54 protein-coding genes, 3 tRNA genes and 1 riboswitch (2 of these 58 only partly in view) are annotated in these 56,232 nt (G+C 69.7%); of the genes, 33 read left to right on the top strand and 24 right to left on the bottom strand.

Features of this window, described 5'->3' with window-relative positions; translation table 11 throughout:
* On the bottom strand, positions 1–169 hold the beginning of the coding sequence (locus tag DFI_RS12210) for an S-ribosylhomocysteine lyase (RefSeq protein WP_027463769.1). It extends 299 nt beyond the left edge of the window; 169 of the gene's 468 nt are visible here — the first part of the coding sequence; it begins with the start codon at positions 167–169; its stop codon lies beyond the left edge, outside the window.
* Positions 170–251: 82 nt separating this feature from the next.
* On the opposite strand from DFI_RS12210, the gene lspA reads away from it, so the two are divergent.
* Positions 252–800 carry a signal peptidase II gene (gene lspA, locus DFI_RS12215; protein ID WP_081425937.1) on the top strand — a complete coding sequence of 183 codons (549 nt, stop codon included), beginning with the start codon at positions 252–254 and terminating at the stop codon, positions 798–800.
* Between the two features lie 63 nt (positions 801–863).
* On the opposite strand, the gene rpmB is transcribed toward lspA, so the two are convergent.
* The gene (rpmB, locus tag DFI_RS12220; RefSeq protein WP_022801035.1) at positions 864–1,079 is read right to left on the bottom strand and encodes a 50S ribosomal protein L28; all 216 of its coding nucleotides are present in this window, start codon (positions 1,077–1,079) and stop codon (positions 864–866) included.
* 280 nt (positions 1,080–1,359) lie between these two features.
* On the bottom strand, positions 1,360–1,629 hold the full coding sequence (locus tag DFI_RS12225; RefSeq protein ID WP_022801034.1) for a GlsB/YeaQ/YmgE family stress response membrane protein: 270 nt from the start codon (positions 1,627–1,629) through the stop codon (positions 1,360–1,362).
* Between the two features lie 354 nt (positions 1,630–1,983).
* Between DFI_RS12225 and thrC the strand changes: the two genes are divergently transcribed.
* Positions 1,984–3,024, top strand: coding sequence for a threonine synthase (gene thrC, locus DFI_RS12230; protein WP_027463770.1), 1,041 nt, complete (start codon positions 1,984–1,986; stop codon positions 3,022–3,024).
* Positions 3,021–3,941, top strand: a complete 921-nt coding sequence (gene thrB / locus DFI_RS12235) for a homoserine kinase (protein WP_022801032.1) — start codon at positions 3,021–3,023, stop codon at positions 3,939–3,941. Before thrC ends, thrB begins: the two co-directional genes overlap by 4 nt.
* Before the next feature lie 9 nt (positions 3,942–3,950).
* Here the strand turns inward: thrB and DFI_RS12240 are convergent, their stop codons facing one another.
* The 4 genes from DFI_RS12240 to hemC are packed head-to-tail and all read right to left on the bottom strand — an operon-like array spanning position 3,951 to position 6,646.
* Positions 3,951–4,424: a MarR family winged helix-turn-helix transcriptional regulator gene (locus DFI_RS12240; protein ID WP_051308113.1), complete on the bottom strand. Its 474-nt coding sequence runs from the start codon at positions 4,422–4,424 to the stop codon at positions 3,951–3,953.
* A gap of 60 nt (positions 4,425–4,484) precedes the next feature.
* Positions 4,485–5,474, bottom strand: coding sequence for an asparaginase (locus DFI_RS12245; protein WP_051308115.1), 990 nt, complete (start codon positions 5,472–5,474; stop codon positions 4,485–4,487).
* Positions 5,475–5,489: 15 nt separating this feature from the next.
* Entirely contained in the window at positions 5,490–5,684 is a 195-nt protein-coding gene (locus DFI_RS12250) for a hypothetical protein (protein WP_027463772.1), read from the bottom strand.
* Positions 5,685–5,713: 29 nt separating this feature from the next.
* Positions 5,714–6,646, bottom strand: coding sequence for a hydroxymethylbilane synthase (hemC, locus tag DFI_RS12255; protein WP_022801028.1), 933 nt, complete (start codon positions 6,644–6,646; stop codon positions 5,714–5,716).
* Positions 6,647–6,828: 182 nt separating this feature from the next.
* Between hemC and coaBC the strand changes: the two genes are divergently transcribed.
* Together coaBC and argR are read left to right on the top strand one after the other, a co-directional pair.
* Entirely contained in the window at positions 6,829–8,019 is a 1,191-nt protein-coding gene (coaBC, locus tag DFI_RS12260; protein WP_043779092.1) for a bifunctional phosphopantothenoylcysteine decarboxylase/phosphopantothenate--cysteine ligase CoaBC, read from the top strand.
* An 81-nt stretch (positions 8,020–8,100) separates the two neighbouring features.
* Positions 8,101–8,574 carry an arginine repressor gene (gene argR / locus DFI_RS12265; RefSeq protein ID WP_022801026.1) on the top strand — a complete coding sequence of 158 codons (474 nt, stop codon included), beginning with the start codon at positions 8,101–8,103 and terminating at the stop codon, positions 8,572–8,574.
* A gap of 65 nt (positions 8,575–8,639) precedes the next feature.
* Here argR and DFI_RS12270 read toward each other — a convergent pair whose 3' ends face one another.
* The 6 genes from DFI_RS12270 to mqnP form a co-directional block, all read right to left on the bottom strand.
* Positions 8,640–10,208, bottom strand: a complete 1,569-nt coding sequence (locus DFI_RS12270) for a sensor histidine kinase (RefSeq protein WP_027463774.1) — start codon at positions 10,206–10,208, stop codon at positions 8,640–8,642.
* Between the two features lie 46 nt (positions 10,209–10,254).
* A complete protein-coding gene (locus DFI_RS12275; protein ID WP_010887388.1) occupies positions 10,255–10,932 on the bottom strand; it encodes a response regulator transcription factor in 678 nt (225 codons plus the stop codon).
* Between the two features lie 182 nt (positions 10,933–11,114).
* The gene (locus DFI_RS20590) at positions 11,115–11,738 is read right to left on the bottom strand and encodes an adenylate/guanylate cyclase domain-containing protein (RefSeq protein ID WP_051308117.1); all 624 of its coding nucleotides are present in this window, start codon (positions 11,736–11,738) and stop codon (positions 11,115–11,117) included.
* Positions 11,739–11,830: 92 nt separating this feature from the next.
* Entirely contained in the window at positions 11,831–12,289 is a 459-nt protein-coding gene (locus tag DFI_RS12285) for a hypothetical protein (RefSeq protein ID WP_051308119.1), read from the bottom strand.
* Between the two features lie 89 nt (positions 12,290–12,378).
* Positions 12,379–12,675 (bottom strand): hypothetical protein, encoded by a 297-nt coding sequence (locus DFI_RS12290; protein ID WP_027463776.1) that lies wholly within the window; start codon positions 12,673–12,675, stop codon positions 12,379–12,381.
* Positions 12,654–13,541, bottom strand: a complete 888-nt coding sequence (gene mqnP, locus DFI_RS12295) for a menaquinone biosynthesis prenyltransferase MqnP (protein ID WP_022801021.1) — start codon at positions 13,539–13,541, stop codon at positions 12,654–12,656. Before mqnP ends, DFI_RS12290 begins: the two co-directional genes overlap by 22 nt.
* Positions 13,542–13,613: 72 nt before the next feature.
* On the opposite strand from mqnP, the gene DFI_RS12300 reads away from it, so the two are divergent.
* The 3 genes from DFI_RS12300 to DFI_RS12310 all read left to right on the top strand — a co-directional run bounded on the left by DFI_RS12300 (position 13,614) and on the right by DFI_RS12310 (position 13,903).
* Positions 13,614–13,690: transfer RNA gene (locus DFI_RS12300), tRNA-Pro, on the top strand.
* Positions 13,691–13,715: 25 nt separating this feature from the next.
* Positions 13,716–13,789: transfer RNA gene (locus tag DFI_RS12305), tRNA-Gly, on the top strand.
* 37 nt (positions 13,790–13,826) lie between these two features.
* Positions 13,827–13,903: transfer RNA gene (locus tag DFI_RS12310), tRNA-Arg, on the top strand.
* Positions 13,904–13,952: 49 nt separating this feature from the next.
* On the opposite strand, the gene DFI_RS12315 is transcribed toward DFI_RS12310, so the two are convergent.
* From DFI_RS12315 to thiC, 5 genes are read right to left on the bottom strand one after another with little or no spacing between them, the layout of a single operon-like run.
* Positions 13,953–14,705 carry a hydroxymethylpyrimidine/phosphomethylpyrimidine kinase family protein gene (locus DFI_RS12315; protein WP_027463777.1) on the bottom strand — a complete coding sequence of 251 codons (753 nt, stop codon included), beginning with the start codon at positions 14,703–14,705 and terminating at the stop codon, positions 13,953–13,955.
* Positions 14,702–15,652: an NAD(P)/FAD-dependent oxidoreductase gene (locus DFI_RS12320; protein ID WP_027463778.1), complete on the bottom strand. Its 951-nt coding sequence runs from the start codon at positions 15,650–15,652 to the stop codon at positions 14,702–14,704. The genes DFI_RS12315 and DFI_RS12320 overlap by 4 nt, the downstream gene beginning before the upstream one ends.
* Positions 15,649–16,455 carry a thiazole synthase gene (locus DFI_RS12325; RefSeq protein ID WP_027463779.1) on the bottom strand — a complete coding sequence of 269 codons (807 nt, stop codon included), beginning with the start codon at positions 16,453–16,455 and terminating at the stop codon, positions 15,649–15,651. Before DFI_RS12325 ends, DFI_RS12320 begins: the two co-directional genes overlap by 4 nt.
* An 11-nt stretch (positions 16,456–16,466) precedes the next feature.
* Entirely contained in the window at positions 16,467–17,327 is an 861-nt protein-coding gene (gene thiE / locus DFI_RS12330) for a thiamine phosphate synthase (RefSeq protein WP_081425939.1), read from the bottom strand.
* Complete coding sequence (thiC, locus tag DFI_RS12335; protein ID WP_051308121.1) at positions 17,320–19,152, bottom strand: phosphomethylpyrimidine synthase ThiC; 1,833 nt, start codon at positions 19,150–19,152, stop codon at positions 17,320–17,322. The genes thiE and thiC overlap by 8 nt, the downstream gene beginning before the upstream one ends.
* 199 nt (positions 19,153–19,351) lie before the next feature.
* Positions 19,352–19,463, bottom strand: a riboswitch (TPP riboswitch).
* Between the two features lie 103 nt (positions 19,464–19,566).
* Here thiC and DFI_RS12340 point away from each other — a divergent pair.
* The 10 genes from DFI_RS12340 (at position 19,567) to DFI_RS12380 (ending at position 28,234) form a co-directional block, all read left to right on the top strand.
* The gene (locus tag DFI_RS12340; protein ID WP_022801015.1) at positions 19,567–19,782 is read left to right on the top strand and encodes a hypothetical protein; all 216 of its coding nucleotides are present in this window, start codon (positions 19,567–19,569) and stop codon (positions 19,780–19,782) included.
* Positions 19,769–20,896, top strand: coding sequence for an MFS transporter (locus tag DFI_RS12345; RefSeq protein WP_022801014.1), 1,128 nt, complete (start codon positions 19,769–19,771; stop codon positions 20,894–20,896). The genes DFI_RS12340 and DFI_RS12345 overlap by 14 nt, the downstream gene beginning before the upstream one ends.
* On the top strand, positions 20,893–21,051 hold the full coding sequence (locus DFI_RS20240; protein WP_155864580.1) for a hypothetical protein: 159 nt from the start codon (positions 20,893–20,895) through the stop codon (positions 21,049–21,051). The genes DFI_RS12345 and DFI_RS20240 overlap by 4 nt, the downstream gene beginning before the upstream one ends.
* The gene (locus DFI_RS12350) at positions 21,044–23,365 is read left to right on the top strand and encodes a molybdopterin oxidoreductase family protein (protein WP_081425940.1); all 2,322 of its coding nucleotides are present in this window, start codon (positions 21,044–21,046) and stop codon (positions 23,363–23,365) included. The genes DFI_RS20240 and DFI_RS12350 overlap by 8 nt, the downstream gene beginning before the upstream one ends.
* Positions 23,362–24,027: a 4Fe-4S dicluster domain-containing protein gene (locus DFI_RS12355; RefSeq protein ID WP_022801011.1), complete on the top strand. Its 666-nt coding sequence runs from the start codon at positions 23,362–23,364 to the stop codon at positions 24,025–24,027. The genes DFI_RS12350 and DFI_RS12355 overlap by 4 nt, the downstream gene beginning before the upstream one ends.
* The gene (locus DFI_RS12360) at positions 24,024–24,596 is read left to right on the top strand and encodes a QcrA and Rieske domain-containing protein (RefSeq protein WP_051308123.1); all 573 of its coding nucleotides are present in this window, start codon (positions 24,024–24,026) and stop codon (positions 24,594–24,596) included. The genes DFI_RS12355 and DFI_RS12360 overlap by 4 nt, the downstream gene beginning before the upstream one ends.
* 56 nt (positions 24,597–24,652) lie before the next feature.
* A complete protein-coding gene (locus DFI_RS12365) occupies positions 24,653–24,940 on the top strand; it encodes a DUF6755 family protein (RefSeq protein ID WP_155864581.1) in 288 nt (95 codons plus the stop codon).
* Positions 24,941–24,968: 28 nt separating this feature from the next.
* Complete coding sequence (locus tag DFI_RS12370; RefSeq protein WP_043779074.1) at positions 24,969–26,321, top strand: MFS transporter; 1,353 nt, start codon at positions 24,969–24,971, stop codon at positions 26,319–26,321.
* A gap of 230 nt (positions 26,322–26,551) precedes the next feature.
* On the top strand, positions 26,552–27,643 hold the full coding sequence (locus DFI_RS12375; protein ID WP_051308125.1) for a GAF domain-containing protein: 1,092 nt from the start codon (positions 26,552–26,554) through the stop codon (positions 27,641–27,643).
* A 12-nt stretch (positions 27,644–27,655) separates the two neighbouring features.
* Positions 27,656–28,234, top strand: coding sequence for an AfsR/SARP family transcriptional regulator (locus DFI_RS12380; protein WP_051308127.1), 579 nt, complete (start codon positions 27,656–27,658; stop codon positions 28,232–28,234).
* A gap of 19 nt (positions 28,235–28,253) precedes the next feature.
* On the opposite strand, the gene DFI_RS12385 is transcribed toward DFI_RS12380, so the two are convergent.
* On the bottom strand, positions 28,254–28,853 hold the full coding sequence (locus DFI_RS12385) for an FmdE family protein (protein WP_043779076.1): 600 nt from the start codon (positions 28,851–28,853) through the stop codon (positions 28,254–28,256).
* A 35-nt stretch (positions 28,854–28,888) separates the two neighbouring features.
* A complete protein-coding gene (locus tag DFI_RS12390) occupies positions 28,889–30,244 on the bottom strand; it encodes an MFS transporter (protein ID WP_051308130.1) in 1,356 nt (451 codons plus the stop codon).
* A 121-nt stretch (positions 30,245–30,365) separates the two neighbouring features.
* On the opposite strand from DFI_RS12390, the gene DFI_RS12395 reads away from it, so the two are divergent.
* Both DFI_RS12395 and DFI_RS12400 read left to right on the top strand, forming a co-directional pair.
* Complete coding sequence (locus DFI_RS12395; protein ID WP_027463785.1) at positions 30,366–30,734, top strand: MerR family transcriptional regulator; 369 nt, start codon at positions 30,366–30,368, stop codon at positions 30,732–30,734.
* Between the two features lie 69 nt (positions 30,735–30,803).
* A complete protein-coding gene (locus DFI_RS12400; protein WP_027463786.1) occupies positions 30,804–31,556 on the top strand; it encodes an MBL fold metallo-hydrolase in 753 nt (250 codons plus the stop codon).
* A 64-nt stretch (positions 31,557–31,620) separates the two neighbouring features.
* Here the strand turns inward: DFI_RS12400 and DFI_RS12405 are convergent, their stop codons facing one another.
* The 4 genes from DFI_RS12405 to DFI_RS12420 form a co-directional block, all read right to left on the bottom strand.
* A complete protein-coding gene (locus DFI_RS12405) occupies positions 31,621–36,990 on the bottom strand; it encodes a DNA repair ATPase (protein ID WP_081425942.1) in 5,370 nt (1,789 codons plus the stop codon).
* Between the two features lie 90 nt (positions 36,991–37,080).
* Entirely contained in the window at positions 37,081–39,087 is a 2,007-nt protein-coding gene (locus DFI_RS12410; RefSeq protein ID WP_022801001.1) for a flotillin family protein, read from the bottom strand.
* Positions 39,088–39,127: 40 nt separating this feature from the next.
* Positions 39,128–39,787: an OB-fold-containig protein gene (locus DFI_RS12415; protein ID WP_027463787.1), complete on the bottom strand. Its 660-nt coding sequence runs from the start codon at positions 39,785–39,787 to the stop codon at positions 39,128–39,130.
* Positions 39,788–39,959: 172 nt separating this feature from the next.
* The gene (locus DFI_RS12420) at positions 39,960–40,802 is read right to left on the bottom strand and encodes a Pvc16 family protein (RefSeq protein WP_027463788.1); all 843 of its coding nucleotides are present in this window, start codon (positions 40,800–40,802) and stop codon (positions 39,960–39,962) included.
* Between the two features lie 292 nt (positions 40,803–41,094).
* Between DFI_RS12420 and DFI_RS12425 the strand changes: the two genes are divergently transcribed.
* The 13 genes from DFI_RS12425 to DFI_RS12490 form a co-directional block, all read left to right on the top strand.
* Positions 41,095–42,744 carry a phage tail sheath family protein gene (locus DFI_RS12425; RefSeq protein ID WP_022800998.1) on the top strand — a complete coding sequence of 550 codons (1,650 nt, stop codon included), beginning with the start codon at positions 41,095–41,097 and terminating at the stop codon, positions 42,742–42,744.
* Positions 42,745–42,913: 169 nt separating this feature from the next.
* Complete coding sequence (locus tag DFI_RS12430) at positions 42,914–43,369, top strand: phage tail protein (protein ID WP_022800997.1); 456 nt, start codon at positions 42,914–42,916, stop codon at positions 43,367–43,369.
* A gap of 35 nt (positions 43,370–43,404) precedes the next feature.
* Positions 43,405–43,806 (top strand): hypothetical protein, encoded by a 402-nt coding sequence (locus DFI_RS12435; RefSeq protein ID WP_043779114.1) that lies wholly within the window; start codon positions 43,405–43,407, stop codon positions 43,804–43,806.
* Positions 43,803–44,000, top strand: a complete 198-nt coding sequence (locus tag DFI_RS12440) for a hypothetical protein (protein WP_027463791.1) — start codon at positions 43,803–43,805, stop codon at positions 43,998–44,000. The genes DFI_RS12435 and DFI_RS12440 overlap by 4 nt, the downstream gene beginning before the upstream one ends.
* Before the next feature lie 6 nt (positions 44,001–44,006).
* Complete coding sequence (locus DFI_RS12445; protein WP_081425943.1) at positions 44,007–44,528, top strand: phage tail protein; 522 nt, start codon at positions 44,007–44,009, stop codon at positions 44,526–44,528.
* Positions 44,529–48,463: 3,935 nt separating this feature from the next.
* Entirely contained in the window at positions 48,464–49,165 is a 702-nt protein-coding gene (locus DFI_RS20245; protein WP_027463794.1) for an eCIS core domain-containing protein, read from the top strand.
* Positions 49,166–49,182: 17 nt separating this feature from the next.
* A complete protein-coding gene (locus DFI_RS12460; RefSeq protein WP_027463795.1) occupies positions 49,183–49,470 on the top strand; it encodes a PAAR domain-containing protein in 288 nt (95 codons plus the stop codon).
* Between the two features lie 40 nt (positions 49,471–49,510).
* Positions 49,511–51,919 (top strand): hypothetical protein, encoded by a 2,409-nt coding sequence (locus DFI_RS12465; RefSeq protein ID WP_051308132.1) that lies wholly within the window; start codon positions 49,511–49,513, stop codon positions 51,917–51,919.
* Entirely contained in the window at positions 51,919–52,956 is a 1,038-nt protein-coding gene (locus DFI_RS12470; protein ID WP_027463797.1) for a hypothetical protein, read from the top strand. Before DFI_RS12465 ends, DFI_RS12470 begins: the two co-directional genes overlap by 1 nt.
* A 70-nt stretch (positions 52,957–53,026) precedes the next feature.
* Positions 53,027–53,491: a hypothetical protein gene (locus DFI_RS12475; protein ID WP_027463798.1), complete on the top strand. Its 465-nt coding sequence runs from the start codon at positions 53,027–53,029 to the stop codon at positions 53,489–53,491.
* The gene (locus DFI_RS12480) at positions 53,488–55,434 is read left to right on the top strand and encodes an ATP-binding protein (protein WP_244940273.1); all 1,947 of its coding nucleotides are present in this window, start codon (positions 53,488–53,490) and stop codon (positions 55,432–55,434) included. The genes DFI_RS12475 and DFI_RS12480 overlap by 4 nt, the downstream gene beginning before the upstream one ends.
* Positions 55,435–55,524: 90 nt before the next feature.
* A complete protein-coding gene (locus DFI_RS12485) occupies positions 55,525–55,944 on the top strand; it encodes a GPW/gp25 family protein (protein ID WP_051308133.1) in 420 nt (139 codons plus the stop codon).
* Between the two features lie 110 nt (positions 55,945–56,054).
* Positions 56,055–56,232: the 5' end (the start) of a putative baseplate assembly protein gene (locus DFI_RS12490; protein WP_229829514.1), read on the top strand. 1,916 nt of this gene lie beyond the right edge of the window; the window shows 178 of its 2,094 coding nt (coding positions 1–178); it begins with the start codon at positions 56,055–56,057; its stop codon lies off the right edge, out of view.

Below are 56,232 nucleotides of genomic sequence, written 5' to 3' on the forward strand. Positions count from 1 at the left end.
CCAGGGTGTGGATGGCGGCCGGGTCGATGGCGGCCTGGTTCGGCTGAAGGAGCCGCAGGTCGTACTTGCTGATCTTGTCGCCGCGGGGCGTGGTTTTGACGCCAGCCAGGCGGACGTAGGGGGCGCGGACTTTCGTGTGGTCCAGATCGAAGGATTCGACATTTGCCATGAAGTCACTATGCCGCCTTCGGTCCTGGTGACGTTGGACGCAGGGCACACAGTGGCGACGGGAAAACAGAGGGGCGCTCTATATACTGCGCGTCGTGCCTGATCTCGGTGACCGTGTACGCCGCCTGCCCGTGTGGCTGCCGGCCCTTCTCGTCGCGCTGCTCGTGGGCGCCGACCAGGCCCTGAAAGCCTGGGCCTTGGCGAACCTGACGTACGGCGCCCCGCCCGTCCCGGTCATTCCGGGGGTGCTCGACTGGACCTTGACGTTCAATACCGGCGCGGCCTGGAGTCTGTTCAGCGGAAGCACGGTTCCGCTGGCGGTGGGGCGCCTGCTGGTTGGGCTGGGCCTGCTCGTGTATCTGTGGCGTCGGCCGCAGCCCCCTTTACCCACCGTGCTGCTGAGCATGATCGCGGCCGGGGCCATCGGGAATGCCATCGACGGGTTCACGCAGACGCGTGGCGTGACGGACATGATTCACGCGCCGTTCCTGAGCTTCTTCACTCGCCTGGTCGGCCAGGGCGACTTCCCGATCTTCAACCTGGCGGACATGTGCGTGGTGCTGGGAACGATCGCGCTGGTCGTGTCGAGCTTCCTGGCGGAGCGCCGCCCGAAGGCTGGGGCGCTGGAGTAAAGAAGGCAAAATCAAGGACGCCCCGGCCGAACACCGGGGCGCCTTTCTATAGGGTGGTTGGGATTAGGTCAGGCTCTTGCGGCACTTGCTGCACACGCGCACGCGCAGGCTCACGCCGCCGCGGGTGACGTTCATCACCTGCAGGTTGGGCTTCTGGACGCGCTTGCTGATGCCCGTCACCTTACGACCCACGCCGCCCGCCGCACGGGCCTTACCCCGGCGGATGACCGAGTTCACGACAATCGGTCCCTTTCCGCACACTTCGCACACTTTCGCCATGTTCCAGTCTCCTTCTTGAGTCCGTTCCTTGCTTCCGCGTTTCCTCACCGTTCAGCGGCGTCGCCGAGCGGATCATCCACACTTCTGTCCGGGGCCTGCGCCCTGTATCAGGGTCACCGCCACACTGGACGGAATCAGACAAGCCGCACAAGAGTACCACAGGGACCGCCCCGGTGTGTAGCGCCCGGGGGAAAACGCCGGGTGAGTGCGTGACGGACCTCCGTCCGGTCCAAAGGAAAACCGGGCGCCCCGAAGGACGCCCGGTTCTGAGTGAAAGGTGTTAGCGAAGGACTCGCAAGGCCTTGAGGACGGCGATCAGCACCACGCTGCCCACCACGCCCCACACGATGCTCCAGAAGCTGAAGCCCGCGCCGGCCACGTCGGCGCCGCCGATGCCGAGCATGTTGCCGAAGATCGCCTGGGCGAGCAGGCTGCCGACGATCCCGATGAGGATGTTTGCCACGGCGCCCTGCTGTCCGTCCGTGTTCATGATCATGCTTGCCAGCCAACCGCACAGCGCACCAACCAGAATAGTAATCAGCCAACTCATGTGTTTTCCTCCTTGGGGTGATCCTGAACTTCTCGTTCTCAACGAAGAAATGCGTCGTTGTTGGGGGCAGCATGGGACTCCGGTCCCGGGTCCAATGTGGAGGGGCCTACTTTCTCAAGGGCAAGCAAAGCTGAGGTGGAGATGAGCCCAAACCGCGCTAAGGCTCCGATTGAAAAATGGGCCTCCGCACCCTCACAAAAGCCGATTTCCACCCGGAGAGGGCGGGCGGATGTCAGGGGGTCTCCCCTGTCTGAGTGTGGAAGGGGAGCCTGACCGGAGTGGCCGCTAGGATGGCCGCATTCCCCACGATCCTGACAGTCTTGCGCGCAGGACGTGCCCTGGAGGCCCCGACGCATGCCCGGACTGCTCGAACGTTACCGCCCTTACCTGCCCGTCACCGACCGCACGCCCCCCCTGTCCCTGCACGAGGGCAGCACGCCCCTGATCCCCGCACCGAAACTCAGTGAGGCGCTGAGCTGCGAACTGCACCTGAAGTACGAGGGCCTGAACCCCACCGGCAGCTTCAAGGACCGCGGCATGGTCATGGCCGTCGCCAAGGCCGTGGAGGACGGCGCGGACACCGTGATCTGCGCCAGCACCGGCAACACCAGCGCCGCCGCCGCCGCGTACGCCGCCCGGGCCGGCCTGAAGTGCATCGTGCTGATTCCGGACGGCAACATCGCCCTGGGCAAACTCGCGCAGGCCATGGCCTACGGGGCGCGGATCGTGGCCGTGCAGGGCAACTTCGACGAGGCGCTGCACCTCGTCCGGGAGATCAGCGCCGCCCACCCCATCGCGCTCGTGAACAGCGTGAACCCCCACCGCCTGCAGGGCCAGAAGACGGCCGCCTTCGAGATCGTGGACGACCTGGGCGAGGCGCCCGACATCCTGGCCATCCCGGTGGGGAACGCCGGGAACATCAGCGCGTACTGGATGGGTTTCCGCGAGTACCGCAGCGCCGGGAAGATGCCGGGCCTGCCGCGCATGTGGGGCATTCAGGCCGCAGGCGCCGCCCCCCTGGCCCGCGGCGTGGACCGGGTGGAGCACCCGGAAACGATCGCCACCGCCATCCGCATCGGCGCGCCCGCCAGCGCCCACCTGGCCCGCGCGGCCGTGCAGGAGAGCGGCGGGCTGTTCGACCTGGTCACGGATGACGAGATCATGGCCGCCTACCACCGGATCGCCGGGGAAGGCGTGTTCTGCGAACCGGCCAGCGCCGCGCCGGTGGCGGGCCTGCTGAAACTGCACGCGGCCGGGCAGCTGAAACCCGGGCAGCGGATCGTGGCGGTCCTGACCGGGAACGGCCTGAAGGACCCGCAGAGTGCACTGCGCAGCGTCGCGGCGCCCGTGGCCGTACCGGCCCGCATGGACGCCGTGCTGGAGAGCATCCTGTGAACCGCGCCGCGGGGGCGTTCACCGTGCGCGCCCCGGCCAGCAGCGCCAATCTGGGGCCCGGGTTCGACAGCCTGGGCCTGAGCGTGCCGCTTCACACCACCCTGCGCGTAACGCCGCAGGCCACCACCGAAATCGTGCCCCTCGGGGAGGAGTTGCGGGACACGCCCGCCGACGAGAGCAACTACCTGTACCGGGCGATGGAGCTGGCCGCCCGCCGCGCCGGGCAGCCGCTGCCGCCGGCACGGATCGAGATCGAGACGGAGGTGCCGCTGGCCCGCGGGCTGGGCAGCAGTGCCGCCGCGCTCGTCGCGGGCATCGTGGCCGGGAACGAGCTGCTGGGCCGTCCGCTGGACCAGGAAACCGTGCTGGACGTCGCGGCGCGGGAGGAAGGCCACCCGGACAACGTCGCCCCGGCGCTGTTCGGGGGGATCGTCGTGGCGACGCTGGACAAGCTGGGCACCCACTACGTGCGCCTCGATCCGCCCGCGCACCTGGGCGTGACCGTGCTGATCCCGGACTTCGAGCTGAGCACCAGCAAGGCCCGCGCGGTGCTGCCCAAGGAGTACAGCCGCGCCGATGCCGTGCACGCCCTGTCGCACGCCGCGCTGCTGGCCGCGGCGCTGAGCGTGGGCCGCCTGGACCTGCTGCGGCACGCCATGCAGGACTACATCCATCAGGTGTGGCGCGCGCCGCTGGTGCCGGGCCTGAGCGACATCCTGGAGCACGCCCACCGGCACGGGGCGCTCGGGGCGGCCCTGAGTGGCGCCGGCCCGACCGTGCTGTGTTTTCACGACCAGCGGGAACCCACGGAGCGCCTGCACACCTACCTGCGGGACGTGCTGCACCGCAGCGGCCTGACCGGGCGGGTGCTGGACCTGCCCATCGACACGCAGGGCACGGTCGTCACGCCCGCCTGAGGAAGCGGTTCAGGTCACCGGGACTGGCGGCGCGACCTGCACGAGTTGCGCCACCTGCCGCAGCTGGGCGGTCATGTGCTCGATCGCCGGGGTGCCCAGTGGGCTCAGGACCGGCTGCGTGACCCGGTGCGCGACCGCCAGCGCCGCGTGGGTGGCTTCCAGCCCCTCGGGGGTGAGGCTGACCTCCACGCGTCGGGCGTCGCGCGCTGACTCCTGCCGGACGATCAGCCCCTGCTTTTCCAGACCGGCCAGCACGCGGCTCATCTCGTAGCGCGGCACGCCCAGCAGCTCGGCCAGCAGGGCCGGCTGGCAGGCCTCGGGCGGCTGGTCGTTCACGACCGCCAGCGTCAGGTAGGCCCGCAGGTCCAGGCTCAGTTCGCGCTCCAGTTCGGCCTCGAGGGTGCGGCCCACGCCCCGCCAGGCGTCCCAGAACGCCAGGAAAAAGGCCTCGAGTGCCGGTGCCGGGATGGGTGCGTGCGGCATCTTCAGAGGATGCACCACCCCGGCCGGAAAATGGTCCGGGGACCCCGAACGGAACTTAAGTCAGAAGGGGTCGTCCACGAACACCCGGCGGATCGCGGCGCGGTCCAGGCCGAGGCTCAGCAGGATCATCAGCAGCAGCCGGGCCTTGTGGGCGTTCAGGAAGCTGGCGGGAATCGCACCCGCCTGTACCAGCGTCGCGCCGCCGCCCGCGTAGCCGTACACCGGCAGGATCGGCCCGGCGTGCGTGCGCGTGGCGATCACCACGGGCCTGTCGGTGTCCTGAATCAGCGGCAGCAGTTCTGCGGGCAGGTTCCCGGTGCCGAGTGCGGCGATGACCAGCCCGTCGGCGTCCCGCGCGGCCGCCTCGAAACCCTCGCCGGTCCAGCCGGCGTACGCGTACAGGACGTCCACCCTGGCCGTGAGGGCAGCTGGCGTGAACGCCACGCGCGGTTCCGGGTTCGCGAAGAAGCGGATCAGGGGCGCGCCCTCCACCCGGTCGATGCGGCCGATCGGGCCCGGGTACCCGCCGAAAGCCTCCACGGCCGTGCTGTGCACCTTCGTGACGGTGCGCGCGTCGTAGATGTCGCCGCCGAACGCGACCAGCGGACCCCGCCCGCGCGTGGCGGGGTGCAGGGCGATCTGCGCGGCGTCCAGCAGGTTCCCGGGGCCGTCCCAGGAGACTTCCGCGGCGTGGCGCATGCTGCCGGTCAGGACGACCGGGGTGTCGGCGCGCAGCAGCAGGTGCAGCGCGAACGCCGTTTCCTCCAGCGTGTCGGTGCCGTGCGTGACCACGATCCCGTCGTGCGTGCCGGCGACCGATTCGATCAGCTGCGCGACCTGCAGCATGTGCGCCGGCGTCACGTGCGGGCTGGGCAGCGTGAACGGCTGGAATTCCGTGACCTGCACGTTCGGCAGGCCCGGCACGCTGGGCGCCGACTGCGGCACCACGCCCGGCCCGTGCGGGTTGGGGCGGCTGGCGATGGTGCCGCCCGTGTGAATCACAGCGAGGCGCAGGCCCGGCGTGGAGGGGGGTTGGGGCGAGTCGTTCACGTCACCTTCCTCGCATCAGCGGCGCAGCGCGATCCAGACGAGCGCCACCACGAACACCACAGCCGTGAGCGGCAGCTCGGCCACCGCGGCTGCCCCGAGATCCGTGCCGGCACGGGTGCGCTGGAACAGGCCGATCCCCATCCACAGCAGCGCCGCGGCCAGCGCCGTGAGCAGTTCCGTGGGCGTCCAGCGCCACCGCGCGCCCTTCACGCCGCACTCCGGGCCGGCCGGGGCACCCCTCAGCCTTCGCGGGCCGCTTCGATCAGCGCGGCCGCGCCCTGGTCCAGCATGTCCGCCGCGAGTTCCGCGCCCAGGTCGGCGCACTCGCTGGGCTCGCCGGCGCTGGTCGCGCGGATCACCTTGCTGCCGTCCAGCGCCGCCACCCACCCTTCCAGGGTGAGCACGCCGCCCTTCACGCTGGCGTGCGCCCCGACCGGCGCCATGCACCCGGCGCCCAACCCCGCCAGGAACTCGCGTTCGGCGGTGATGCGGTCGTCGGTGAGGTGGTCGTGGATGGCGTACGCGACCTCGATGGTCAGGTCGTCGTCCGCGCGGGTTTCCAGCGCCAGCGCGCCCTGCCCGGGGGCGGGCAGCAGGATGTCGGGTTCGACGAACTCGTCGATGCGGTTGCGCATCTCCGTGCGGATCAGGCCGGCGGCCGCTAGGATGATCGCGTCGTACTCCTCGCCGGCGAGCGCCGCGAGGCGCGTGTCGATGTTCCCGCGCAGGTCGATCACCTGCAGGTCCGGGCGGAAGGCCTTCAGGAACGCGCGCCGGCGCACGCTGCTGGTGCCCACCCGGGCCCCCTGCGGCAGGTCCGCGAGGCGCTTCATGCCTTCCTTGCCGATCAGCACGTCCCGGGCGTCCACGCGCTTGGGAATGCTGGCGACCTCCAGACCCTCAGGCTGCTCGGTGGGCAGGTCCTTGAGGCTGTGCACGGCGATGTCGATCCGGCTCTGCAGCAGGGCGTCCTCGATCTCCTTGACCCAGAAGCCCTTGTCGCCCTTCTGGGCGAGCTGTCCCAGGGCCTGGCGGTCTTTGTCCCCTTTGGTCGTGATGGTCTGAATGCGGAAGTCCGTATCCGGCCATTCCTCCTTCAGGCGGGCCACGACCCACCGGGTCTGAGCGAGCGCGAGCGTGCTGCCGCGCGTCCCTACGGTCACCGTACGCATAACCCGCACAGTATACGGGCAAGGGAACCCCGCCGCGTCCCGGACCGGTCCCCGCCCGGGGACACCCCGCGCCTCTCCCCTGCCCTGCTAGCCCGCTCCCGTACACTGGGCGGGTGAACAGCGTCCCGGACGGGCAGGAGCAGCGTCAATCCCCCAGCGGTCATGGACCGGGCCGGCCCCGGGTGCTGGTGATCGTGGGCGGCAGCGTGGCGGCCGTGAAGGCGCCGGCCGTGTTGCGGCGCCTGCGGGAGCGCGGCACGAGCGTGCAGGTGATCGCCACGCGGGCCGCGCTGGCCTTCATCACGGAACTGAGCCTCGCCACGGCCGCCGGGACCGCGGCGGCCACGGACGCCACCTGGTTCGCCGCCGGCCCGGACGCGCAGCACCTGACGCTGGCGCGGGCGGACGCCACGGTCGTGGTGGGCGCCACCGCCGAACTGCTGGCCGGCGCGGCCGGCGGGCACGCGAACGACCTCGCGCTCGCGACGCTGCTCAGCGTGCGCTCGCCCGTCGTGTGGGTGCCGGCCATGAACGAACGGATGTGGACGCACCCGGCCGTGCAGGCGAACGCCGCGCAGGTCCGGGAGTGGGGCCACACGTTCCTGGGGCCGGAAACCGGGCCCTTCGGCACCCGGCATGAAGGCAGCGGCGTGGGCCGCATGAGCGAACCGGACGACATCGCCGACGCGGTGATGGCGCTCCTCGGGCCCGCCCGTGATCAGGACCTGAAGGGCGTGCGGGTGGTCGTTTCGGCCGGCCCCACCCGCGAGTACCTGGACCCGGTGCGGTTCATCAGCAACCCCAGCAGCGGCAAGATGGGCTTCGCGGTCGCCGAGGACGCCCGCGACCGCGGCGCGGCCGTAACCCTGGTGACCGGCCCGGTGGCCCTGCCGGACCCGCCCGGGGTGCAGGTGGTCCGGATCGAGTCGGCGCTGGACCTGCGGGACGCCGTGGTCACGGCCGCAAGGGACGCGCAGATCGTGGTGATGACCGCGGCCGTTGCCGACTACCGCGCCGCGGCCGCCGCCACCGAGAAGCAGGCCAAGGTCGCCGGGGACGTGACCATTCACCTCACCCCGAACCCGGATATCCTCGCCGAACTCGGGCGGGAGAAGGGGGACCGGGTGCTCGTCGGCTTTGCCATGGAGACGCATGCCGGCGTGGAACGCGCCGCCGGGAAGGCCGCCCGGAAGAACGCCGATTTCATCCTGCTGAACTACCCCACGCAGGCCGGCACGGCGTTCGGCGGGGACGACAACGAGGTCACGCTGGTCCGCGCCGACGGGTCGCACGAGGCGTGGCCCCGCACCAGCAAGCGCGAGGTGGCCCGCCGCCTGCTGGACGAGGCCGCGCGCCTGCTCGCCCGGCGCTGACCCCGCCCGCAGGAGCCCCGCCTGGACGGGACCGCAGGAACCTATTGCGTATGCAGGTGCATATGCATACCATGTCGTGGAATGCCCAGCAAGGAACTCAGCAAGGAGCAGCGACAGAAACGAATTCAGGACATCATCGCCCGTGAGAGCATCAGCACGCAGGGCGAACTGGTGGAACGGCTCCGCGCCGAGAAGATCAACGTCACGCAGGCCACCGTCAGCCGCGACATCAACGAACTGCGCCTGGTGCGCCTCCCCATCGGGAAGGGCCGGCACCGCTACGCCCTGGCGCACACCACCGGGCACGCCGACGTGGAAGACGAACTGGGCCGCCTCTTCCAGAACTTCGTGCACGACGTGGACCGCGGCGAGAACCTGCTGGTCGTCCGGACCGCGCAGGGCCACGCGAGCGGGGTGGCGCTGCTGCTCGACCGCCTGCGCCGCGACGACATCGTGGGCACCATCGCCGGGGACGACACCATTCTGGTGGTGGCCCGCAGTGTGGAAGAAGGCGAGACGCTGATGGAGGAATTCCACACCCTGATGCTCGGCTGAGCGGAAAGGGGAAGTGGCCGGTCAACGATCTATCCGTTGACCGGCCACTCTTTAAATATTCACCGTTACGGCACGTCGTCGTCGTCCAAGACAGGTACGTTCCCGATGGGGAGCTGAACGTGGGCGGTGGTGCCCTGGCCCAGGTCGCTTTCCAGCCAGATGCGGCCGCCGTGGGCGTCCACGATGCCCTTGGCGATGCTCAGGCCCAGGCCGGCGCCACCCTGGTCGCGGCTGCGGCTGTCCTCCAGGCGGTAGAAGCGGTCGAAGAGGCGCTCAAGCTGATCGGCGGGGATGCCGGGCCCGTCGTCCTGCACGCTCAGGTGCATCTGCTGGCCGGCGGCGTCCAGGGTGCTCCCGAGGGTCACGGTGCGCGCGCCGGCCTTCAGGGCATTGCCGACGAGGTTGATGATGACCTGCTTGAGCCGGTCCGGGTCGCCCTCGAAGGGCAGGTCGTCACCGCTGACATCCAGCGTGGTCTGCTGGGCCTGGGCGAGCGGCGCGAGTTCCCGGGCGATCTCACGCAGGAACAGGCCGGAGAAGATGGGCGCGCGGTTCAGGACCAGCGCCCCGCTGTCGGAACGGGCGAGTTGCAGCAGGCTGGCGATCAGGTTGGTGAGGCGTTCGGATTCGCTCTGGATGATCTTCAGGCTCTCGGCCTGCTGGCCGGTGGGGTTGGTGCGGCGCAGCAGGTAACTGGCATGCCCGCTGATCGCGGTGACGGGGGTGCGCAGTTCGTGGCTGGCGTCGCTGGTGAAGCGGCGCTGCGCCTCGAAGCTCTGTTCCAGGCGGCCCAGCATGCCGTTCAGCGCCTGCGCGAGGGCCTCGACCTCGTCGCCGGTGGCGGGCACCGGGACGCGCTCGGTGAGGTTCTCCCCGCCGATGCGTTCGGCGGCGCGCCGCACCAGCCGCAGAGGTCCCAGGGCCTGCCCGGCGAGCAGGTAGGCGCCGGTCCCGGCACTCACGGCCCCGATGGCGCACAGCAGCAGCAGCACGTTCTGAAGGTTGGTGAGGGTGTTGTTGATTCCGCCCAGGCTGCGGGCCACGTAGGTGACCGCCAGGGTGGGATCGCTGCCCAGGGCCGCGGACTTCAGCTGCAGGGGTTCCAGGCGCACCAGGACCCGCATGGGCGTGGGGGTGTCCCGGAAGCGTTCCCGGACCGGCAGGTTGAGCTTCAGCTGCCCGTCGGGCGCCTCGATCAGCGCGGCGAGTTGCGCGTCGGTCAGTTCGATGGGGTGGTCGGGGTCGGTGGCGATGGTGATGCGGCTGACCGCCTGGATGTCGCGCAGGTACTTGAACAGCTGGCCCCGCATGGTCGGCGTGGTCGCGTTCTGCAGGTCGGTGGCCAGGGTGGGCAGGTCGTAGAAGGCGAGTTCCTCGATCTGGATGAACGAGTCCGGGAACTGGTAGCGGGAGATCACGACCTCGCCGTTCGCCTCGCGGTCCAGCCGGTCGGGGTCGTGCAGGTTCAGGCTGGGCGCGAGGCGCACCAGGCTGACGTAGGTGTCCTGCAGCTGCCGGTCCACGCCGGCCACCAGGCTGCCGCGCATCAGGATCAGGGCGGCCAGCGCGACCAGGGACAGCAGCACGGTCAGGAGCGCCGTGTAGAACACCGTGAGCCGCCAGCGCAGGGTCACGGTGCGTGCTCCTGCCGGGCGGCCCGGGGGGTGAGGGGGGTGGGGGTCATTCCTCGCGCAGGACGTACCCGACGCCGCGCACGGTGTGGATCAGGCGCCGTTCGCCGCCCTCTTCCAGCTTGCGGCGCAGGTAACCGATGTACACGTCCACGACGTTGCTGCCGCCGGTGTACTCGGGCCAGACCTTCTCCTCGATCTCGAAGCGGGAGAAGACCTTGCCGGGGTTGCGGGCGAGGAGTTCCAGCAGTTCGAATTCCTTCGCGGAGAGTTCCACGCGCCGGCCGCCGCGGAAGATCTCGCGGCCGTCGAGGTTCATGACCAGGTCGGCGACGCGCACCTCGCCGGTCACGGCGGGGTTCACGCGGCGCAGGTGGGCGCGCACGCGGGCGAGCAGTTCCTCGATGGAGAAGGGCTTGATGAGGTAGTCGTCGGCGCCGGAGTCCAGGCCCTCGACCTTGTCCTGAATGCCGTCCTTGGCGGTCAGGATGATGATGGGGGTGTTGCTGGTCTTGCGGATGCGGCGGGCAACTTCCAGGCCGTCCAGGACGGGCAGCATCAGATCCAGGATCACGAGGTCAGGGTTGACTTCACGGAATTTGGACAGGCCGGTCACGCCGTCGAAGGCGACTTCGGTGGCGTAGCCTTCGGCCGCGAGTTCCAGCTCGATGAAGCGGGCGATGTCTTTCTCGTCCTCAATGACGAGTACGAGGGGTTTGCGTTCCATGACCCAGAGTCTATGGAGGCTTCTCATGAGAATCCGGTCGCGGTGCTTAATGCCAGTTTATGTGGTTCCCCATGGACAGACACACCGAAATCCGGCCGCTGGCCCACCAAACACCGCCCATGCCATCACAGAGGAGCTCATGAGCTGCTCAGAGAGCAGCCCTGCATGAGCCTCATCCGTTCTCAGGCCGGGCGGCGCCGGACCGGGTCGGCCCGCAGGGGCGCCACGCGCGCCACCACCGGCTCCTCGACCACCAGCTCGTACCCCACGCAGTCCGGCCCGAAGCCCTGCAGGCTCAGCGCCGGGCGCTTCACGACCCGCCAGGGCCCCTGCGCCGCGCCCGACAGGTCCTGGCAGACGATGGTCTGCCCGGCCGCCGCCGCGTCACACAGGCGCCGCGAGTAGTTCACCGGCAGACCGTAGGCGCTCATCTGCCCGCCGACCGGCCCGGTGATCACCTCGCCGTACGCGGCCCCCACCCGGACCTGAAGCTGCACGCCCAGGTACCCGGCCAGGCTCAGGCGCGCGGCGCGTTCGTGGGCGCCTAGTGCGGCGAACACGGCCTTGCGCTCGCAGCCTTCCGGCCACAGCGCCAGCACGGCGTCGCCCTGGTGTTGCAGCACCTGCCCGCCGGCCGCCTCGAAGCTGAGGATCATGACCTGCACGAATTCCGCCATGAGGGCCTGGTAATGCCCGAGTTCCAGGGCGTGCGCGAGACGCGTACTCCCCACCACGTCTACCAGCACCAGACTGGCGCGGGTGGGTTCGACTTTGACAGCAGGAAGAGGGAGAAGACGCTCAGGCATAAGAGTCTTCCTTATTGTGCCTTAACTCTCCCTCATTGGCATCCCCCGCTGCCTAAAGCCACCGGGCTTGACAGGGGGCAGATGAGCGGCCTCTACAGCGTGAAGCCGTGCAGGGGCGGGGCGGTCCGGAACGCCACCCAGTCCCCGGGGGCCAGGGCAGGCAGGGCGGTAAACGCCGCCAGCACCAGGGGCAGCCGCGCCTGCACCACGCACACCGAACGCTGCACCGCAACGACCTGCCCCCGGCCCTCCACCTGCGAGATGCCCACGCTGGTCAGGGCTTCCTCCGCGGCGTCCTCCGGCGCGAGGCGGGTGAACTCCTCCAGCACCCCATGTACGATCACCCGGGCCGGCCCGGGCGCCGCCGCGTACGGGCCGTTCCGGTCGAACAGGTACAGCACCCGGCCCCCAGCCGCGAACTCCAGCAGCGGACTGCCCTCCCGCTGCGGGTACAGCAGACCCTCGGCCGCGTGGGCCGCGAAGCGGGTGGTGAATTCTCCCTCGGAGCTTTCCAGGGGGCCCAGGCGGTCCCCGGTCAGGAGACCCGTCATGCCGGCGTCCCGGGCCGGGGAAGGGGAGGAATCGCGTGCAGCGCGGCCGTCATTCCCGGCATTCTAGAGCGCCTCATGCGCCGGCGCCCTCACCGCCCGCCGGGCGGCGGCTCCTCCAGCCAGTCCAGGTCCGGTCGCACCTGCCCGGCCGCGTCCAGCACGGCGTCCGCCCGCTCCAGCGCGAAGGTGCCCTCCACCTCCCGCAGCATGTGAATCAGCACCAGCCCCCGCAGCCGCTCCAGCGCCGCCCAGGCCACCCCGCCCACCACATGCGCGTCCTGCGCCAGGGTGAGCAGGCGCAGGGTCAGGCGGTCCTCACCCTCCCGGAAGGCCCGCACGGCCGCCTCGGGCACCAGCCGGCCCCTCAGGTCGTCAGGGTCCGCCACACCACGTCCACGACCACACCCGCCAGCATGGTCAACGCCAGCCACATGTTCGCGTCGAAAAACGCCACGTTCACCCGCGCCAGGTCATCCGGGTTCACGATCCGGTGCTCGTACAGGAGGATGCCGCCCATCACCAACGCCGCCAGGAAGTACCACGGACTCGCCCCCGCCAGCACACCCACCAGCACCAGCAGCGCGAACGTCAGCGCGTGGCTGACCGCCGCGATCCGCAGCGCCCGCGGAATCCCGAACCGCGCCGGAATGCTCTTGATGCCGTTCGCCAGATCGAACCGGTAATCCATGGTCGCGTAGATCACGTCCAGGCCCACCATCCAGAAGATCACCACCGCCCACAGCGCCCACGCCACCGGGTGAAACTCACCCGTCACCGCGATCCACCCGCCCGCCGCCGCCGCGCCGTCCGTCACGCCCAGCCACACGTGACACAGCCACGTGAAGCGCTTCGTGTACGGGTAGCCGATCAGGAACACCACCGCCAACGGCAGCAGCATCAGGCACAGCGGGTTCAGCTGCCACGCCGAGACCACCAGCACCACCAGACTCACCGCCACCAGCGCCCACGCCTGCCCCGGCGACACCTTCCCGGCCGGCACCTCCCGGCCCGCCGTGCGCGGATTGCGCGCATCGATCAGCCGGTCGATGACGCGGTTGGCGCCCATCGCCGCCGTGCGTGCCGACGCCATCGCCACCGTCACCCAGAACACCGTCGCCAGCCCCGGCCAGCCCGTTCCGAACTGATGCATGCTCGCCAGCAGCATCCCCGCATACGCGAACGGCAGGGCGAACACCGTATGCTCGAACTTCACCAGATCCAGGTACGTCTTCACGCGGGCCAGGGCACTCACGCCCCCACCATACGCGCCCCCGCCCCCAGACCCCACGCGGCATCTGCTATAGTCCTGGGGCGCGCAACGCATCGAGGCGTAGCGCAGGCCGGTAGCGCACTTGGTTTGGGACCAAGGGGTCGCTGGTTCGAATCCAGTCGCCTCGACCAAGTTGAATCAAGCGGGCGCGCACCCGCGGGATTGGTGTAGTGGTAGCACAGCAGCCTTCCAAGCTTCTGGCCTCGGTTCGAATCCGTGATCCCGCTCCAAAACGGAAGGCTCCCCACGCGGGAGCTTTCTCACTATGCGCCCTTAGCTCAGCTGGATAGAGCAACCGCCTTCTAAGCGGTCGGTCGTAGGTTCGAGTCCTACAGGGCGCGCCAGCACAAGCAAAACCCCCGGTCAGCAGCCGGGGGTTCATCCATATCGCGCTCAGGTGGTCACAGGGGCGTGAGTGAATCCGAGGGGCCCGTGCCCACCCCCGAGGCCCGGTGCGGCGCGCAGGGCGCGTTGCAGGTAGGCGTGCGCCTGCCGCACCGCCTGCGGCAGCGGCTGGCCGTGGGCAAGATTCGCGGTGATGGCCGCCGAGAGTGTGCAGCCGGTGCCGTGCGTGTGCCGGGTGTGCAGGCGCGGCGCACGGAGGGTCAGCGTATGGTCCGGGGTGCGGAGTTCGTCGGTGACCGTCTCCCCTGCCGCGTGACCGCCCTTGAGGAGCAGCGGGAGGGTGTCGGGGGCGCCGGCCTGCCGCAGGGCGGCCCATTCGGGCAGGTTGGGGGTGACCAGGGTCGCCAGCGGCAGCAGCTCGCGGGTCAGGGTGAACAGGGCGAGGTCGTCCAGCAGGGCGGCCCCGCTCTTGGCGAAGAGGACCGGGTCGACGACCAGGGGCCCGGTCCAGTCGCGCAGTTCAGCGGCGACAGCGGCCACGATGGCGGGCGTGCCGAGCGCGCCGGTCTTGACGGCCTGCACCGGGAAGTCGGTCAGGACTGCGCGAATCTGGGCGCGAACGAGATCTGGGGGGAGCGGGTGGACGGCCTGCACCCCTAAAGTGTTCTGCGCGGTGACGAGGGTAACGGCGGAAGTACCGAACACGCCGTGCGCCTCGAAGACCTTCAGGTCGGCCTGGATGCCGGCGCCACCGCCGGAGTCGGACCCGGCGATGGTGAGCACGACGGGAGGAGCGGTCATGTGGCCCCCGCGGGGACCGGGAGAGCTGGGGCGGGCAGGAGGTCAAGGAGGCGCCGGGCGGTCCAGGGGGCCAGCAGCGCCCCGTGCCGTCCGTGCCCGGTGGCGACCAGCACGCCCGGCTGGCTGGGGTGCGGCCCGACGATGGGGTGGCCGTCCGGGGTGATGGGGCGCAGGCCGACCAGGGTGACCTGAACCGGCTGGTTCCGCAGGCGAGGGTCAAGGCGAACGGCAGCGGCCTGAAGCCAGCGGCAGGCACGTGGGTCGGGGATCCCGTGATTGTTCCGGCGGACGGTGGCACCGACGTACACGCCGTCCGGGCGGGTCAGGGTGTAGGTCCGGGCGCCCTGCCCCCGGCGCCGCCCGGCGGCCCGGGCGGGCGCCGCGGCCGCATCTGGGGGTGTGAACAGCAGCGCCTGCCCCTGCACGGGCGTGACGGCCAGGCCGAAGGTGGCGCTCCAGGCGCCGGCGGCCAGGATCACGGTCCGCGCCTGCCAGGGGCCCTGGTCCGTGGTGAGCTGAACGCCTTCCGGCTGAGAGTGCACGGTCAGCACCCGGCCCGGGTGCACCGGCAGGCCGTGCAGGGCGGCGCGGACCACGCTGGGTGGGTGCACCTGCGCCTCACCGGGCATGCGGGTCCAGGTGCCGTCCGGCTGGCGGGTCAGGACGCCCTCGCGGTAGTGGACGTGCATGCCGCTGGCGGTTTCCAGCTGCCGCGCGAAGGCCGGCCACAGGCGCAGGCTCTCGGCGGCCAGGGCGCCCAGGGGCGTGTCCGGCGTGAGCCCCTCGGCGGCTGGGCTGAGCAGGCCCGCCGCGGCCCGCCACGCCGCGCCGGGCAGGTCGGCGTCCAGCACGGTGACGGCGCGCCCGGCCTGCCGGAGGGCGAAGGCGGTGGTCGCACCGATCAGGCCGCCGCCCACCACGAGCACGTCCGCGTGGCGCGGCGTCATGCGGGGAGTTCCGCGTCCGGGAGGCGCACCGCGCCCACCGGGGGGCTGCTGGGGTTGGCGGCGTCCCGTTCGGCCATCCGCCCGGCCTGCCAGGCGAGCCGGCCCGCCTGCACACCCAGCGCGAAGGCGCGGGCCATGGCGACCGGGTCGCGGGCTTCGGCGATGGCGGTGTTCAGCAGCACGGCGTCCGCGCCGAGTTCCAGGGCCTGCGCGGCGTCGCTGGGCACGCCCAGGCCGGCGTCCACCACGACCGGCACGGCCGCGCCGTCCAGCACCGTGCGGATCAGTTCGGCGGTGCGCACGCCCCGCCCGGACCCGATGGGGCTGGCGAGCGGCATCACGGCCGCGCACCCGGCGGCTTCCAGGGCGCGGGCGAGCACGCCGTCCGGCTGCACGTAGGGCAGCACGGTGAAGCCGTCGTCCACGAGCTGCTGCGCGGCATGCAGGGTGCCCACCGGGTCCGGCAGGAGGTACTTCGCGTCGGGGATGACCTCCAGTTTCACCCAGGTCACGCCGGTCGCGGCGCGCGCGAGTTTCGCCACGCGCACGGCTTCCTGCGCGGTGCGGCAGCCGGCGGTGTTCGGCAGCAGGGCGTAGCGGTCCAGGTCCAGGGCGTCCAGCAGGCCGTCGTGGCCGGGGGACCGGAGTTCCACGCGGCGGATGGCGACGGTCACGAGTTCGGTGCCGGACGCGATCAGGGCCTCGCGCATCACGGTGAAGTCCCGGTACTTTCCGGTGCCGAGAAAGAGGCGGGAGGTGAAGTGGCGGTCACCGAGGCGCAGGAGATCAGGCGGGGTGGTCATGGGCGCTCCTTTCAGCCGCCCCCGATCACGCGCACGATTTCCACGTGATCGCCGGGGTGCAGGGGATGGTCGGGCGCCTGTCCGCCCGGGTGGAAGTGGTCGCCGACGGCGATGGCGACCCGGTCGCGGGGCACGTTCAGCTCGCGCAGCAGGGCGTGCAGGGTCAGGCCGGGGGTGTGGGGGTGCGGCTCGCCGTTCACGTGCAGCGTGGCGATGCCGGCCGCTGCGGCCCGGGGCAGCTTCGCGCGCAGGGCCGCAGCGGCCCGGGCCGGGTCGGGGGCGTCCAGGATGGCGCGCACCACGGCCACGCGGGTGGCGCCGGCCTCCAGCACGGCCTCGATGGTGTCCCTCTCGATGCCGCCGATGGCGTACCAGGGCAGCGGGGGGTTCAGGCGGGCGACGTGCCGGACGTACTCCAGTCCGGCGGCCGCGCGGCCGGGTTTGGTGGGCGTGGGGTGCACCGGGCCGGTGGCGAAGTAGGCGGGCGCTTCGCGCAGGGCGGCGTCGGCGTCATGGGGGCGGTGGGTGCTGCGCCCGATACGCAGCTGTGGGGCGAGCTGGCGGGCCCAGCGGACCGGGAGGTCCCCCTGGCCGAGGTGCACGCCGTCCGCGCCGGCGGCCACGGCCACGTCCACGCGGTCGTTGATGAAGAAGGGCACGTTCCGGGCGTGGGCCAGGGCGCGCACCTTCTCCCCCAGGGCGATGTAGGGGCCGGCCTCGCCGTAGCGGGGGTCGGCGGCCTTGCAGCGCAGTTGCAGGGTATCCACCCCGCCGTCCAGCGCCGCCTGGACCCGCGCGAGAAAGTCGGGTTCGGGCTGGTCCGGGCGGGGCGTGGCGACGAGGTACAGCGCTCCGAGGGGCCGCTCAGTCATTGCCGCTTCCCGACTCGGTGTAGAGCGCACTGCCGCGTTCGCGGAACTCGTGGGCTTTCGCTTCCAGGCCGGCGAGCACGTCCTCGGCGCGCAGGTCGTGGCTGAGTTTCATGCTGCAGAAGTGCGGGCCGCACATGCTGCAGAAATGCGCGGTCTTGGCGGCCTCGGCGGGCAGGGTCTCGTCGTGCAGGGCGCGGGCGCGCTCCGGGTCCAGGGAGAGGTTGAACTGGTCCTGCCAGCGGAACTCGAAGCGGGCCTTGCTCAGGGCGTTGTCGCGGGCCTGCGCGCCGGGGTGGCCCTTGGCGAGGTCGGCGGCGTGCGCGGCGATCCTGTAGGCCATGAGGCCCTCGCGGACATCATTCCTGTCGGGCAGGCCCAGGTGTTCCTTGGGCGTGACGTAGCAGAGCATGGCGGTGCCGTACCACGCGATCTGCGCCGCGCCGATGGCGGACGTGATGTGGTCGTACCCGGGGGCAATGTCGGTGGTGAGCGGCCCCAGGGTGTAGAAGGGCGCTTCCTGGCACACGTCGAGCTGCCGGGTCATGTTCTCGCGGATGAGCTGCATGGGCACGTGCCCGGGGCCCTCGATCATGGTCTGCACGCCGCAGTCCCAGGCGACGCGGGTGAGTTCGCCCAGGGTGTCCAGTTCCGCGAACTGCGCGGCGTCGTTGGCGTCCTCGATGCTGCCGGGGCGCAGGCCGTCCCCGAGGCTGAAGGTGATGTCGTACGCAGCCATGATCTCGCAGATCTCCGGGAAGTGCGTGTACAGGAAGTTCTCCTGGTGGTGCGCCAGGCACCATTTCGCCAGGATGCTGCCGCCCCGGGACACGATGCCGGTGCGGCGCCGCGCGGTGAGGGGCACGTGCGCGAGGCGCACGCCGGCGTGGATGGTGAAGTAGTCCACGCCCTGCTCGGCCTGCTCGATCAGGGTGTCGCGGTACAGCGCCCAGGTGAGTTCCTCAGGCTTCCCGCCGACCTTCTCCAGCGCCTGGTAGATGGGCACGGTGCCGATGGGCACGGGGCTGTTGCGCAGGATCCACTCGCGGGTCTGGTGGATGAAGCGGCCCGTGGAGAGGTCCATGACGGTGTCCGCGCCCCAGCGGGCGGCCCAGACCATCTTCTCCACCTCCTCCTCGATGCTGCTGGTCACGATGCTGGTGCCGAGGTTCGCGTTGACCTTCACGCGGAAGTTCCGGCCCAGGATGGTGGGTTCGAGTTCCGGGTGGTTGACGTTCGCGGGAATCACCGCGCGGCCGCGGGCGACCTCGGCGCGCACGAACTCCGGGGTGATCTCGCGGGGGATGCTCGCACCGAAGGCCTCGCCAGGGTGCTGCTGCGTCAGGTCGAAGGCGGCGTGCTGGCGCAGGTTCTCGCGCAGGGCCACGAATTCCATCTCGGGCGTGATCTCGCCGGCACGGGCGCGCTGCATCTGCGTGCCGGCCTGACCGGCTTTGGTGCGGCGGGGGGCGGGCACGGCCGGGAAGGGCAGCGGGCCGTCCAGGTCGGCGGGCGCGGCGAAGCGGGGCGTGACTTCCAGCCGGGCGTCGTGCGCCAGCCAGGGCCGGGCGACCGGCAGGCCGCGGCGCAGGTCGATGCCCACGGCCGGGTCGGTGTAGGGGCCGCTGGTGTCCGGCACGAGCAGGTCGGGGTTCGGGGTGCTGCGGCTCACGCCGCTGAAGGCCTCCACGGTGGGCGACTGGCGGATGGCGCGCACGGGCACGCGCACGCCCGGGTGCAGGGTGCCGGTCAGGAAGCGTTTCTCGCTGCCGGGAAAGGGGGTGGTGGACAGGGCCGGGGTGGGCGCAGGGTCGGATGTCAGGGGCATGGGGCCTCCACAGGGCAACAGGCGGGGACACGCGCCGGAAGGAACACGGCACGCCAGGAAACAGACGGGGCTGGTCAACAGGAAAAGAGGTCAGGCGCGTGGCCCGCAGGGGGCGTCACTCGCGTGGATTGGTCATCGAATCAAGAGCCCTCCTCCTGAAAGTCGTTCCGGAGGAGGGCGGCCCGCAGGCATGCAGGAAGGTCCGCTCGCGTCAATCTTCCTCCGCTGGTGCAAACCAGATCAGGTTCTAGGGTTAGGCCGCGGCCCTCTCAGCCCGCCGCATCTGCGGCCGGGCACCCCTGTTGACGTGCAAACAGTGTCCCACCGCGCGGGGGCAGGGTCAAGCGCGCCGTCCAGGCGGGCGAACACGGAGCGTGTTAGCCGCTTGTAAGTGCCGCCCGGCATCGTGCGCCCATGACGCAACCCCCTGAACCGCCCGGGCGCGGCACCAGCACCCGCCCCGAGTTCGTGATGTCGGTCTGGCGTTCCCGGGCGGGCCACTGGCAGGGCCGCCTGAAAAGCGTCCGGGACGGCTCGGAACGCCACCTGAGCGACCTGAACGAACTGCTGGACGTGCTGGACCACTGGACGTCCGGCGCCCCCCGGAGGGAACCCCATGCTGAAGCCTGACACCCTGCTGCCCAGCGCCGCGCCCCTGCCGGCCCGCCGGGACGCGCCGCCCGTGAACGTCCCGCTGATGGACGTGACCCTGGACCGCCGGGGCCTGCTGTACGGCCTGCTGTTCTCGTTTCTGCTGACCCTGGCGGTGTACTTCGGGTCGCAGCGTTTCCACGGCTTCGACGGGGCGCTCGCCGGGTACTGCTTCGCGACCATCTTCGCGCTGTTCGGCGTGGTGTACCGCTACGTGGTGTGGCTGCAGCGCCCCGCCACCCGCACGTACTGGAAGCGCGGCTGGGAGCTGTTCTGGCAGCCGGGGCAGCGCGTGCACAACACGCTGCTGTTCTTCCGGATGGGCTGGGAGAAACTGATCGAGCAGCGCTTCATCCGGCGCCGCTCGAAAAACCGCTGGCTGGCGCACCAGCTGATCTTCTGGGGCTGCGTGATCGCCATCGCCATCACCTTCCCGCTCACCTTCGGGTGGCTGCGCTTCGAGAGTGATTTCACCAACCCCAGCGATTACCTGATCGTGCTGTTCGGCCAGCGGCTGGAGTTCTTCACGTTCCCCGCCCGCAGCGTGCTGGGCTGGCTGATCATGCACGGCCTGAACATCGCCGCGGTGCTGTGCCTGGCCGGGATCAGCCTGGTGCTGGGCCGCCGCATCAAGGACGAGGCGGACATCACCACGCAGCGCTTTGATAACGACATCCTGCCGCTGGTGCTGCTGTTCGCGGTGTGCGTGACCGGCATGATGCTGACCGTCTCCAACATGTTCATGGAGGGCAAGTTCTACTACTGGATCACCACCACGCACGCCGTGACCGTGATGCTGTGGCTGCTGTACCTGCCGTTCGGGAAGTTCTTCCACATCTTCCAGCGCATCGCCAACGTGGGCGTGTGGTTCTACAAGGCGGCCGGCGCCAATGGCCCGCAGGCCAAGTGCGCGCGCTGCGACGCGGAGTACATGAGTGAGATGCACCGTGCGGACGTCAAGGCGATCCTGCCGGACCTGGGCTTCGACTACCGGCATGACCAGGCGGAGAACTGGCAGAACCTGTGCCCCGCCTGCCGGCGCAAGCTGATGACCCTGAACCAGTTCCAGGCGACCGGCAAGGAGTTCATGTGACGAGCCTCCCCCGCCCTGCGCCGAAAGAGGTCCCGACCCCCCGCACCTTCTCGAAGGGCCGCGCGTACGCCGAATTCGTGGCGTGGCTGGGCAGCCTGTCGCGGCCCGCGCCGGTCCCCCTGCCCCTTCCCGTCAAGGAGATTCCCCATGGCTAAACCGCCCCTGACCCGCCCGCAGTACCTGGAGGAATTCGGGCCGACGCTGCACTACACCCCGCCGCACGGCTTCAAGACGGTGGACGAGTACGACGACATCGTGGACACCCACTGCTGCTTCTGCGGCCAGCAGTGCGGCATCAAGCTGAAGGTCAAGGACAACGCCGTGGTGGGTTTCGAGCCCCGCTACGACTTCCCCTTCAACCGCGGGAAGCTGTGCCCCAAGGGCATCAAGCGGTACCTGCAGGGCAGCCACCCGGACCGGCTGCTGTACCCGATGCGCCGCACCGAGCAGGGGTACCAGCGCATCAGCTGGGACGAGGCGCTGTCCGAGACGGTCAGCAAGATCCAGGAAATCCAGGCGAAGTACGGCAGGGACAGCTTCGCGATGCTCTCGGGCGTGAGCCTCAGCAACGAGAAGTCGTACCTGGTGGGCAAGTTCGCGAGGTTGGCGCTGCAGACCGCGAACCTGGACTACAACGGGCGGCTGTGCATGGTGTCCGCCGGCGCCGGGAACAAGAAGGCGTACGGCATCGACCGGGCCAGCAACCACTGGGAGGACATCACCAAGGCGAAGGTGATCTTCATCATCGGCACGAACATCGCCGAGTGCTTCCCGATCACCACCGACTACATCTGGCGTGCCCGGGACAACGGCGCGAAGGTCATCTACGCCGACCCGCGCATGGTGCCCATGGCCCGTACCGCCGACCTGTTCCTGCCGCTGCGGGTGGGCAGCGACTCGGCACTGCTGATGTCCATGCTGCACGTCATCATCCGTGACGGCCTGACCGACGAGGCGTTCATCGCCGCGCACACCCTGGGCTTCGACGACGTGCGCGAGGCGGTGAAGGACGCCACGCCCGAGTGGGCGGCGCAGATCACCGGGATTCCCGCCGCGAAGATCGAGCAGGCCGCCCGCTGGTACGGCGAGGCCGAGACCGGCATGATCCTGCACGCGCGCGGCCTGGAACACCAGACCAAGGGCGTGGACAACGTGGTGAGCTGCGCGAACCTGGCGCTCGCCACCGGCAAGATCGGCCGCGAGGGCTGCGGGCACAGCACCATCACCGGGCAGGGCAACGGGCAGGGCGGGCGGGAACAGGGCCACAAGTGTGACCAGCTGCCCGGCAACCGCGACATCACCAACCCCGAGCACCGCGCGTACATCTGCGACGTGTGGGGCGTGAGCGACGAGGAACTGCCCGGCAAGGGCCTGTCGGCGCAGGAGATCCTGAACGCCATTCACGCCGGGGAGATCAAGGGCCTGCTCAGCCTGTGCTTCAACCCGCTGGTGTCCCTGCCGGACGCGAACTTCAACCGCGAGGCGCTGGACAAGCTGGAGCACTACACCGTCATCGACTTCTTCCTCTCGGAAACCGCGCAGCACGCCGACATCGTCCTGCCCGGCAGCCTGCACGAGGAGGACGAGGGGACCAGCACCAGCGGCGAGGGCCGCGTAATCAAGATCAACGCGCCCGTCACCCCGCCCGGCGAGGCGAAACGCGACTGGGAGATCCTGCTGGACATCGCCGGCCGCCTGGGCCGCGGCAAGTACTTCCCGTTCCGGAACACCGAGGAGATCTTCAACGAGATGCGTGTCGCCTCCCGCGGCGGCACCGCCGACTACAGCGGCATCACCTGGGACAAGATCGTGGCGAACCAGGGCGTGTTCTGGCCCTGCCCGCAGACCACCGAGCGGGGCCGCACCACCAAGAACCCCGCCGAACTGGACACCGCGCACCCCGGCACCCCCAGGCTGTACGAGGGCGGCGTCTTCTACTTCCCGGACGGCAAGGCCCGCTTCAACCCCGTGAAATGGCGCGAGAGCGCCGAGGTCGTGGACGACGAGTACCCGGTGTGGTTCACCACCGGCCGCGTCGTCAGCCAGTACCTCAGCGGCTCCCAGACGCGGCGCATCGGGCCGCTGGTGGACCAGTTCCCGCACCCGAAACTGGAAGTGCACCCGCGCATGGCGCAGCAGCTGGGCATCCGCACGGACGACTGGGTGACCATCCAGACCCGGCGCGGGCAGGTGATCATCCAGGCGAACGTGGTGAACACCATCCGGCCCGACACGGTATTCATGGCCTACCACTGGGGCGGCAAGGAAAGCGCGAACCTGCTCACGCAGCGCGCCCTGGACCCCGTCAGCAAGATCCCGGAGTTCAAGGTCAGCGCCTGCCGCGTGCGCCTCGCCACGCCCGAGGAGCAGGCCGAGGGGCAGCGCGTCAAGGCCCTGAGCGCCGTGACCGAGAAGGGCATCCCCGCCGGGTACGGCCTGGACGCCCGCCGCCAGGAGCTGAAGCGATGAGCGAGATGCGGTTTTTCATCGACCCGGTGCGCTGCATCGGCTGTAAGGCCTGCATGCAGGCGTGCAGCGAGTGCAGCACGCACCGCGGCAAGAGCATGATTCACCTGGAGTACATCGAGCGGGGCAGCAGCACCCAGACCGCGCCGATGGTGTGCATGCACTGCGACCTGCCCACCTGCGCGGCCGTGTGCCCGGCCGACGCGATCAAACGCACCGAGGACGGCGTGGTGCAGAGCAGCCAGTCGCCGCGCTGCATCGGCTGCGCGAACTGCGTGAACGCCTGCCCGTTCGGCGTGCCGCGCTACTACCCGGAAATCGACCAGATGCTCAAGTGCGACATGTGCTACGACCGCACCAGCGTGGGCCTCAAGCCCATGTGCGCCAGCGTGTGCCCCAGCGAGGCGCTGTTCTTCGGGACGCTGGAAGAATTCCAGTCCCGCCGGCACGGCACCCCGAAAAACACCTTCCAGTTCGGCATGCAGACCATCACCACCAAGGTGTTCATCGTGCTGCCTGAAGGCGAGATGGGCCTGGACATGGACGTGATCAGCCACATGGACGGCCGCTTCGACGACCAGGCCTTCGATCACCTGGACCCGTTCGCGCACCTGGACCCGCTCCCGCAGCACCCCTATCAAAAGCCACAAGGAGGCCCGCTGTGACCGCCCGGAACACCCCCACGCCCGCCGAGGCGGGCACCGCCGCGCCTGAATGCAAGCGCGAGGCGGCCCTGAAAAAGAAGTACCGCCGCCACTGGGAAGACGACTTCAGCGTGGACTGGGACACCACCGAGTACGTGTCCCGCCGCGAGTTCACGCGCTTCCTGGGCCTGAGCAGCGCCGGGATGGCGCTGGGCACCACCGTGATCGCCGCGGCCGCCAGCCTGAAAGGTGAGGAGAAGGGCGAGTCGCCGCGCGTGCGCGTGGGCCGCATTGCGGACTTCCCGGTGGGCGCCAGCAAGGCCTTCGAGTACCCCCGCAAGGGCCTGTACGCCCTGCTGGTCCGCCACGAGGACGGGTCGTTCAGCGCGTACAGCCAGAAGTGCCCGCACCTGGGCTGCGCGGTGTACTACGAGCACGAGAAGAACGTCCTGGAATGCCCGTGCCACGAGGGGTTCTTCAACGTGAAGACCGGGGACGTCATCAGCGGCCCGCCCCAGCGGGGCCTGAGCGTGGTGAACCTGGAAGTCTCGAACGACGAGGTGTGGGCCGTGGGCGGTGGTGGACATTGACGCGCCCTGACCCCACCCATGGCGCCGGCCGTGTGGTCCCGCCCGAAAGCCGGGACATGCGCGACCCCGCCAACCACGCCCTGCCGTCCCGGCCGAACACCGGCGCCCCGCGCGCCACGCGGCCCCGCCCGCAGTACGCGCAGCGCAGCCTGATCATCGGACTGATCCTGAGCTTCGTGCTGATTTTCTGGACGGTGCAGCTGTTCATCCTGATGACCAGCCTGGACGCCTACCTCGGCCACGAGCACGGCCTGCTGTGGCCCGCCGCGCTGAGCAGCCTGCTGCTGGCCGCGCTCACCCTGGTGCTGGTGCGCCTGATTCCCAAAGACCCCCGCCGTGACTGACCGGCACACAACAAGCGAAGGAGTTGTTATGACGACCACCGACCCGTCCCCCGCCCGTTCCTCCTCGTGGCTGCCGGCCTGGCAGCCGAACGACCCGGCGTTCTGGGAGGCGGAAGGCAAGACCCGCGCCTGGCGGACGCTGTGGGTCACCACCTTCGGGCTGACCCTGGCGTTCGCGGTGTGGTTCATGGTGAGCGCCATCGTGGTGCGCCTGAACGACATCGGCTTCGCCCTCAGCAAGGACCAGCTGTTCTGGCTGACGGCCATGCCGGGCCTCGCGGCCGGCCTCACGCGGCTGCGGCACATGTTCCTGGTGCCCACCTACGGCTCGCGCCTGACCCTGACGGTCTCCACGCTGGGCCTGCTGATCCCGGCGGTCGGGTGGGGGCTGGCGGTGCAGAACCCGCAGACGCCCTACTGGGTGCTGCTGGCCCTGGCCTTCCTGGCCGGGATGGGCGGCGGGAACTTCAGTTCGTTCATGCCCAGCACGTCGCTGTTCTTCCCGAAGAAGATGCAGGGCACCGCGCTGGGCATCCAGGCCGGCATCGGGAACTTCGGGGTGTCGCTGGTGCAGTTCCTGACGCCCTGGGTGGTGGGCGTGAACCTGTTCTGGTTCCTGGGGTCGAAGTCCGAGAACTGGGTGTTCGCCGGGAAAACGCAGCAGATCTGGCTGCAGAACGCCTCGTGGGTGTACATCCCGTGGCTGATCGCCGCGGCCGCGCTGAGCTGGTGGCTGATCCGCAGCGTGCCCATCAAGGCGAACGTCAAAGAGCAGCTGGCGATCTTCGGGGACAAGCACACCTGGATCATGACCAGCATCTACATGATGACCTTCGGCGCCTTCAGCGGGCTGGCCGCCGCGTTCCCACTGCTGATCAAGACCCTGTACGGCGGCTTCGAGAACGCCCCGCTGCCCCTGAAGTTCGCGTTCCTGGGGCCGCTCATCGGCTCCACCGTGCGCGTGCTGTTCGGCCTCATCGCCGACAAGACCGGGGGCGCGGTCCTCACCACCGTCAGCGCCATCGGCATGGCCGTGTGCGCCGTGCTGGTCACCTTCTACGTCACGCCCACCGGCCTGGAACAGTTCCCCATGTTCGTGGCGACCATGCTGGGCATCTTCTTCTTCAGCGGCATCGGGAACGCCAGCACCTTCCGGCAGATGCCGATCATCTTCAACCCCCCGCAGAGCGCCGGCGTGATCGGCTGGACGGCCGCCATCGCCGCGTTCGGGCCGTTCATCGTGAGCATGCTGATCAGCTTCACGCTGACCGCCGCCGGGAACGTCAAACCCTTCTTCTTCGGTCTGGCGGTGTTCTGCCTGTTCAACCTGGCGCTGAACTGGTGGTTCTACAACCGCCCCGGCGCGGAAAAACCCAGCTGACCCAGCACGCTCAGGGCGGGGCGGTCCTCTCCGGGGGCCGTCCCGCTGCGCTGTCACGGTCGGTGGCGCGGAGCCGCCTGCCTCCGGCCGGGCGTGCTCAAATGCCCTGCAGGCGGTGGCGGGCGTGGCGCAGCGGCTGAACCTGAACGTCCGGGCGTGACGGGCGCCCCGCGGCCCGTTCTTGAGGAATGCCCCATTTGCCCCTGGACGGGTCCGCTAGGATACCGGGGATGCCGGCCGACGTCCTGTCCACGGTGAGCTGGGCCGCGGAAACGCTGAGCCGGGAACCCCGGCAACTGTTCCATGTGGTGCGGGTGCTGCTCTCGGACCTGCGCCGCGCGACCGGCATGGACGGCGCGGAACTGTACCTCGCGGACCCGCAGCAGTCGGTGCTGATCCTCAGCGGGTACGCCGGCAAGGACGCCGAGGCGTTCCTGGAAAAGTGCGTCTTTCACTTCGGGGAGGGCTTTCCCGGGCTGGCCGCCGCCGGGCGGCAGATCGTGGAGACCCGGAACCTGGAATCCGACGAGCGGTACCTGCGCGAGCGGGTGCGCGCGCTGGGGTACCACGCGTTCCTGAGCTACCCGCTGCTGCTGCCGCACGCGGTGGTGGGCGTGCTGAACCTCGCGGCGCGGGATGTGCGGCAGGTGGAAGCCGCCAAGCGCAGCCTGGCGCTGATCTCGCCGCTGCTGGCCGCCAGCCTGTACGCGGTGATGACCTCGCTGGGCGAACGCACCCTGGAACGCGTGCGGCAGGCGCGCACCCCGCGGGACCGGGCGCTGGCGCTGCTGGAAGACAGCCTGGAGGCCAGTTCGGGCCTCCGGGCGGCGCTGCGGCCCCTGCACGGCGACCAGATCGAGACCCACCCGGACCAGATGCGCCCCTGCGGCTGTGACGGCAAGGCGCCCTGCCCGGCGCAGGCGGGGCAGATCTGCGTGTCGGGCATGCCGGAGCTGCCCTGCGCGGCGCTGCCCGTCAACCCTCACGTGGTGTGCCTGCCCGTCTGGGATGCGGGCGAGGTGAAGGCCGTGACGACCGTGCAGTTCTCCGCCAGGGGCGACCTGCATGCCGAGTCGGTGGCGCCGCTGCTGTGGATCTCGCGCCTGGCGGCGGGGGCCCTGGAGTTGCCCACCACCGCGGCGGCCCCGGAGACGCCGGTGTGGCTGGACATCGAGACGCTCGGCGCGTTCCGGATCCGGCGCGGCGGCGAGGTGCTCTCCCCGAAGGACTTCCGGCGGCGGCAGGCGTACCAGCTGCTGAAACTGCTGGTGACGCGCTGGGGCCGCCCGCTGCACACCGACGAGCTGTGCGAGGCGCTGTAGCCCGGCGAGGGCGTGGACGAGCGGGTGCTGGCGCGGCTGCACGTGACCCTGAACGCCCTTCGGCAGGTGGTGGAACCCCCGGACGCGTCCGGCGGGCGGGCGGAGGCGCAGGTGATCCTGCGGGACGGCAACGCGTACCGCTTCGCGCCGACCGTGGCGTACCGCCTGGATTCCGAGCAGTTCGAGACGCTGGTCCGGCAGGCGGACGGGCAGACGGGCGCGGCGGCGCTGGGCACGTACGCGCTGGCGCTGGCGCTGTACCGCGGGGACTTCATGGAGGACGACCCGTACTCCGACGCGTTCGCGCTGGAACGCGATTACCTGCGGGAACTGGCGGTGCGGTCCCTGTTCCGCGCGGCCGAGCTGCAGGAGGCGGCGGGGCTGAATCAGGACGTGCTGGCGTCGTACTCGCAGATTCTGGCGATCGACCCGCAGCACTTCGAGGCGCATGAGGCGCTGATCACGTTCCTGGTCAAGCACGGCCGGGTGGAGGACGCGCAGCTGCGCTGGGAGCGGTACGCCCGGGCGTTCGGCGGGGCGCCGCGCCTGCCGGCCCCCGCGCAGCAGCGGTCCCGGCCCCTGCCCAACTGAGCGGAGGGCCAGGGGAAGGTCAGGCCGGCTGCCAGTAGGCCTCTCCGGCGCAGTCCCGGCACAGGGTCCGGCCGCCCCGAGCTATCTCTCGTTCGTTGATGATCTCCTCGCCGCAGGTGTCGCACACGGCGCGTTTCCCGGTCACGCTGACCAGGGCCTTCAGGTCCACGGTGAGGGTCACGGGGGTCACGGTCAGGAGGTCGTCGTCCGGCCAGGTCTGGTAGGCGGCCATGTAGGCGTCCCAGCGTTTCTGCTCGCCGCGGCCGGCGCGCACGCGCGCGCGCAGGTCGGTGCGGGGCATGATGCGCACGGCCCGCCCGGTCTTGAGGTCCACGAAGGTCGCGGCGACCTTGCCGTGGTCCACGAGGCGCATGGTGCGCCGCCCCAGCCAGCAGCCGGACGCGACGGACACGCCGTCCGCGAAGCAGCCGTCGGTTTCCACGAACACCAGCACGCGCTTGTCGGTGCGGGGAAAGCTCAGGTCCAGTTCCCGGGCGGCGCGCAGCCCGATCCGGGCGCCCAGCACCTGCCGGGGGCACAGGTGGCTGTGCAGCGCCGCGCTGCGCGCGAGCAGGGCCGGCAGGGCGTCCAGCGGGGTGGGGGGCGGGGGGGCGGTCATGAGGGCTGTCATGTTAGGTCCTTTCCGTCCGGGCGTCAGTGGCCGTGCACGGCGGCGCCGTCGATCTGGCCCTGGAGGTGCGGGGTGGCGCGGCGCATCATGTTGTGAATCACGAGGTGCATCCACAGCAGGGACACGGCGGTGATCACGAACACCACCAGGAAGGTCGTCTGCGGGAACCCGAACAGGGTCTTGGTGTACGCGAACAGCGGCGGGAGGAAAAAGCCGCCCAGGCCGCCCAGCATGCCCACCAGGCCGCCGACGGCGCCCACGTCCTTCGGGAAGTACTCGGGGATGTGCTTGTACACGGCGGCCTTGCCGACGCCCATGGCGACGCCCACCAGGAACAGGCACAGCGTGAAGGGCCACAGGCCGAGCTGGTACTGCATGACCTCGTGGTTGGTGACGCCGCCCAGGCCGTCGGGCTGGTACAGGACGATATGGCCGCTGGGCATCATCATGAACAGCAGGGACACGAGCATCAGGATGAACGCGCCGTAGGTGGCGGTGCGCGCCCCGAAGCGGTCGGCGAGGTACCCGCCCAGGGGCCGCAGCAGGCTGGCGGGGAAGATGAACAGGGCGGTCAGGAGCGCGGCGTCGTGCAGGTCCAGGCCGAACACGTCCACGTAGTACTTGGGCATCCAGGCGGCCAGGGCCACGTACGCCCCGAAGAACACCACGTAGTACAGCCCGAAGCGCCACACGCGCACGTCCCGCAGCGGCGCGAGCATGTCCGCCAGCCGGCGGCCCTGCCCGGGGAAGCGGTCGGTGCGGGGGGCCAGGGCGAACACGGCCAGACCCATCAGGATCAGCAGGCAGCCGTAGATGAAGGGAATGCCGCGCCAGCCGCCGGGCATCAGGCCGCCCAGCAGGCCCGCGGCGGGCAGGGAGGCGATCAGGGCCGGGCCGATGAACTTGGTGACGCTGGCGCCCACGTTCCCCGCGCCGAACACGCCGAGCGCGGCGCCCTGCTGATTCTTGGGGAACCACACGCTGTTCCAGGCGATGCCTACCGAGAAGCTGTTCCCGGCGAAGCCCACCAGGAACGCCAGGGCCAGCAGCAGCGGGTAGCTCTGCGCCTGCGAGATCGCGAAGGCCGGCAGGGCGGTCAGGAGCAGCATGGTGCCCAGCACCCGCTTGCCGCCGAACTTGTCGGCGATGATGCCGGCCGGCAGGCGCCAGAACGAGCCGTTCAGGACCGCCACGGCGCTCAGCCAGGAGAGCTGCACGTCGGTCAGGCCGAATTCCTTGCGGATCGGAATGCCCAGGATGCCAAACATCAGCCACACGGCGAACATCAGCGTGAAGGCGGTCGTGGACAGGACCAGCACCTTGCGGCGGTCACCCGCCTCGCGGGCCGGGTCCGGCCCCTGGGACGTCAGGGTCGTCATGCCTGCATGTTCCCCCTGGCACTTACAAACCGTTAACAAAGCGCGCGGCGCGCTGGCCTTCCCGGTCCGGCGCGGCGGGGGGCTTGACCCTGACACATGCGGGAGGGTTTAGGGTGGGGGCATGCGGATCGGAGAACTCGCGAAGGCGTCCGGGGTGAGCGTGCGCGCCCTGCGGCATTACGACGCGCTCCACCTCCTCTCCCCGGTCCGCTCGGACAACGGGTACCGCGCGTTCACCGAGGACGACCTGCGGCGCGTGCAACTCATCCGCCTGTTCCTGAGCGTGGGCTTCCGGCTGGAGGAGATCCGCGAGTACGGCCCCTGCTGGCAGGGCGGCGCGGACCTGAACAGCCCACCGCACCTGCCCGACACCCTGGCCTTCTACGAGCGCAAACTGCACGACATCGACGCCCAGATCGCCGGACTGCAGGCCGTGCGCGAGCGCCTGCGGGGCCACATGGAGTACCTCCAGGCTCCCCCGCTGTCCTGACCGCCCTCCCCTACCCCTTCCGCGCTTCCCCGGTTTCCGGGGAGGGTCACCGCCCCATGGAGGCACCCCATGCAACTGCACCTGCTCCGCAACGCCACCCTGCGCCTGCACTACGCCGGCCGCACCCTCCTGATCGACCCGATGCTGGGCCCGGTGCACACCTTCCGGTCCCTGGCCGGCCGCGAGGAAAACCCCACCGCGCCGCTGCCCCTGCCCGCCGAGGACGCCGTGCGGGGCCTGGACGGCGTGATCGTCTCGCACCTGCACCCGGACCACTTCGACGAGGTCGCCGCCCGCCTGCTGCCGCGGGACCTGCCGCTGCTGTGCCGCAGCGGGGACGAGACCTTCTTCACGGGGCAGGGCTTCACGCAGGTCACGCCCCTGACCGGCCCGGGCGACTGGCTGGGCCTCAGCGTGCAGCCCACCGCCGGGCAGCACGGCACCGGCCCCATCCTGGACCGGATGGGCGAGGTGACCGGCTTCCTGCTCAGCGCGCCGGACGAACCGATCCTGTACTGGGCGGGCGACACCATCCTGTACCCGCCCGTGCTGGACGTCCTCCGGGACGCGCGGCCGGACGTGGTGGTCACGCATTCCGGCGGGGCCGCGCTGATGGACACGCCGATCATCATGGACGCCGCGCAGACGCTGAACGTGCTGCGCGCCGCCCCGGCCGCGCGGGTCGTGGCGACGCACCTGGGTGCCCTGGACCACTGCTTCACCACCCGCCAGGACCTGCGCGCCGCCGCCGACGCCGCCGGCATCGCCCCGGAGCGGCTGCTGATCCCCGCCGACAACGAAACGCTGACGCTGACCCGCTGAGCACGTTCTGGCGTGGGCCGGGCACCGCTCATTCAGGTGCCCGGCCCACGCCAGCTCTCTGAAGTCAGGGCTGGTCGGGGCGCGGGTCGGCCGGGTGGCGGCCCTCCCCCGTGGCGGGCAGGCGCACGAACCCAGAGGCCGGGGTCTGGCGGCGGCGGATGGTGTCCATCAGCTCTCGGATGGCGTCGGTCGTCTGCGCCTGCCGCTCGCTGCTGGCGGTGAGGCTCTCGATCAGGGGGGCCAGCGTGGCGTGCAGGGCGGCCGGGAGGTCCTCGCCCGGGCCGGACCGCTGCACGGTGCGCGCCAGTTCGGTGAGGGGCCCCTGCAGGCTGGCCTGGAGCGCGCCGGGCAGGGCCGCGGCGAGCTGCCCGGTCTGTTCCTGCGCGCGGGTCAGGCCGGCCAGCAGGGGTTCCAGCGCGGCTTTCAGGGCGTCCGGTCCGGGAGCCCCGGCCGGGCCCGGGGGGGTCCCGAGCGCCTGGAGGCCGCTGGCGATGTCGGCGAGTTGCGCGACCATGCGCTGCCCGGTGTCGGTGTCGTCGCCGCCCATCTTCTTCGCGCGGCGGTAGTCGGCCTTGATCTGCGCCCAGCGGGCGGCCTCGTCGGGGGTGAGGGTGCCGCGCAGTTCGCCCAGTTTCAGCAGGTTCTCCTCGGCGCCGGTGGTCAGGAGCTGCGCCTCGCGCAGGTAGTGGTCGGCGATCAGGGCCTGCAGTTCGGCGTCGTTCAGGACGGGGCTGACCTTCTCCGCGAGCTTGTTCATGTTGCGGTAGCTGCCCTGCAGCTTGAAGGGCGGTTCCTGGCGGTAGGCGTCGGCCTGGGCGGCGCTGGCGATGTACTGGGCGTTGATGCGGAACAGCACGTCCCGCACCTCCATCAGCTTGCGCAGCGTGGCGACGATCTCGCTGATCTCGGCGTCGCTGTAGGTGTGCTTCAGGCCGCCCAGGGACACGTCGCGGCCCTGGGCGCGTTCGGCGAGCAGGTACAGGTCCGCGAGGTCGCGGGCGGCGAGCGGCGCGAGAACCGGGTTGCTGGTCAGGCTGTTCTCGATGTACGACAGCAGGAAGGCGTCTTCCCTGCCGTTCAGCACGTCGCCGAGGTTGTACACGTCGGCGCGGTTGGCGAGCATGTCGGGAATGCGGAACACGTCGCCGGACTCGGTGTAGGGGTTCCCGGCCATCACGACCACGAACTTCTTGCCGCGCAGGTCGTAGGTTTTCGTGCGGCCCTGCCACACGCCCTCAATGCGGCGGGTGGCGTCGGTCAGGGAGATGAACTTCTGCAGGAACTCCGGGTGGGTGTGCTGGATGTCGTCCACGTACAGCATGACGTTGTTGCCCATCTCCAGCGCCAGGTTCAGTTTCTCCAGTTCCTGCCGGCTGGTGGCGTCCGGGGCCTGCACCGGGTCCAGCGAGCGGACCTCGTGGCCCAGGGAAGGCCCGTTGATTTTCATGAACACCAGGCCCAGCTGGTGGGCGACGTACTCCATCAGGGTGGTCTTGCCGTACCCGGGCGGGGAGATCAGCATCAGCAGGCCCATCAGGTCGCTGCGTTTGCCCTCGCCGGCGGTGCCCATCTGCTTGGCGAGGTTGTCGCCGATGATGGGCAGGTACACGTCGTTGATCAGGCGGTTGCGCACGAACGAGGTGAGCGGCCGCGCCTGGAATTCCGTGAGGCGCATGGCGTCCCGCTGCGCGGCGATGACCTCCTGCCGCGCGGCCTGGTAGCGCTCGAAGGCGGGCACGAACGTGTCGCGGTGGCGGGTCAGGCGGGCCAGGGTGTCGTCCACGCTGAGGGTCAGCGCGCCCTGCGCGATGCGGGGATGCTCGGAGAGCAGCCCGCCTACCGGCGCGGTGAGCGCCACGCTGCGCACGTCGGCCTGCACCTGTGGGCCGTACAGGCGCAGGGCGGCGGCTTCCGGCACGTGGCGGGCCAGCGCCGCGAACTCGGGTGCGGCGGCCAGGGCGCCCAGCCAGTGGGTGAGGAGCGCCCAGCGGCCGGCAACGTCGCCGTCCAGGCGGTCCAGCGAGGCCTGCACCTCGCCGGTGAGTCCGGCCTCGGCCAGCTTCGCGTCCAGCGCGGCGTTCAGGTCGGCGGCGGCCTGCGTGAAGCCCAGGCGCACCGGCGTCTGCCGCAGTTCCTCCGCCAGGAATTCGGCGGCCTGCGCGGTCTGCTCCGGGGTGTGCGGCAGGCCGGCGTCTGCCAGGAAGGCGGCGATACGGGTGCCCAGGGCGCTCACGGCCTCGGCCCGGGCGGCGCGCCCCCCGAACAGGCGCTGCATGGCGTGGGCACTGGTCAGCCGGGCCTGCCAGCCGGCCTGTTCCTCCGCGCCCAAGTGCGCCCAGACCAGGGCCGCCCAGGCGCGGGCGTCCGGCGGGAAGGCGAGGGTGCCCGCGCCGCGCAGCAGCGGCAGCAGCCGCTCCAGGATGCGGGCGGCGTCGTGGTCGTGCACGCCCTTCTCGTACCCCTCGCGGTAGCGGGGCGCAGCGAACGCCCGGACGGCCGTCTCCAATTCCGCGCTGCCCAGCCGCGACAGGCGGGCGAGGTCCAGGCCCTCGCGGCCCTCCTGCGCGGCCCACAGCACCTGCCCGGCGAGGTACTCGGCGCGGCTCACGTCCGGCGATTCGGACGGCAGCGTGACCGGCCAGTAATCGCGCAGCTCGTTCATGACCGGGTGGTTCAGCGGCTGCATGAAGTCCGTGCCGGTCAGGTGCACGGCCAGTTCGTTCCCGCGGGGCAGCAGGGTCAGGTCCAGCGGCTGGGTGTTCACGCTGAAGCGGTGGCGCGGCCCCAGGCGGATGACGTGCCCGCCGTCCTCGAACAGGTCGCTGCGGTCGCGCAGGGTGCGCACGGCGTTGTCCCGGGCGGCCTTCAGGCGGGCCTCGACGTCGTCGGCCTTCACGGCGTCGCCGAGGTCCCGCAGCCGGGCGGTGAGGTCGCGGAGTTTCACGACCAGCGGGTCCCCGGCGAAAAAGGCGTTCAGGTCGTCCGGGGTGCCGAGGCGCTCGGTGCGTTTCCCCAGGCCCGCGAGGATGCGGCCTGCGGCGTCCTGCACGGCCTGCGCGCGGCGGCCGCGCTCGTCCAGCAGGGCCTGTTTGTGCGTCTCGAAGACCTCCAGCACCTCCTCGCGCTTGGCGAGGATGTCGCCCAGGAAGCGCTCGTGCTCCCCGAACTGGCCTTCGAGTTCCTCCAGCTGCACCATCAGGCGGGCGAGCTGCTCGTCGGCCTTCTCGGGCGTGGTGCTCAGGCCCAGCGCGCCCGTGATGCTCTGCGCGTACAGGCTGAACTGCGCGGCGAACTGCGCGACCGCCTCGCCCTCGCCGAGCGTGCGGCGTTTCTGCTCGGTGCGGGCGCGGGCCTGGTTCAGCCGGGCGTAGATGCCGCTGATGGCCTCAACCACGCGGGTACGTTCGGTGGCGTCCTCGACCTTCAGGCCGGTCATGAGTTCGGAGAGCATGTCCAGGTCGCCGGCGGCGTCGGTCATGGCGTCCAGCACGGCGGCGAGGTCGCGGGTGGTCTGCGCGGCGTCCGACTGTGCTTCCAGGCTGCGCAGCGCCTCGGTGAAGGGCGTCAGGGCCTGCTCTCCGGCCAGGAAGGTGCCGGTGGCCGCGCCCAGGCGGGCGTGCGCGCCTTGCACCTCGGTGGCCATGGCATCGATGGCGGCCGTGTCGATGTACCGCAGGTCGCGGATGGTCATCAGCCGCCCGCGCTGCGCCGTCAGGCCGGCCAGGGCGTCCACGTACTCCTGGATGCGCGTCCAGCCCTCGGGTTGCAGGCTGCCCAGCAGGCGCCGCTGTTCGGCGCGGGCGTCCTCCAGGGCCTTCTGCGCCTGAGCGCGGATCGCCTGCACCTTCTCGAACTCGTCCAGCACGCTCTCGGCAGTGGCGGTGATGTCGTGCAGCACCTGCGGCAGCTCGCCCGCGACCTCGCCCGTGAACCAGTGGTGCAGGTCGAACAGCCGCCGCGTGCTGTGCGTGAGCAGCTGGTAGCGAGGCGCGGACACGTCCGGGTGCCCGATCTCGCGCGCCAGGTTGAACAGGTTGGAGATGCCGCGCACCAGTTCGGCGTTGCCCAGCCGGCCCAGCGCGGTGGTGCTGGGCGGGCGGCTGGCGGCAAACTCGTCGGTGGTGAAGGGCGTCTGCCACACCTGCATCTGGTGCACGCGGGTGGCCTCGGCGGACTCGGCGGTGAACAGCACCATCCGGCCGTCCGGCATCAGCGCGTACCCGTGCGCGAACAGTGGCGCCTGCACCTGCCGGGCGATCAGGTTGTACACAAAGAGCGCCGAGCGGCCTTCCTCCGGTTCGTAGAAGGAGAACAGCACGTCCTCGCCGTTCGGGGAGCGCAGGGCCCGTTCGAAGTGCATGCCCTGCATCACCGCGTCGAAGGCCTTGTGCTCGCCGTTCTGCAGGTAGTACCCGCCGGGGAAGATGATGCCGTGGTCCTCGGGCAGCTGCACGCACGCCTGCGTGATGGCGTCCAGGCGCGTGACGCGGCGCGTGACCGTGTTGTACACCAGGCCCCGCCAGGCCGTCTCGCGGTACGGCAGCACCTTGAGCAGGATCAGGGAGCCCACCTGCGCGAACTCGAACTGAGCGTCGTCCAGGGACTGCGTGCGGTCCTCGACGGGTTCGCTGTAGATGCCCTCGCCGGTCTCGGTGTTGTTCTCGACCTTCACGGTCAGGTCCCCGCCGCTGGTCTCCACGAACAGCGTGTCCAGGATGTTCAGGTGCGGGTGCCGGCCGCTGACCTCCAGTTCCCGCCCGGCGCGGGTCCAGGCGAAGTCGAACGGCGCGGGCAGTTTCAGGTCGGCGTTGCCGCGGGCATCCAGGTACGCCAGCGTGCCGTCCGGCCGGATCGCCCAGCGGAACACGCGCATGTCGCTGCTGCGCGCCCCGATCTGGAAGGCCGCCAGCAGCCGCCCGTCCCGCACGGCCAGCTGAAGCAGCCGGGCGTCCTTGTAGTACGCGTACAGCTCCTCAAAATCGCGCTGGAAGGTCGCGTCCGCCAGGAAGGTGCCGGCGGGCGAGACGGGTTCCACGTCGTACTGGCCGTTCAGGTCGGACAGGTGGTACAGCCCGAACACGTCACTCACGCGGGTCTGGGTCTTCAGGCCGGTGAACACGTTGAACCCGAACAGCAGCAGACTCCCGCCCCGCCCGTCCGGGACCTCCACCACGTCGCGGCCCAGGCTGCTGTGCTCGGTCATGATCCGGAAGCGGCCCAGCAGCGCCAGGGTGCTGTCCCCGAACTCGGCGAGGCGGCGGGTGTTCAGGTCGGTCGCCACGGCCTCCACCCGCGCGCCCAGCGTCAGCAGGCGCTGGCGCAGCACCTCGTACGCGCCGCCCTGAGCCACCGCCTGGTCCACGGCGGAGGGCGGCGCGTCGGTCAGGGCTGGGGCTTGGGGGTCAGCAAGGGTGGAAGCCGGGGGTTGGGTCATGAAAGGGCACCTGTGGCAGCAATGGGGGCTCAGCCGGGGCGGCGGGGAATCCCCCCGGGCGGGCCCGGGGGTGAGGGGCCGTGCGCCGGATCAGTCGGCGCCGACGGTTTCGCGCCGTTCCAGCGTCTGCGCGGGGGGCGGGTCGCGGTCGTCGCCGACGCGGATGCCCAGGTACTGGTCGAGCAGTTGCTGCACCAGCGGGCTCTTGCCGGCGAAGCCCTCGACGGCCTTGCCGAGCGACATGGCCTTGGACAGCGCCTCGAACATCCCGCCGTCCCCGCCGACGAGGTCGATGCGGGCATTGCGCAGCGCGTCGGCCAGCACGGTGGCGTTCTCCTTGCTGACTTCCTTGCCGGCCTCGATGCTGGCGAGCGCCTGCTGCAGGCTGGTTTCCAGCGCCATGCGGTATTCCTCGTGGCTGCGGGCGGCGGGGCTCATCTGGCCCATGGCGTCGAACTTGCTGGTCAGGCCCTCGGCCTCGGCGGTCATGCGTTTGCCGATGGCGGTCGCCTCGGCGAGGCCCAGGGCCTCGGTGGCGGTGGCGCGGGCCTGGCCCATCTTCGCCTCGCCGTCGGCCTGCGCGGCGAGTTTCTCGGCCAGGGCGCGGGCTTCGGCGCTGCCCTGCTTGTAGGCGGCCTCGGCCTTGGCTTCCAGCACGCGGGCCTCGGCGGCGCCGACCTTCTCGATGGCGGTGGCGGTGGCCTCCTGCGCCTGCGCCTCGGCGATTCCGGGCGCGGCGAGTTCCACCTTGGTGGCCTCGGCGAGGATCTTCTTCGCCTCGGCCTGACGGGCGGCGGCATCGAATTCGGCCTGGGCGAGGGTGGTCATCTCCACGGCGCGGTGTTTCGCGGCCTGCTCAGCGGCCTCGGCGGCCTTGATCTCCTGCAGGAGTTTCTGCTGCGCGGCCGCTTCGGCTTCCAGCACCTTGACCTGCTTGGCGCGGTCGGCGGCGGACACGGTGCGCACCTCGTTGATGCGCTCTTCCTCGATGGCGACGGTCTTGTCGATGGCGATGCGCTCGCGGGTGATGTTGGCGACGTCCATGACGCCCTGCTCGACGACCTTGTCCCGCTCGACTTCCTGGAGCTTGACCTCGCGGGCGGTGGTGACGGCCTCCATCTGCGCGGCGCGGTTCACGCGTTCCTGCTCGATGGCGATGGCGCGCAGGCGGTTCTGCTCGGCGATTTGCACCTGCCGCTGGCGTTCCTGCTCGCGGATCTCGACCTGTTCGGTGGTCTGGATGCGGGCCTGTTCCATCAGCAGGCGCTGCTCTTCCTTGACCTTCTCGGTCTCGGCGCTCTCGCGGGCCTGGATGGTCAGGATCTCGCGCTGCTGCCTCGCTTCGGCCTCGGCCTGCTGGCGTTCCAGGGCCAGGGTGGCCTCGCGGGTCTCGACGTTCTTCTTCGTCACGGCGAGGCGCTGGTTCTGTTCGAGTTCGTTGGTGACGACGTTCTGGGTGGCGGTGAGCTGCGTGATCTTGCGGATGCCCTCGGCGTCCATGATGTTGTTCTCGTCCAGCATGGATTTCGGCGTCTGCTCCAGGTAATCGATGGCGACGTCCTCGAGCACGTACCCGTTGAGGTCGCGGCCGATCACGGCGACCACCGCGTCCCGGAATTCCTCGCGTTTCTCGAACAGTTCGATGAAGTCGAACTTCTTGCCCACCGTCTTGAGCGCCTCGCTGAACTTGGCGTTGAACAGTTCGTCCACGGCGTTGCGGTCCGAGGCGCGGTTAGCGCCGATGGCCTTGGCGACCTTCAGGACGTCCTCGGTGGTCTCGTTCACGCGCAGGTAGTACGCGACCGTGATGTCCGCGCGGATGTTGTCTCGGCAGATCAGGCCTTCCTTGCCGCGGCGGTCCACCTGCAGGGTGATGAGCGAGATTCGCATCACCTCGGCCTTGTACAGCACGGGAATGACCAGCCCGCCGGTGAAGCGCACCTTGGGCCGGGCGGACAGGTCGTTCACGATCAGGGCGGTGCCCTGCTCGACCTTCACGTAGAAGGCGCGGATCAGGCCGATCAATCCGAACACGACGATCAGCAGCACGCCGAGGCCGATCAGGAAGGGAAGCATCAGGGACAGGGATTCGGGCATGGGGGGCTCCTTGGCAGGGGGACGAGGCGGGGCAGGGGACTCAGGCGTTGAAACGGTCTTCGGTGGTGACCCAGTAGCTGTGGTCGGCGGCGTTGTACTCCAGCAGCACCACGCGGTCGCCGCGCACCGGCCGTTCGGGCGGCGTGCAGCGCACCTGCAGCAGCAGCCCGGCGCCGCCGTCCTGCACGGCCGCCTGGCCGTAGCGGCCATCGACGTGCGAGGTGGTGACCACGCCCACGCGGCCCACCACGGGCTGATGGTCGGGGGTGTTCAGGCTGCGGAACACCGGGCGCAGGGGCCGCACCAGGACGTTCGTGAGCAGCAGCGCGGGAATCAGGGCGCCCACGGCGACCAGCAGGCCCAGCAGCTCGCGGCCGGCGGCCGGCAGGGAGGACAGCAGCAGCAGGTGCACGAAGTAGGTGATCACCCACGCGCAGAAGGACAGCAGGGTCAGCACGACCGTGATGGGCACGCCGTTCAGGCCCAGCCGCGTGAGCAGGCCCGCGTCCGTGGCGTCCGGGGCGCCATGCGAGTGGTGCACTTCCCCGGCGTGAAAGTGCGGGTCGGTCAGGCCGTGGTCGCCGTGGTGGTGCCCGACCAGGCCGGTGGCGGCCACCAGCCAGTACACCGCGCACAGCGCGAACAGCACGCTCCAGATCAGGGTCGGGAAGGTCAGGGCCGTCTGCAGGAAGTCCGTCATGGGGCGCGGCCGCGCCGGGGGGAGAAAGGCCCGTCCTTCATGGGCTCTACCATAGGCCCAGCAGCCGGACTGCCGGGCCGCATGTGCCGGCTGGGGCGGGACAGGCGTCTCATGCTCCTTCCTACGCCCCGGGCCCGCCAAAGGTTGCCGCGCCCGGTCAGCTCGGGCAGGGTCAGTTCGGGGAGGGCAGGGTCACGAAGGCCTCGCCCGGGTCAATGCTCAGGCTCTGCCCGTCACGGGTCAGGACGTGCAGTTCGCGCACCTCCTCGCGCGGCAGGCGCAGGTGCACGGTGCCGGTCGCGTCGGTGAAGCCCACCTCGCTGCCGTTGGCGCGCACCAGCGCCTCCGGGGCGGGCGTGCCGTCCGGGAGGCGCACCCGCCAGCTGGAGCGCACGATCCGCTCGGCGCCCTGAACCTGCAATCCGCGCGGCCCGCCGGGGCCGGTCACCTCGCCCAGGCTGATCTGGCGCTCCAGCGTGAGGGGGCTCTGGTTGGTCACGTTCAGGTCCAGCGGCACGGTCAGGGCGTACGTCAGGTGCGGGCGCACCGGCAGACCCAGGCTGGAGAACAGGCTGTAGTTCGTCTGGTTGGGGGCGTTGCTGACCACGCCGCGCAGGTCCAGGTCCAGGGCGCGCACGGCGGCGGGCACGTGCGCCGTGTCCCACTCCTCCTGCCGCAGCAGGGCGCCCAGCACGCGCCACAGGACGTTCCACTCGTCGCGGCCCAGTTCGTCCACCTGCGACTTGAAGAACACTGTCACGAGGTACTTCAGGTCGATCCGGCGGGGCGCCAGGGTGCGGCTGACCTGCCCGGGCAGCGGCATGCTGTGAAACTCCATGCTGCGCAGCGCGGCGTTCTCGTGCAGGTCGAACAGGAAGAAGTTCAGGGTGGGCCGCGTCAGGGACGACACCCAGCTGGAGGTGGGGGTGGCGAAGCGGATGTCCAGCGCGTCGCGGGGCAGTCGGGCCTCGGTGTACAGCAGTTCTCGCAGGGCGTCCTGAACGTCGGCAATCAAGGGCGGGTCTCCTCGGGGGGTAAAGGGGGCGGGAGGACGGACGGAACACACCGGCAGAAGGGGCGTTGGGGGGGGCGGGCAGCCCGGGCGGGGGGGGTCAGGCGCGCCAGATCCACTCATTCCGGGAAGCACCAGGGCCACCCAAATCCCGTCCCACACGTTCTCCGCACACCACAGATCGGACGCGGGCGGGGCGCGCATGGGGGGGTTGGTCAATCTTACTGGCGTCTTACAAAATCGTCCGTTACGATTGCGCCTGTACCACCCAAGCTCTAGGAGGTTAGACCAGAACATGGCCGAATATCTTTCCCCTGGCGTCTTCATTGAGGAGTCCACGAGTGGACCCCGGCCAATCGAGGGTGTCAGCACCACCACCGCCGCTTTCGTGGGATTTGCGCCCAGCGGGCCGGCCAACACGCCGGTGTTCATCGCCAACTGGCAGCAGTTCGTGGACACCTTCGGGACCATCGACGCCAGCGGCAGGAAGACACCCTTCATGGAAGGCGCGTACCTCGCCCAGTCGGTGTACGCGTACTTCAACAACGGCGGCACCCGCTGCTACGTGGTGCGCCTCGTGCCCGGCGAAGTCACCAGCGGCAAGAAGACCGTGGAGGCCGCCCGCAGCCTGCAGCTGCCCAGCCGCGCCAGCAGCGCCGTGCCGAGCCTGAACATCGTCGCCCGCGGCGGCGTGCAGAGCGACGTGATCGTCGAGATCCTGCCGGCCACCCCTGAAGCCAAACCCGACGCGCCCCAGGGCAACCAGGGCAAGGGCAAGGACGCCAAGGGCAACGACGCCAAGGACGCCGACAGCGGCGAGGGCGACGGCCTGTTCACCATGAAGGTCACCCGTGACGGGCAGACCGAACGCTTCGAGAACGTCTCGATCGGCAAGCGCCACCCCCGCAACGTGACCGAGGTGCTCACCAAGGAAAGCACCCTGATCACCATCGAGGAAGTCACCGGCGCCGGCCCCCTCGCCGAGCGCGTGCCGGAAGTCGGCACGTACGTCCTGCAGGCCGCCACGAACGTCCTGACCAGCGGCGGCGAGATGAACAACCAGGACTTCGTGGGCTCCACCGACGGCCGCAGCGGCATCGAGAGCCTGGAGATCGCCGAGGAAGTCGCCATGATCGCGGTGCCCGACCTGATGGGCGCCTACCAGCGCGGCCTGCTCGACCTGGACGGCGTCAAGGCCGTGCAGCGCGCCCTGATCGACCACTGCGAGCGCAACGCCAACCGCATGGCGATCCTGGACACCCCGCCCGACCTGACCCCCCAGCAGGTCGTGAAGTGGCGCAACGTGGACACCAACTTCGACTCCAGCTACGCCGCCATGTACTACCCCTGGGTCACCATCGCCGGCCCCGACGGCCGCCCCATGACCGTGCCCCCCAGCGGCTTCGTGGCCGGGATCTACGCCCGCACTGACATCGAGCGCGGCGTGCACAAGGCCCCCGCGAACGAACTGGTGAACGGCATCCTGCGTCCCGCGCTGCAGATCAGCAAGAGCGAGCAGGACATCCTCAATCCCATCGGCGTGAACTGCATCCGCGAGTTTCCGGGCATGGGCGTGCGCGTGTGGGGCGCCCGGACGCTGTCCAGCGACGCCCGCTGGCGTTACGTGCCGGTCCGCCGCCTGTTCAACTTCGTGGAGCAGAGCATCAACCGCGGCACGCAGTGGGCGGTGTTCGAACCCAACGACGAGAACCTGTGGTTCCGCGTTCGCCGCGACATCACCAACTTCCTCACCGGCGTGTGGCGCGACGGGGCCCTGTTCGGCAACACCGCCCGCGAGGCCTTCTACGTGAAGTGCGACGCCGAACTCAACCCCGCCGACCTGCGCGACCGTGGCATCATGCAGATCGAAGTGGCACTCGCGCCCGTCAAACCGGCCGAGTTCATCGTGATCCGCTTCAGCCAGCACGCCGGCGGCGGCGAGTAAGCACGCCCCCCCGCCCGTTCCCAGGCGCACGACTTCCCCGGCTCCCTTCCACGGATTCCGTCTTCCCCTTCATTTTCCCCCATCCCGGAAGGGAGCCCGTCTGCCCGCGCCCCGAACACCACTTCCCCAAGTTCCCATTCCGTTTCCCCGAAAAGGCAGGAGGTAGAGCATGACTGGTGACAACACGAACCGCAAAGACCCCTTGGTGGCCGCTTACTTCAGCGTGGAATTCGACGGCAAGGTCGTCGGCGCCTTCCGCGAATGCACCGGCCTGGGCAGCCAGAGCCAGGTCGTCGAGTACCGCGCCACCGACAAGAACGGCAAGCCCGTCCTGATCCGCGAGCCCGGCACCATGAAGTACAACGACATCGTCCTCAAGCGCGGCATCACCAACGACATGGACATGTGGTCCTGGCGCCGCCAGGTGGAAGAAGGCGACCTGACCGGCGCCCGCCGCAGCGGCACCATCACCCTGCACAACCAGAAAGGGGAGCCGATCGCCCGCTGGACCTTCCGCAATGCCTGGCCCAGCAACCTCAACGGCCCGACCTACGACGCCAAGAGCAACGAGGTCGCCGTGGAAGAACTGACCATCACCCACGAAGGCTACACCCGCGAGCAGTAAGCGGGCGGAGCTGACACGTGAATGAAACCCCATTCATGTTGCCCGTCGGACTGCTGCTTTCCGACGGGCAGCTCCACCGCGCCGGCCAGCTGCGCCCCGCCACCGCCCTGGACGAGATCGAACCCATCGGGGACGACCGCGTCCGGCGCAACGAGGCCTACTACGGCCTGCTGCTGCTCTCCCGCGTCGTGACCCGGCTGGGGCCCTACAGCCCCGTGCCGCCCGAGGTGATCGCCGCGCTGCCCGCCGCCGACTACGCCTACCTGCAAAGCCTGTACGCCAGCGTGAACGGCCAGGCCTTCAGCGGAATGGCGCCCGGCGGCGCCGTGGCCGCGCCCACCCAGCCAGTAACAGCAGCCGGCCCGGCCATCATCGAGACCGAGTGCCCGCACTGCGGCGCGCTGCTGGAACTCAACCTGGACGAGGGCCACGCATGACCCGGCCCGCCGCCCCCACCGGTCCCGCCAGCTCCGGCCGTTCGGCCGCGTCCCCCAGTGACGCGGCCAGCGTCGGCAACCGCCAGCAGACCCGCAGTGACCTCGACCTGGCCGCCCTCAGCGACCGGGTCTACCTGCTGATGCTGGAGGACCTGCGCCTGGAACTGGCCCGCCGCACCGGAAAGGTCAGGTAAGCCCCCATGAATGCAGACAAGAACAGCACCATCGTGGCCCAGGTCGCCGAGACCTACGCCCAGTATAAGAACCGCACCCAGCAGGACTCCCGGGCGTCCGAGTCCGCGTACAAGGTGCTCGCCAACTGCCGCTACCGGGTTGCCATCGACGGCATCGAGTACGCCGCGTTCAGCGAGGTCAGCGGCCTGCAGATCGAGACCGAAACCATGGACTTCATCGAGGGCGGCTTCAACGACCGCGTCCTGCGCCTCCCCGTGCGCTCCAAGGTCGGGAACCTCACCCTGAAACGCGGCATCACCTCCGGCAACGAGTTGCTGCAATGGCACCTGCGGATCGTCCAGGGCTACCTGGACCTCAAGAACGTCACCATCTACGTGTACAACACTAAAGGCGACGTCCTCACCCGCTTCGAACTGATGCAGGCCTTCCCCGTGAAGTGGTCCGGCCCGCAGTTCACCGGCGGCGGCGACGCCGTGGCCGTCGAAACGCTGGAACTCGCGCACTCCGGCTTCCTGCAGATCAACTGACCCCGGCCCCACCAACCCGCACACCCACAACACGAGAACCGGACAATCGCACCACCCGCCCCCGCGCCTGAACAGGCCGCCGGGCCACACGCCCGGGACGGGCAGCCACACCCGACCCCGCCGGAACTCCAGGGGGCCGAGCCTCCAGGGCCACACGCGCCCACAGGCCTCAAGGGAGGGACACTGTGAACATCTTCAACGAGCGGCTGCAACGGATGAAATTCAGTTACCTGATGGCCGTCACGCAGCGCGACACCGCTCCCGCCGCCCTTTTCACGCTGCCTCTCCCCGGCCCGCCGGCCGCCCCCGCCGGCCTGACCCCCGGGATGATGCCCAGCCCCCAACGGCCGGGCAACGCCAGCGGGCCCGCACGGCCTTTTTCCGTGCCGGTCCAGCCGACCACGCCGCACGCAGCGCCCCGCGTGCTGCACGTGCGCGCCCACCTGCTCCGCGCGCCTGCCACTCCCCGCCAGCCCGAATGGGAACCCGCGGCGCCGGCCTTTTCCCCCGCCGCCTTCCCCACTCCACAGCCCGTGGTACCGCAACAACCGGAATTCTGGCCAGCTGTGAACGCCAGTCAGCCGGCAGCCTTCGACCCGGGGTTTGAGGCCCCCATGTTCGACCCGGACACGCTGGCCCAGCCGACCTTCACGGAGGACCCGAGCGGTCCCACGGCGGGCGGGCCCACCGATCCGCTTGACCCGTTCGGAGACCTGGCCGAAGCCCTGGCCGCCGGCCTGACCACCGCCCCACCCGAACACCCCCAGCCTTCGCCTCAATGGACTCCGGACGCCCCGATGGCCCCTGCGCCAGCCGCACCGGAACCAGAACTTGCGCCCGCCCCGCCGCGCATGCCCTCCTTCACGGAGGCGATGGCCCTGAACGGCCGTCTCGGCGCGTCTGGACCCGCTGACAGGACCGTGCCTGCGCCCGGTGTGCCGCCCACGCTGTCGGAACAGGCAACAGCCGCCACACGCGCCTCTGGTCCCCAGGCTGTGCCCCCCACGTCCAATTCGGCAGCGCCCTTCCAGCCGCAGAGCCCGCAACAGCCGCGCGTGACCCTGGAGGAGCGGCTGCGCGCCGCCACCGCTGCAACCGAAGCGGCTCCCGCCCTGGCCCCAGCCGTCCAGGCACAGCCGACGATTCGCCCAGAACCCCTGCCTCAGTCCATTGCGCCTGCGCGGAATGCCACTGAGCCGGTTGCCGACACAGTCACAGCGCTGGCTCAGCCGGTCTCCGTTCCTGAGAATCAGGAGACGCCGGAACAGGCATCGACTCCGATCCCGGAAATCGCGCCTGTCCGAGCCGCAAGTAGCCCGGAGTCCGTCCCGACCCCGTCGGAGCCCATGGTCATCCCCGAGAAAGCAGAATCCGCTGGGACCATGGCCGAGCCTTCTTCTGAAGTTGCTGAGGCGGAGGAGATTGTAGAGGTGGCGCCTCCCACTGCTCCGGAGTCCAAAACCGCATCACCTGTCACGCCGCCCGCTGAAGCAGACACCAGTAGCAATGTCGCTCCAGCCACCCCGGAAGAGGACGCCGTGCAGCAGGCCCGGCAGGCAGAGGAAGAGCAGAAGAAACGCCAGGAACTGGAGGACCTGATGCGCCGCATGAACAACGGCGTCCCGGTCCGCCTGCCCCGCCGCCCCCGGCCGAACGTGCCCGTGAAGGCCGAGCCGGCCGAGCCGCCCCCCCCACCCCTGCCCGAGATCCCGCTGGAAGTCGCGCAAAACTTCCTGGCCCGCCTGAACCGCTTCGCGGAAATGGAGCAGAGCGGCGAGACGAGCGAGGCCCCCCTGCTGTACAACCGCCTGGAGCATTGGGAGGACCACCACCCGGAGAACAACGCCCGGATTGAGGACTACCTGGATGTGAGTCCGCCCGACACGGCACCCACGCCCGCGCAGGCCATTCCGGTAGACGAACGCACGGCCCCTTCCCCTGTATCCCCTGTCCGGCACAACACAGCCCCGCCGGTGCCGGCCACGAATCCTGCAGCCGGTCTTCCCGCGGCCCCGGCCGCCCGCCTGCAAAAGGCGCTGGAAGTGGGCGAACGGCACCGCCTGAAGGCCGAACCCCGCACGACCACCACGAGTCGCGCCCGTGAAGGCCAGCCGCCGTCCCGTCCCCGCCCGTCGCCGGATGCCGACGACACGGAGGGCAGAACACCAACCCCCATCCTGAACCGCACCTGGCCTGATGCAGCTCCGGTGGTCGCCCCTCCGATCCAGAGCCGCAAGGAGCAGGTGCAGGAAACCCGCCCTCTGCTGAGCGTGCCGGATCACGAGACCGGTGACATCACCCAAGCGCGGCCTGAAGTGCAGCCAACACCTTCCATGGCGAGCCCGATCCTCACTCCCGATCCGTTGGAGCAATCCGAATCCACACGACGGACGGAGGCGATTCCCGAGGGTGAGGGCGAACACGGCACGGAGGAGGTCAGCCTTCACCGGACGGCCTCTGTCACTTCGCCTGTGTCATCTCTCTCCTTGCCCTTGGGATCTGAAGTAAGCCCTTCAATGCCTGCTGCCCAGGATCGTCCGGTAGAAAATGCCCAGAGTCTGCCTCTGGAGGGTTCCGTACCCTCAGGACCCCCTCTGATTCCATCCGTAGAAGGGCCCCATGCTGCCTCAATCCCAGCGGAGTCTCCTGCCCTGCCGACCGCTAAAGCGGCCGCCGATCAGCGTCCGCCGCAACAGATCACTGCGCTCTCCCGTGGACCCCGATCAATCGAAAGTCCACCGTTGGCACCCACAGTCCTGGCCCCGTCAGAGGTCGAGATCGCTCCCTTGGTGGTGACCCGACAGACTACGCCCTTGATCTCCGCCGCTCCCGTCACTCCAGCGGCAATGCCGGAACGAGGTGAGCCGACCCAGGTCCCTGCGCAGTCATCCGAAGGACTGCCTTCACGGCCAGCATTCCTGGCTTCGCAGATTGCAGAAACCGCCCCCATGGTGGTGGCTCAACGGGCCGCCTCCTTGCTCCCCGCTACTCCTGTTGCCCCAGCGGTCATGCCTGCCCGAAGCGCGTCGGCACAGGTCCTGGCAATGCCCCGTGAATCTCAGCCCTTTGAAGAACTGCCCTCAGTGCCAGCCTTCGTGGCTCCGCGAGGGGCAGAGCCCATCCCTAAGGTGGTGGCTCGTCAGGCAACGGCCTTGAGCCCCGCCGCTCCTGTGACGCGCACATCCGTTCAGGCCTGGCACGGCTCCTTCGTACCTAGTACAGCAACTGGTGACGGGGCCGGCGCCGGCCAGACACAGGCAACGCTCGTCCCTGCTCCCGTGGTAGGACAGGTATCCGCGCCGTTGTCTTCCCCCCGTCCTGCTGGCCTTCCGGTTCAGCGTTCAGGCCTCCTTCCTAACCCGACCAACAGCGGAGCCGAGACATCACTGGCCGCAGACACCTCTGCATGGTCTCGGCCGGCACAACCGGTCTTTTCTCCCGTACAGAGGCCCGCTGAGCAATCAGCCACCACACCTCGCTTGGCCGTGGGCCAAGCGCCTGCCTTCTTGCCGCTGCCAGGGCACGCCTCGGATCAGGCCAATAGGACGGGGAATCCCCCATTTGGCATACCGACGCCATTGATGCTGGGCGCGCCTGACTCGGAAGCCACCCGCCCGCGCTTCGGGCCTGCGGTACCGGTCGGTCTTCCGCCGGTTGTGCCCACCGCACCTTCCCTCACTTCTCCGGACGCCCACGTGTGGCCGGGAAGGGAGAGCGGACTCCGGCCTTCAGTGTCTCCAGCAGAATCATCTCAGGCCTTCCCCACGCCGGTCTGGACCTCGTGGGCGGAGATAACGGCATTCTCCCAACCCGACCTTCCCGGCCGCCCTGGGCCCGTATTTCCCTTGCCAGCCCAATCAGCACGACCGGACCTGACTCACCTTGGCGCCCAGGCACTTCGGGCCGATGGGCACGGCACCCCCCTGCCGCTGGGCGTGCAGGAGGCCCTTCAGCGCACGCTGGGCACGTCCGTGCGGGATATCCGCGTGGTCCGCAACGCGCAGGTGCCGGCCCTGCTCTCGGCCGCGAACGCGGAGGGGCTCGCGGTGGACCGCACCGTGTTCCTGCCGGCCCATGTGGACCTGACCACGCCCGCTGGGCATGCCCTGGCCGCGCATGAGTTCACGCATGCGCTGCGGCGCACCCAGCCGGGCTTCATGCCGGACGTCGTGCGCCGCGCCGATCCGGCTGCGCCCTCCCTGGCTCACGAGGAGGAGCTCGCGGTCCTGACCGAGCACCTCGCGCATCAGGAAGCCCAGGATGCCCCCCGGGCCCCGGCCCGGACCTCCTCCCTCCCTCTGACCGCGCGGGAGCGGCGTACCCCAAGGGACATGTCGCTCCCCCGCGCGCCAATCATGCCGGCCCCGACGCGGCCTGAGCTGGCCCCGGTGACTCCCGCTGCCCCCGCCCGGACTTCCTCCCCCGCTCCACAGGTGCATGCGGCCGACATGAACCGCCCAGCGCCTCAGCCACCCAGCAATCCAGCCCCCGCCCCCAGCAAGGAACGCGAGAAGGACGTCGCGGTCGGCAGCCGCCAGTCCACCACCCCGCAGGTGGACCTCGATCAGGTGGCCCGCGACGTGTACGCCCGCCTGCGCGAACGACTCGGCGAGGAACTTCGCCGCCTGCGCAGCTGACCCCTTCAGGAGACCTCATGCCCCCTGCCGCCCGCATCGGAGACAACCACACCTGCCCCATGAGCACCGGATGGACCCCCCACGTCGGGGGGCCCATCGTCGCCGGCAGCGGCAACGTCCGCATCGGCGGCAGCATGGCCGCCCGCGTGGGCGACATGTGCACCTGCCAGGGCCCACCCGACAGCATTGCCCGGGGCAGCGGCACAGTTCGTATCAACGGCCTGCCGGCCGCCCGCCTCGGTGACACCACGGTGCACGGCGGCGTCATCGTTGCCGGCGCCCCCAACGTCAACATCGGCGGGTAGGCACCCAGCCCCCGACCGCCCCAGTCTTCCGGAGACCCTCATGCTCGAACCTGCTGCTCCCGCTGGACCGAAAAAGAAAGCCCACCCGCCCAAGAAGACCGCCCAGAAGAAAACCCCCACAAAGGCAGCGGCCCGGCCGGCGCCTGCCGTGAAGAAGGCTGCCCAGAAGACCGCTCCGGCCGTGAAAGCCAAGCAGGCGACGCCCACCCGGACGGTTCCGCCCGTTCAGCCGAAGAAAGCGGCCGCGAAAACAGAGACCCCGAAGGCCGCCACCGGCGTGTTCGGGTTTTTCAGCCGGGAATTCAAGGCCCTGCGGAACCTGGGCAGCAAGCAGCTCAGCACCATCCATACCTCTGCCCGGAAGTTCGTTGGTGACGCCAAGGCCTTTGCGAAAAACCCAGTGCAGAGCCTTAAGAATGCCGGCACCGGCCTGGCCGCGGCGGCCGCAAAGACCCTGGGCAGCGCCCGGGACGCCGTGGGCAAGAAAGTCAAGCAGTTCAAGGATTGGTACGCCACCCCGGAAGGCAAGGCGAAGTTCTGGAAGGGCGTGGCCATGACCGGCATCGCCATCGCCACGGTGGCCACCGGCGGCGCGCTGACCGCCCCGGCCCTGGCCCTGGCCGCTGCGGTCAGCGCCGGAGGCGGCATTGCCGCGCAGGTCGTGGAGAACAAGGTCTACAACGCCGCCGCCAAGGCCAAGCAGCAGCAGGACAAGAACTACAAGTTCAAGGAGCGCAAGACCTTCGAAGGGGTCAGCGCCAAGAGCATCGCCATTGATGCCGTGGTCGGCAGTGTCGGCGGCCCGGCCTTCAAGTTCGCTGGCAAGGTGCTCGTCCGCGGCAGTGTGGCCGTAGGCAAGGCCGCGTTGCCCTTCGCCAAGGGGCTCGGGCACCTGGGCGTCGGAGCTGCCCGCGGCGCCGCCCGCCGCTACCTGCCCGCTGGCGTGCAAACCGCGCTCAAGGCCGTCGGGAGCTTCACCAGCAAGCATGCCGGGAAGATCACGCAGTTCGCCAAGCGTGCGGCTGCCAGGGGCATGAACGCCGCGCGGAGCCTCAAGAACGGCGCCGGGAAGGCCGTGACAAGCGTCAAGGACTTCGTCAAGAAAGGCGCCAATGCCGCCTACGCCAAGACCCGCTTCACCCGGAAGTACCTGATGCAGCAGACCCGCACGCTGCGCAAGTTCGCGCGGAAAGTGGGGAACGCGCCCACACAGGTGGCCGACGCCGCCCGCAAGAAAATCCACCGCGCTGTCGTCAGGTTCCGCTGGACCGACCGGAAGATGATGAACGTCCTGAAGGCACAGTATGAGAAGAGCCCGACGGTGCGTATCGGCCGCTTCGTGCGCAACAAGGTCGACGGCCTCGGCGACAAGGCCAGCAAGAGCCTCGTGAACCTGAAGGTCAAGGCCGCGGACGGCCTGGACAACCTGGCCGCCGCCACCAAGGACAAGCTCGGCAAGACCAAGGTCATGCAGTACCTGCGCAACTACAAGGACGGCAGAATCAAGTACTTCGAGGAAGTCGTCAAGAAAAACCCGGACGGTCACTACGCGAAGGCCATCCTGGAATTCCGCGCCAGCGGGAAGGCCATGCGCACCCACCTCGGCAAGGTCTGGGACGACGCCAGCAAGGACCTGAACAAGGACCTCTCCCGCCTCCTTGGCCGCCACGGCAGCGTTCAGGCAGACTTCAAGAACCTGGCCGAGAAAGGCAGCCGCGAACTGTACGAAGTGGAAGTGCAGCGCGCGCGCTCCGTGATGGAACAACGCCTCCGCACCAAGGTCATGGAGGACGTGGAAGCAACTGAGCTGCTGAAAGCGGCGAAGCAAGGGGCCACACTGACCGATGCGGTTCGTCAGGGCGCGAAAGAGAAGGCTCGTGCGGCGGCGGACGATGCCGTCAGTCAGTCGGCTGAGAAGCTGACCCGCCAGGCAGAAACATCCGTGGCTCGCCATCCCACTGTGCAGCTGGAAGAGCATGCCCTGAAAGTCCAGGCTCTTGAATCGTCGAAGAAGGTCACCGAGCACTACTTCGGCAAGGGCAATGGTCAGAAGGGGCTCCTGGAGAAAACCGGGCTGGCGATCAGTACGCCGGTCCGCGTGCCCATCACCGAGCGGCTGGAGAAGTACACGAAGGTGGTGGAGGCGGTGAAAAGCGCCACACCGCTGCAATCGGTGGCCCTTCTGGGAACGGAGGCCGTTCAGGAACAGACAGAGAAAGCCATCACAAAGGTGATGGAAGCACCGGTAAAGGAGTGGGCAAAGAAGTTCAAGGGCGAGCCCGAACAAGAGAAGCCCAAGGAAGAAAAGAAGACTGTCAAGGAGGAGGACACCTCTGAGATCATGAAGATCCTCGACAGCGCTCTTGAAGGTTTCCTGCCCACCAGTATGGAGGAGTACATCAATGATGTCCTGAAGCAGGGGAACATAGAAATGAAGGGTGACGAGTGATGTTCGGGCTCTTCAAGAAAAAGGCCCCAGAACCTCACCTGCGCAAAGAGATCGAGGTCGGAGAGTTCCGCAATGGAGCCCTCGGAGCGTGGATCAATCTCGGGAAGGTCGACCCGGGATTGAAATTCCGGCAGGAAGACGAGGAGGCGATGCTCTACGCCGAGTATCGCGGTCTACCAATCACGATGGACCTCGTCCAGAACATCTCCGGTTTCGGAATTGAGACCACCGTCCCGGAGTGCAGTCTCCTGCGGGCGGCGACCGTGGCGGAGAAGGCGTTTGCGTACCGGTGTATCGACCACGTGTGCTTCAAGGTGCCGGGGGTCCGGGGGTATTTTCACCCGGAGTCCGGAGACCTGGTGCTGGGCGTGAAGTGCGCGGGGTTTGAGGAGCAGTTCCGGGCGGATACCTTGATTGATCTGGCGCTGTTCATGCTGGAAGACGCGGTCTTTGAGGCGCGGACGTACCTGGGGCTCCCGGCGGAACCGGCTGAACGAATCAAGGTGGAGCAGTGGTCCGGGGGGTATCACTTCGGTGAGGGCCTGCGGACCTACCCAGGGGCGCGGGATGCGTTTGCTGCGTACATGGAGAAGCACCAGGGGTGTGAGGAAATCAGCCGGGATGGGGATTCGGTGCTGTTGCAGTCGGGCCCGGTGCAGTATGAGGTGCGGGGGTTCGGGTGGCCGAGTGGGTTCATGGTGCAGGTGGCGACCCGCGGCTTCAAGCACGTGTACAGGGATGATGAGCGGTATGTGCGGGTGCAGGAGCGTCTGTCCGAGGTCATCCGGAATCCGGACCGGCCGGATGAGGCGGGCCGGAATTACAGGGGGCCGCTGTCGTCGTCCATTCTGTACTTCCAGCCGGACGGGACGCTGGTGCTGGGTCAGTACGGGTTCGGGAATACCCGCACGGACGCGAACCAGCAGGCCTTCGAGCGGATCGCGACGGCGCATATGGTGGACGTGTACTACATGACGTACCTGGCTGAGGAACTGCCGGAGGAGCTGTACTCCGACGAGCGGAACCGGCCGAACTGAACGTGAGGGGTGCAGGTCCGGGGCCGGGGATCGGCCGGGGCGTGCATTCCGTCTGAAAGGTGGGAGTGAAATGACGAATCAGGAACCGGTGAGTCTGAAGAAGAAGGCGAAGAAGGCGCAGGAGAAGGCCGTGGTGTCCGAGGCCGCGTCGCCTCTGGTGGCGCTGCTGGAAGGGAGTGGCTTCCGGGTGCAGGAGGAGAACGAGTCCACGCTGTCCTTCCCGTTCGAGGGGGGCACGTATTACCTGTCCGTTCCGGCGGAGGGGGAGGATTACTACCACGTGATCTTCCCGAACTTCTGGGAACTGGCGGACGAGGAGGCGTTCGTGAAGGCCCTGGTGGCGTGCGACGCGGTGAACCGCGAGGTGAAGGCCGTGAAGCTGCACACGCTGGACGATGATGTGTGGGCGGGTGTGGAGGCGTTTCACGAGTCGCCGGAGGTGTTCGTGCGGGGCCTGCCGCGCGTGCTGGGGTTCATTCAGGAGGCGGTGCGGGCGTTCCGGGACGTCATGCTGGCGGAAGTCGAAGAGGCGTGACGCCGGCCAGCAGACCGCAGCCTGCTCGCCGGGCGGCCGTTCTGACGCTGTCGCAGGAACTGGACGGGTTCCTGACGGCGCTGGAGGTCGCCAATGGCCTGACGGACGTGGAGGACGGGGCGGAGGCGGTGATGCGCTGGCCGGCGGGGTTCGAGGACCGGTTCACGCTGATCACGGCCGCGCTGGACCTCTCGGCGTTCGAGCAGCTGGTGCTGTCCCTGGCGCTGGCGCAGGAGCTGTTCCCGGTGCGGACGCGGCGGCTGGTGGCCGCGCTGCTGGGGCTGGCGGAAGGGGAACTCACGGTGTCCCTCACGCCGCTGGCGTGCCTGGAGTGCCTGGAGGACGGGGACCCGCTGGTGTTCACGGAGGATCAACCCCTGTTCGCGTGGGGGGTGGTGCGCTTCGGGCCGGGACTCACGCCGGACGCGAGCATGCGGTCCCTGACGGTCGCGCCGGGCGTGCTGATGTTCCTTCAGGGGCACGCTGGCGTGGACCCGGAGTTGAGTCTGCTGGCGACCGAGGTGCCGGGCGGCATGACGCTCAGCGGGTCACAGGAGGCGCTGCTGCGGGAGGCGCAGGCATTCATGGAGGGCGGCACGGAGGACCGGGGCGTGCTGCTGTACGGCGTGGATCACGAATCCATGCGGTCCCTGGCGTTCCGGCTGCTGAGCGGAGCGGGCCGGGTGCTGGAGCTGAACGTGGCGGCGCTGTCGGCGTTCGCGGGGGAGGACCAGGCGGGGCTGGTGCGCGCGCTGCGGCGGGACCTGCGGCTCAAGGGGTTTCAGGCGGCGCTGGACGCGACCGGGGAGGGGCCGGAGCCCGGCGTGCTGGACGGGGCCTTGCAGCGGGCACTGGGGGCGGTGCCGGGCGGGGTGGTGGTGCTGTCCGGGTCGCCGCTGAGCGTGCCGACGACCCGGGCACTACTGCCACTGGAGGTGCGGGCGCCCACGCCGCGGGAGCAGCGGGAGCAGTGGGCGCTGGGCCTGGGCGTGCCGGAGGAGTTGCCTCTGCTGCACCAGCTGGGGGACCAGTTTCACCTGAGTCTGGACCGCATCGACGCGCTGGCGAACGAGGTGCGGGTCAGCCTGCCGAAAAACGCGGGGGCGGAACGGCGGCTGGAGGCGGCGTGGGAGCGGGCGCGGGTGGCGAACCGCCGGGCGATGGGGTCGCTGGCGGACCGCATTCAGGCGGGGGCGACGTGGGCGGACCTGGTGCTGCCGGCGTCGGATCTGGCGGTGTTGCAGCAGATCGCGGCGTACGTGAAGCACCGGTCGGCGGTGTACGAGGGGCTGGGCATGGCCCGGCCGGGGCGGGGGCGGGCGATCACGGCGCTGTTCAGCGGCCCGAGCGGGACGGGGAAGACGCTGAGCGCGGAGGTGCTGGCCAACGACCTGAGCCTGGACCTGTACCGGATCGATCTGAGCAGCACGGTCAGCAAGTACATCGGGGAGACGGAGAAGAACCTGAAGCGGATCTTCGACGCGGCCGAGCACGGCGGGTGCATCCTGCTGTTCGACGAGGCGGACAGCGTGTTCGGGAAGCGCGGGGAGGTCCGGGACAGCAACGACCGGTACGCGAACATTCAGGTGAACTACCTGCTGCAGCGGCTGGAGAGCTTCAACGGGCTGGCCGTGCTGACCACGAACATGGAGAGCAGCATGGACGTGGCGTTCATGCGCCGCATTCAGTTCGTGCTGAATTTCCGCGTGCCGCAGGCGCCGGAGCGGGAGGTGCTGTGGCGCCAGGCGTTCCCGCCGGCGCTGGACACCTCGGAACTGGATTTCCGGCGGCTGGCGCAGGCGGACGTGTCGGGCGGGAACATCCGCAGCGTGGCGCTGAACGCGGTGTTCCTGTCACTGGCGCGCCGGGAGCCGCTGTCGCAGGCGCTGGTGGATGAGGCGCTGAGCCTGGAATTCCGGAAGCTGGGCCGGCTGGTGCTGTGAGGCCCTGGGGGTGGTCAAGTGCGTCTGCAGGGGCGGGGGGCATGCGGTACGTTGTGGGGGTTCTGAGTTCTGCTGAAGGGAGGATCGGGAATGACGGGAGCATCGGTGGCGCCGGGGAAACCGGGCGTGGACGTGCTGGGCACGGGCGTGGCGTTCCCTGTGGCGCTCAACGCCCGGGGGCAGATCGGCATGGTGTCCGGGGAGAAGGCGGTCACGCAGGCGATCGTGATGCTGCTGATGACCGCGCGCGGGCAGCGGGTGATGCGCCCGGAGTACGGCTGCCGCATTCATGAGCTGGTGTTCGCCCCTGGGGACGCGACGACGCTGGGCCTGGCGTCCTTTTACGTGGATGAGGCGCTGCGCCGCTGGGAGCCGCGGATCGAGGTGGACCGCGTGAACGCGTCGGTGGACCCGTCCGGCGTGGGCCGGATCCTGATCGAGATCGCGTACCGGCTGAAGGGGTCGCCGGAGCCGCGGTCGCTGGTCTTCCCGTTCTACCGGACCCTGTAACGCGCCTGCCCTGGAGCGCGGCGGTCCGGGGGCACTCCCCTGTTTCGTCTTGTTGTTCGCCGTTTCTCGTCTTCTTTCCGCTGGAGTGATGCGTTTTGCCCTTACCGACCGTGAATCTCGATGACCGCCGTTTTGACGACATTCTGGAAGAAGCCCGGCGGCTGATCCCGCAGTTCTGCCCGGAGTGGACGGACCACAACGCCAGTGACCCGGGCATGGCGATCATCGAGGTGTTTGCCTGGATGACCGACCTGCTGCTGTACCGCGTGAACCAGATACCGGACAAGC

Source organism: Deinococcus ficus (assembly GCF_003444775.1).
Lineage (GTDB): Bacteria > Deinococcota > Deinococci > Deinococcales > Deinococcaceae > Deinococcus > Deinococcus ficus.

Bases quoted from the DNA above. Each gene is read 5' to 3' on its own strand.
- rpmB (WP_022801035.1), bottom strand. From the start codon at position 1,079: ATGGCGAAAGTGTGCGAAGTGTGCGGAAAGGGACCGATTGTCGTGAAC.
- DFI_RS12225 (WP_022801034.1), bottom strand. From the start codon at position 1,629: ATGAGTTGGCTGATTACTATTCTGGTTGGTGCGCTGTGCGGTTGGCTG.
- thrC (WP_027463770.1), top strand. From the start codon at position 1,984: ATGCCCGGACTGCTCGAACGTTACCGCCCTTACCTGCCCGTCACCGAC.
- DFI_RS12240 (WP_051308113.1), bottom strand. From the start codon at position 4,424: ATGCCGCACGCACCCATCCCGGCACCGGCACTCGAGGCCTTTTTCCTG.
- hemC (WP_022801028.1), bottom strand. From the start codon at position 6,646: ATGCGTACGGTGACCGTAGGGACGCGCGGCAGCACGCTCGCGCTCGCT.
- argR (WP_022801026.1), top strand. From the start codon at position 8,101: ATGCCCAGCAAGGAACTCAGCAAGGAGCAGCGACAGAAACGAATTCAG.
- DFI_RS12275 (WP_010887388.1), bottom strand. From the start codon at position 10,932: ATGGAACGCAAACCCCTCGTACTCGTCATTGAGGACGAGAAAGACATC.
- DFI_RS20590 (WP_051308117.1), bottom strand. From the start codon at position 11,738: ATGCCTGAGCGTCTTCTCCCTCTTCCTGCTGTCAAAGTCGAACCCACC.
- DFI_RS12285 (WP_051308119.1), bottom strand. From the start codon at position 12,289: ATGACGGGTCTCCTGACCGGGGACCGCCTGGGCCCCCTGGAAAGCTCC.
- DFI_RS12315 (WP_027463777.1), bottom strand. From the start codon at position 14,705: ATGACCGCTCCTCCCGTCGTGCTCACCATCGCCGGGTCCGACTCCGGC.
- DFI_RS12320 (WP_027463778.1), bottom strand. From the start codon at position 15,652: ATGACGCCGCGCCACGCGGACGTGCTCGTGGTGGGCGGCGGCCTGATC.
- DFI_RS12325 (WP_027463779.1), bottom strand. From the start codon at position 16,455: ATGACCACCCCGCCTGATCTCCTGCGCCTCGGTGACCGCCACTTCACC.
- thiE (WP_081425939.1), bottom strand. From the start codon at position 17,327: ATGACTGAGCGGCCCCTCGGAGCGCTGTACCTCGTCGCCACGCCCCGC.
- thiC (WP_051308121.1), bottom strand. From the start codon at position 19,152: ATGCCCCTGACATCCGACCCTGCGCCCACCCCGGCCCTGTCCACCACC.
- DFI_RS12340 (WP_022801015.1), top strand. From the start codon at position 19,567: ATGACGCAACCCCCTGAACCGCCCGGGCGCGGCACCAGCACCCGCCCC.
- DFI_RS12345 (WP_022801014.1), top strand. From the start codon at position 19,769: ATGCTGAAGCCTGACACCCTGCTGCCCAGCGCCGCGCCCCTGCCGGCC.
- DFI_RS12350 (WP_081425940.1), top strand. From the start codon at position 21,044: ATGGCTAAACCGCCCCTGACCCGCCCGCAGTACCTGGAGGAATTCGGG.
- DFI_RS12355 (WP_022801011.1), top strand. From the start codon at position 23,362: ATGAGCGAGATGCGGTTTTTCATCGACCCGGTGCGCTGCATCGGCTGT.
- DFI_RS12365 (WP_155864581.1), top strand. From the start codon at position 24,653: ATGCGCGACCCCGCCAACCACGCCCTGCCGTCCCGGCCGAACACCGGC.
- DFI_RS12370 (WP_043779074.1), top strand. From the start codon at position 24,969: ATGACGACCACCGACCCGTCCCCCGCCCGTTCCTCCTCGTGGCTGCCG.
- DFI_RS12375 (WP_051308125.1), top strand. From the start codon at position 26,552: ATGCCGGCCGACGTCCTGTCCACGGTGAGCTGGGCCGCGGAAACGCTG.
- DFI_RS12385 (WP_043779076.1), bottom strand. From the start codon at position 28,853: ATGACCGCCCCCCCGCCCCCCACCCCGCTGGACGCCCTGCCGGCCCTG.
- DFI_RS12390 (WP_051308130.1), bottom strand. From the start codon at position 30,244: ATGACGACCCTGACGTCCCAGGGGCCGGACCCGGCCCGCGAGGCGGGT.
- DFI_RS12395 (WP_027463785.1), top strand. From the start codon at position 30,366: ATGCGGATCGGAGAACTCGCGAAGGCGTCCGGGGTGAGCGTGCGCGCC.
- DFI_RS12400 (WP_027463786.1), top strand. From the start codon at position 30,804: ATGCAACTGCACCTGCTCCGCAACGCCACCCTGCGCCTGCACTACGCC.
- DFI_RS12405 (WP_081425942.1), bottom strand. From the start codon at position 36,990: ATGACCCAACCCCCGGCTTCCACCCTTGCTGACCCCCAAGCCCCAGCC.
- DFI_RS12410 (WP_022801001.1), bottom strand. From the start codon at position 39,087: ATGCCCGAATCCCTGTCCCTGATGCTTCCCTTCCTGATCGGCCTCGGC.
- DFI_RS12415 (WP_027463787.1), bottom strand. From the start codon at position 39,787: ATGACGGACTTCCTGCAGACGGCCCTGACCTTCCCGACCCTGATCTGG.
- DFI_RS12425 (WP_022800998.1), top strand. From the start codon at position 41,095: ATGGCCGAATATCTTTCCCCTGGCGTCTTCATTGAGGAGTCCACGAGT.
- DFI_RS12430 (WP_022800997.1), top strand. From the start codon at position 42,914: ATGACTGGTGACAACACGAACCGCAAAGACCCCTTGGTGGCCGCTTAC.
- DFI_RS12435 (WP_043779114.1), top strand. From the start codon at position 43,405: ATGTTGCCCGTCGGACTGCTGCTTTCCGACGGGCAGCTCCACCGCGCC.
- DFI_RS12440 (WP_027463791.1), top strand. From the start codon at position 43,803: ATGACCCGGCCCGCCGCCCCCACCGGTCCCGCCAGCTCCGGCCGTTCG.
- DFI_RS12445 (WP_081425943.1), top strand. From the start codon at position 44,007: ATGAATGCAGACAAGAACAGCACCATCGTGGCCCAGGTCGCCGAGACC.
- DFI_RS12460 (WP_027463795.1), top strand. From the start codon at position 49,183: ATGCCCCCTGCCGCCCGCATCGGAGACAACCACACCTGCCCCATGAGC.
- DFI_RS12465 (WP_051308132.1), top strand. From the start codon at position 49,511: ATGCTCGAACCTGCTGCTCCCGCTGGACCGAAAAAGAAAGCCCACCCG.
- DFI_RS12470 (WP_027463797.1), top strand. From the start codon at position 51,919: ATGTTCGGGCTCTTCAAGAAAAAGGCCCCAGAACCTCACCTGCGCAAA.
- DFI_RS12475 (WP_027463798.1), top strand. From the start codon at position 53,027: ATGACGAATCAGGAACCGGTGAGTCTGAAGAAGAAGGCGAAGAAGGCG.
- DFI_RS12485 (WP_051308133.1), top strand. From the start codon at position 55,525: ATGACGGGAGCATCGGTGGCGCCGGGGAAACCGGGCGTGGACGTGCTG.